Below are 44,363 nucleotides of genomic sequence, written 5' to 3'. Positions count from 1 at the left end.
ACGCGAAAAGGGCTTGTTTTGTAGGGTTTTCGTTGTCTCCGCTTGTCTCACAGGAGCTCAAAATATAGTCCACACGATTTTGCCGTACGCGAGACCACGCCCGTCGTGCGCGCGAGACGATTGCTCGTGCGACGCAGCCCGCGTCCACCGCCACTCACCCCGCGTTTCGTGACGATCGCGATACGCCCCTCTGACTGAGATGAGGTGACGGACGAATACGACAATCCCGAATTTCGGTAAAGCGGAATGTTTTTGTGCGCGCGGCTTGACCCACGGCCTGGGTGTTTTGCCCGACGGGCAGCACAACGGATGGTGCCGCGGGTCTACGAGCTAGCTGGAACGTCTTAACCTCCAGAACGAGCCAGCAGCTTCGAAATTCTGATCTCAGCCGCTCCGGCGCCGAACAAGCCATCGCCGTCCAATCCTTGCAGGTCGTCGTAGTCCAAAAGGGGCTCGGACACGCTCTTTACGGGATCACTGTCCGAGTACCGAACCAACCAAGCCCTCTTTGATATCGGATCTCGCCTGACAAAGTCGGGGATGGGCCAATCTGACCGATCCCAGTTGGGCACCTTGCCGATGATCACCCACCGCCCCTCAATCAGTCCGAGGTCTCCGAAGCGAATTCTAGCCACGGCCTGGTCAGGATGAAGATGATCGAGCGTTGCCGACGCTGACGTTTCAAGACGCGGACCGAAAAAGTAACCCAGCAGAACCCTTCCCACGTGGGTCGACCTCGCGACGACTCCACGAGCAAATCCGCCGTTTCGGAGCGGCATTGCGAACACGGAGCCTTCTTCATAGGGCAGCTTCATCTGCTGTCGATGGTACGGTACGTCACCTTGCGAGAAGCACGCGTCGAAGGAAGTTGGTGGGTTACGCAAGCGCTAACCCACCCTGTACAGCAGCCCCTACTCCGCCGCGATCTGCCGCGGCGCCGGCGGCGGGCTCGCGAGGTCGGCGGCGAGCTGGGCGTAACGAAGCTTGGCGTCGGCTACCGCCTTCTCCTTCACCGGGCCGTAGCCGCGGATGCGGTCGGGCAGTGAGAGCAATTCCACTGCGGTGTCGATCGTGACGGGAGACAGCAGGCCGAGCACGGTCGTGACATCCTTCTCGTAGCCGGCGATCAGGTCGCATTCGAGCTTGCGGTCGGCGCTGCGGCCGAAGATGTCGAACGGAGTACCGCGCAGGAATTTGAACCTTGCCAGGACGCGGAAGACGTTCAGCATCCACGGGCCGAAGGCACGCTTCTTCGGGCGCCCGAGCGCATCAACGCCGGACGCCAGGATGGGCGGCGCGAGGTTGAAGCTGAACTTGAAATCACCCTCGAACTGGTCGCGGAGCTGCTGCTCGAAGGCGCCGTTGGTGTAGAGGCGCGCAACTTCGTATTCGTCCTTGTAGGCCAGCAGCTTGGCATAGTTCACCGCGACCGCGCGCGGCAGCGCATCGCCATAGCCACCTTGCTTGGCAGCATCGCGAACCTGGTCGACCAGCTTGCGATAACGTCTTGCCAGCCGGCCGTTCTGATAGGCGGTCAGGTGCTTGGCGCGATGCTCGATGACCTCATCGAGCGTCATCGCGTCCAGCGTCTTCGGCGCGACCACCTCGTCCGTTCCCTTCAGCATCGCGGCAAGGCGCGCTGGGTCCGCGACCGCGAGGCGGCCGAGGCGGAAGGCTTCCTTGTTCATCTTGATCGAGACGCCGTTGATCTCGATCGCCTGCTCGATCGACTCTGCTGAGAGCGGGAACAGCCCCTTCTGGTAGGCGTAGCCCATCATCATCATGTTGGTGGCGATGGCATCGCCGAGCAGCTGCTCGGCCGGCCTGGTGAAATCGAAGAAGACGGAGTCCTTGTGCAGCGCCGTCTCCAGCACCGCATTCAGCTTGCGGGTCTGGAAGTTGAAGTCGCGGTTGAGGACGAAGTCGGCGGTCGGGATCACGTGGCTGTTGATGATGCCGCGGGTGCGGCTGGTGTCGCAGAGCGAGATCGTGTCCTTGGCGACCGCAACCACCTCGTCGGCCGCGAGCACGAGATCGGCCGTGCCGGTGACGATGCGCGAGCAGGTCACCTCCGCCGGATGATCCGACAGGCGAACGTGGCTGAGCACCGCCCCGCCCTTCTGCGCAAGGCCCGACATGTCGAGGATCATCGAGGCCTTGCCCTCGATATGGGCGGCCATGCCGAGCAGCGCGCCGATCGTGAGCACGCCGGTGCCGCCGACGCCGCCGACCGCGATGTTGTAGGGCTTGTCGAGAGTCGGTCGCGAGGCCGGCTCAGGCAGCTCGCCGATCTCGCTGAGCTCGGCCGGCGCACGGTGACGCGGCTTGCCGCCGTCGACGGTGACGAAGGACGGGCAGAAGCCCTTCAGGCAGGAATAGTCCTTGTTGCACGAGGACTGGTTGATGGCGCGCTTGCGGCCGAACTCGGTCTCCAGCGGCTCGACCGAGATGCAGTTCGACTGCACCGAGCAGTCGCCGCAGCCTTCGCAAACGGCGGGGTTGATCATGACGCGGCGCGCCGGATCCTCCATCAGGCCGCGCTTGCGGCGGCGGCGCTTTTCGGCCGCGCAGGTCTGCACGAAGACGATCGCCGAGGTGCCCTTGTACTCGCGGCACATCTTCATGACGCTGTCGAGTTCGTCGCGGTGATACTTCTTCACGCCGGGCGCGATGGTGTCGGCCGGATAGGCGTCGGGCGCCTCCGAGACCAGATAGATCTCGCGGATGCCCTCGGCGTGGAGCTGGAAGGTGATCTGCTGCGGCGAGAGATCGCCGTCATGGCGCTGGCCGCCGGTCATGGCGACGGCGTCGTTGTAGAGGATCTTGTAGGTGATGTTGGTCTTGGAGGCGACCGCCTGGCGAATGGCGAGCAAGCCGGAGTGGAAATAGGTACCGTCGCCGAGATTGGCGAAGATGTGGTTCTCGTTGGTGAAGGGCGCGATGCCGACCCACGGCACACCCTCGCCGCCCATATGCGTAAAGGTCTCGGTCGAGCGGTCCATCCACAGCGCCATGAAGTGACAACCGATGCCGGCGAGTGCGCGGCTGCCTTCGGGGACTTTGGTGGATGTGTTGTGGGGACAGCCGGAGCAGAAGTACGGGGTGCGGGAGACAGGCGCAACCGCCTGCATCTGGGTGGCCTGACGGCCGTTGAACCAGTCGGCCTTGACGCGGAGCATCTCCGCGATTTCGGGGTTGAGATTAAGTCGAAGCAGGCGTTCCGTGAGCGAGGTCGCAAGCGAGGCGACGCTGAGCTCGGCGGCGAAGGTCAGGAAGCGCTTGTCGTGCTCGTCCATCTTGCCGACGATGCGTGGACGGACGTCGTCGCGCCAGTTGAACAGCTCCTGCTTGACCTGGTTCTCGACGATCTCGCGGCGTTCCTCGACGATGAAAATCTCTTCGAGCCCGACCGCGAACTGCCGCACGCCTTCCGGCTCAAGCGGCCAGGGCATGCCGATCTTGTAGAGGCGAAGGCCGATCTTGGCGGCGACCTCCTCGGTGATCCCCAGCTCGCGCAGCGCCTGGCGCACGTCCTCATAGCTCTTGCCCGACGCCATGATGCCGAAGCGGGCGTTCGGCGAATCCATGGTGACGCGGTTGACCTTGTTGGCACGCGCGAAGGCGATCGCGGCAAAGCCCTTGTAGTCCTGCAGGCGGCGATCCTGCTCGAAGCGGTCATCGGGCCAGCGCAGGTTGAGACCGCCGGGCGGCAGCTCGAAATCGGTGGGAATGATGAATGGCTTCATCTCGTCGGTGAGGTCGATCTCGGCGGTGGTCTCCACCGTCTCGGTGATCACCTTCATGCCGACCCAGCAGCCGGAATAGCGCGACATCGCGATGCCGAGCAGTCCCATCTCGATCATCTCGTGGATGCTGGAGGGATAGAGATAGGGCATCAGCGCCGAGATGAAGGCGTGGTCCGACTGATGCGGAACGGTGGAGGATTTTGCGCCGTGGTCATCGCCGGCAAGGCAGAGCACGCCGCCGTTCTTGGCCGAGCCGGCGGCGTTGCCGTGGCGGAACACATCGCCGCAGCGGTCGACGCCCGGGCCCTTGCCGTACCAGATGCCGACCACGCCGTCGTATTTGGCACCGGGCGAGAGGTTGAGCTGCTGCGAGCCCCAGACGGCGGTGGCCGCCAGGTCCTCGTTCACGCCGGGCTGGAACTTGATGTTGTACTGCTCGAGATGCTTGCGGGCTGCAAAAAGCTGCTGGTCGTAGCCGCCGAGCGGCGAGCCGCGATAGCCGGAGATGAAGCCCGCGGTGTTGAGGCCATTGGCGCGGTCGCGCCGGATCTGGGCCATCGGCAGGCGAACCAGGGCCTGAATGCCCGTGGTGAAGACGTGTCCGGTCTGCTGGGTGTATTTCTGATCGAGACTGATCGGACCCTGGTTGATGCCCATGCTGTCCTCGTTTCGCCCTGCTCAGGCCCTTGTTATCTAAAAGCCGCTTAAGCCGTTGCCTGCCCGTTGTTTTTAGCTAGGGCGCGCCGGCCATCACCGCCACTCTATGTCGGATATTTCATGATCCGCACCACAAATCTGGACGAAAGGGCGCGCCGGGTAAAAATCGCAATTTCGTGGCCTCAAACACGCCGGGCATTTTCAATTTGTGTCACCATACCCCCGCCGTCGCGAAATGAATGGCCGCCCCCATGGCGCCGATGACGGCGATTGGTCGCAGGAGACGCCTTCGATGCGGACGATTCTGGCTGTGATCGCGTTGTGCAGTGCAGTTGCGAATGCAGCCCTTGCTGCCGAACCATCGCCGGAGCTGATCGCCTACGGCAAGGCGCTGGTCGAGGCCGGCGACTGCGCGGGCTGCCACACCGCCGATCCGGCCAAGCCGTTCGCGGGCGGCAAGCGGATCGACACGCCGTTCGGCGCGATCTTTGCGCCGAACCTGACGCCTGACCGCGACACCGGAATCGGCGCCTGGAGGGATGCCGATTTCACCCGTGCGCTGCGCTACGGCATCGCGCCCGACGGCTCGAACTATTACCCGGCGTTTCCCTATCCTTACTTCACCAAAATGACGAAGGACGACACGCTGGCGATCCGCGCTTATCTCGCCACGCTGGCGCCCGTGGCGAACCGCAACAAGCCGCCGGAACTGCGCTGGCCGTTCGGCTATCGCGGCCTGATACGGCTGTGGAACGCCATGTACTTCAAGCCCGGCCTGTTCGAGCCGGACCAGAGCAAGAGCGCGGCCTGGAACAGAGGCGGCTATCTCGTCACCGGGCTCGGTCATTGCGGCGCCTGCCACACGCCGAAGAACTATTTCGGCGCCGACAGGGACGCGCAGGCGCTATCCGGCAACGAGGTCGGAGGCTGGTTTGCCCCCCGCCTCGATGGCGCCGTCCGCACCGGGCTGAAATCGTGGAGCGAGGAGGACATTGCGGAGTATCTGCAAAGCGGGCGCAACGCCAAGAGCCATGCCGGCGGGCCGATGGCAGAGGTCGTCGTCAACTCGACCGCGAAAATGAGCGATGCCGATGTGCGCGCAATCGCCATTTACTTGAAGAGCCTGCCGTCGACGCGACGCGAGACGATCGTGACGCCGCCGGACGATGCCGAGATGAAGGCCGGCCAGGCCGTCTACGCAAAACTCTGCATCGCCTGCCATGAGGCCGACGGCTCCGGCGCCCCGCGGATCTATCCGCCGTTGCCGGGCAATGCGCTGCTGCAATCCAACAACCCATCCTCCACCTTGCGCATCATCCTCGACGGCGCCCACACCGTGACCACACCGCGCGCGCCCAACACCGGGGAGATGCCGGGTTATGCCAAGCAACTGTCCGACGACGAGATCGCGGCGGTGACGAATTACATCCGCAATTCCTGGGGCAATGCGGGCCTGCTGGTGACGCCGGCCCAGGTGGCGAGGGCGAGGAAGAGAGAGGCGAGTGGGGAATAGCGAGTGGCGAATGGCCGAGAACCATTCGCTATTCGCCACTCGCGCGCGACAGCGCTCACCGCTCCTTCTCCTCATCCCCCGCGAACACGAATTTCGGCATCTCCCATCTGTAGTGCACCGCGAGCAGGCGGAAGCTGAGGCCGAGCACGAAGGTCAAGATCGTCCAGAGCTCGGCATTGAGATTGAAGCCGAACGCCGTGGCGTAGAACAAGCCCGTGACGACCGAGACGCTGGCATAGAGCTCGGATCGAAACAGCAGCGGCACGTCGTTGCAGAGCACATCGCGCAACACGCCGCCGGCGCAGCCCGTCACCATGCCCGAGACGATCACGATCGGCAGCGAGGCGTCCATCTGCCAAGCGACGTTGCAGCCGATCATGGTGAAAACAACGAGGCCGATCGCATCGAGCACGATGAAGGCGAGGTGCAGCCGATGCACGAGGCGCGCGATCAGGATCGTCAGCAGCGCCGCCCCACCCGGCAGAGCAAGGTAGATCGGGTTGGCCACCCACACCAGCGGATAGTGACCGAGAAACAGATCGCGCAGCGTGCCGCCGCCAAGCGCGGTGATGCAGGCGAGAAGACAAACGCCGACATAATCCATGCTGCGCCGCCCCGCGGCCAATGCTGCCGTCATGCCCTCCGCCGTCAAGGCGACGAGGGCCAGAAAGTGCAGCACGCTATCGGTCGGCGGCAGACTCCACATCGGCTTCGCTCCTCGTCGCGCCCATGGAACTCGCGTCCAGTTCCCGAGCGAACAGGTTCCCGATTCCCGACAGGAGAGCAACATGCGACGAAAGCATTGGGTGGCGCGGAACGGAATCTCGCACCTGAGGGTTGTCCCGACGTCATAACCCGAGGAGATCCAATCGATGGCTGACGACCGTTTTCCCAACGATCCGTATCGCCCGAACCTCGCCGACGATGAGTTTGCTCGCGCGGCGCGCCGGGATGCCGACCTTCAAGCCGATCCCGAACTCGGGGAAGGCCCTGCCTCCAGCGGCAAGATCGCGCTGTTTGCGGTAGCGGTCGCGCTGGTGCTGGGCGCGGTGTTCTACGGCTTGAACAATACCACCACGACCAACCAGGCCAGCAACACGCCGGCCTCGCAGACTGCGCAGACGCAACCGACCAATCCGGCGGCGCCTCCGGGCATGCGCGACGTGACCCCGCGCAACAACACCGAGCCGGGCGTGACCACAGGTGCGGCGCCGAGCAGGCCTGCTGCCCCGGCTCCCGATACGCCTGCTGCAAAGCCGGCGCCGGATGCGCAGACGCCGCCCAGCGGCGCGAAGTAACAGTTCGCAATGAGACGTGAGAGCGGCGGGATGCAACATCCCGCCGCTTTTCGTTGGCCTAGCTGAACATCTTGTTGAGTTCGCCGCCGGAATAGCCGCCGGCAAGCTCCGTGAACGTTCCCTTCTCCGCCATCTCCTTTGCAGCGCGCATGAAGCCGCCCCAGGCGGCGCGGGCGAGCGAGCCGCCCACACTGATGCGGCGCACGCCGAGATCTCGGGCTTCCTGCAGCGACAGGCCGGACGCGCCGATCAGGAGGTTGAACGGCTTTGGATGCACCGCCTTCACCACCGCGGCGATGTCCTCGCGGCTCTTCAGGCCCGGCGCGTAGAGACAGTCGGCGCCGGCATCGGCATAAGCCGTCAGCCGATCGATGACGAGCTTGAGGTCGGTGATGCCCCACAAGTAAGCCTCGCAGCGGCCGACCAGCAGCGTGCCGCTGTCGCCGATCGCCTTGCGCGAGGCCTTGATGCGCTCGACCGCAAGCGCGCTTTCGTAGAGCGGCTTGTCCTTGTCGCCGGTGGAATCCTCGATCGAGAGGCCCGCGACGCCGGTACGCACACAGCGCTCGACATTGTCGGCGACCCTGTCCGGTTCGACGGCAAAGCCGCCCTCGAAATCGGCGTTCACGGGAATGTCGACGGCCGAGCTCAATGCTGCCAGATGCTGACAGACGTCCTCGACGCTGACGTGGTTGTCGGCCTTGCCGATGGTCCAGGCAAAGCCTGCGCTCGAGGACGCGATCGCCTTGAAACCGAGATGTTGCAAGGCTTTCGCGCTGCCGACATCGACCGGATTGGGCAGGATGAAGCAGCCGCTCTCGTGCATCTTCCTGAATGTCGCGCGCTTGTCCGCGGTCGTCACGTGCATGTTTCTCTCCCTCGTTGCTGCGCAGAGATAGGCGCGCGTCTTCAAGTGCGCTAGTGGGCGTCGTGCACCGCACGGCTATCCTTCGGAGCCTGCTCGCGGTCGGTCATGCTGTAATCCCGGATCACGCTGGCGATGCGCAGATGATAGTCCGCGAAGATTTTTGCACGCCCTTTCGCCTGCGTGCGGCGATGCTCCATCGTGTTGCGCCAGGCCTGCACGGCTGCCTCATCCCGCCAGAACGACACCGACAGGATCTTGCCCTTCTCGGTCAGGCTCTCGAAGCGCTCGACCGAGATGAAGCCGTCGATGGTTTGCAGCAGCGGCTTGAGGTCGGCCGCGAGGTCGAAATAATCCTGGCGGTGTTCCGGCTTGGGCCAGACTTCGAAGATCACGGCGATCATGGGCATCTCCTTGCATTGATGGCCTACAATACCACCTTGCGCAGGAAGGTGCGCTCTTCCGCGAGGATGAATTTCTCGGCCTCCGCGAAGTTGAAATTCGCCGTGCCGTCGAGATCGGCGCGCAGCCGTTTGCGATAGGATTCGTACGCTGCAAGGCTCTCGAACGAAATCAAGGCGAACGCGATGTTGTTGGTGCCCTCGTGCGGCATGAAGTAGCCGATCAACTCGCCGCCACATCTCGGGATGATGGTGAGCCAGCGCTTCGAATACTCCTCGAACTGCGCGCGCTTGAACGGATCGAGCTGGTAGCGGATGAAGACGGTGACGGGCATGATGGATCCTGATTTTCTCGTCGAGAACGCAAAGCGACGCCGTCGCCGCTGAAGCACTGGATTGCTTCGCTCTGCTCGCAATGACGTGTTTGCAGATACACGCTACGCGCTTGCCCGCCCGCGATGCTTCGGCTACCATCGAAGCATGAAATCCGGCCCCGACATCGCCATGGTCGCCTCGCTGGTCGGCGACCCCGCCCGCGCCAACATGCTGACCGCGCTAATGAACGGCCGCGCGCTCACTGCGAGCGAGCTGGCGCAGGAGGCCGGCATCACGCCGCAGACCGCAAGCTCGCATCTGTCGAAGCTCGAGGCCGGCGGCCTCATCGAGCCGGAGAAGCAGGGCCGCCACCGCTACTACCGCCTCACCGATGACGACGTCGCCGGGGTGCTCGAGGGCCTCGCGGGCCTCGCCGCGCGGACCGGCCACATGCGCGTGCGCACCGGACCGAAGGATCCGGCGCTGCGGCGGGCGCGGATCTGTTACGACCATCTCGCCGGCGATCTCGGCGTGCAGATGCTCGACACCATGCGCGAGCGAAACCTGGTCAGGCAGAAGAAGCAGGATATCGAGCTGACGGCCGAGGGCGAGCGCTTCCTCGCCAAACATTTGCAGATCTCGCCCGAGATGCTGGCTCATCCGCGCCGTCCGGTGTGCAAGGCCTGCCTCGACTGGAGCGAGCGGCGCCACCATCTGGCCGGCACGCTGGGCGCGGCCTTGATGCAGCGTTTCGCCGAGCTGAAATGGGCCTCGCGCGATGCCACGCCCGGCAGCCGCGTGGTGAATTTCACCCGCACCGGCGAGAAGCAGTTCGCCGCGCTGTTCGGCAGCGTGCAGGACTGATCACGCGGAGCGCGTGGGTTCGCACGTTTGCGTGTGAATGCGAGCTCTCGTCGCGGCCGGGCTTGACCCGGCCATCCACGCGTTTATGGCCACGTCAATCCGGGGCGGCTCGTAGAGCAGAGCCCGGAATGACGAGGTTCCGGGTTCGATGCTTCGCATCGCCCCGGAACGACATGGCTAACCACGAGACCCCCATGATCCGCATCCTCTCCGCCGCACTCGCGGTCGCCCTCCTCGCTTTCCCCTTCACGCCCACGCGCGCCGCGGACACGCCGCCCCGCGAGCCCTATGGCATCGCGCTCGAAGGCTTTGCCTATCCCTACCCCGTGCACCTCCTGCCGGTCGTCAACGACGGCGAGCAACTAAGCATGGCCTACATGGACGTGTCTCCCGCGCAGCCGAACGGCCGCACCGTCGTACTGCTGCACGGGCGCAATTTCCCGTCGAGCTATTGGGCCCCCGTGATCAAGATGCTGGGCGAGGCCGGTTTTCGCGTCGTGGTGCCGGACCAGATCGGATTCGGCAAATCCTCCAAGCCGCAGGGCGAACTGCATTTCGACAATCTGGCGCGCAACACCATTGCGCTGCTCGATCACCTCAAGATCGACAAGGCCGAGGTCGTCGCCCACTCGCTCGGCGGCATGCTCGGCGTGCGCATCGCCCGCGCCTATCCCGACCGCGTCGCCCATCTGGTGCTGACCGCGCCGATCGGGCTGGAGGATTACCGCCTCTACGTGCCCCCGACGCCGACCGAGAAGATGATCGAGACCGAGGACAAGCTCACGGCGGAGGGCTATCGCAAGCAGCTCCAGACCAATTACGCGATCAAGCTGCCGGCCGAGGCAATCACGCCGTTCATCGATGCCCGATTCAACATCAAGGGCAGCCCCGACTATCCGCGCTGGCTGCGCGCCTTCGTCAGTTCCGGCCAGATGATCTACCGGGAGCCGGTGGCGCACGAGATCCCGCTCATCGCGCTGCCCACGCTGTTCATCATGGGGGCCGACGACCACAACGCGCCGGGCCGGCCACTCGCGCCCGAGGCACTGCGGGCCAAGATGGGGCAGAACGCCGAACTGGCGAAGGCCCTGGCGGCGAAGATGCCGAATGCGCGGGCAGAAGTGATTCCGAACACCGGGCATCTCGTCTTCCTGGAGGCGCCCGAGAAGTACGAGGAGCTGGTGCTTGGCTTTCTCGGCCGCTAGCGACACTTGCGTGTCGTCTGAGGCAGGATGCGCGGACCGTTCATGCCGCATTCAGGTCATGATTGGCAGGTTTGGATCGCAACGTGTCGGCACGCCCCAGATTTAACGTGTCGAATCGTGTCTCTTGAATCATTGTGCGCCAAAAGCGCCATTCCCCTAGCCTGCCTCCAAGGACGAGAAGGAAGACCCAATGAAATACCTGTTTGCCGCCGTCATGCTCGCCAGCGCGGTCGTCGGTTTCAGCGAGGCGGCCAGCGCCGCCGGCGGTTGCGGCCCGGGTTGGTACCGCGGCCCCTATGGCGGCTGCCGTCCGATGCGCGGCCCGGTGGTCGTTCGCCCCGCTCCGGTGGTGGTTGCCCCGGCGCCGGTCGTCGTTGTGCCTCGCGCGCGTGTTTGCCCCTACGGATTCCGCTGGTACGCCGGCCGCTGCCGCCCGTTCTGACCTCGTCCATTTGCGTTCAAAGTGGCCGCGCGGCAAAAGCCAGCGCGGCCACTTTTTTTGGAGTTGCTGCCGACGCTTCGTCCGCCATGGACCTGGGCGCTTCCAGAATCGAAATGGGGACCGCCGGCGGCGATCCCCTTTCAATCCGCGAACGTCGCGAGCTTACCAGTGATGGCGGCGGTGCCAGCGGCGGCGATGCCGGCGCCAATGACGGTGGCGCCAGCCCCAGTGGCGGTGATGGCCGTAGTGAACCTGCTCCGGCGTCAGCTTGGCGGCTTCCTCGCTGGTGGTGACCGCGGGATGAGCGTCGGAATTGCCCTGAGGCGTACGGGCGGGATCACCGACCGGCTGCGGTGACAGCGGCGCGGCCTGCGCGGCCGTTGCGGCGAAGGCGGCGGCGCCCGCTGTCACCCCCAATGCAAGTTTCAAAAAGTTCCGGCGCTCCATCATTTCTTCCTTTGGTCATCGTGACTGTGATGCAGAGGAAGTGTCGCGTTCACGACATGAACCGAAGCTGAATCGCGCGTTCAGATTAATTGAGCCGCGGATGTCTCCCGCTTATTTCGCAAACTCCTGTGCCAGCACCAGCGTTTCGCGCGTGCGCTTGACGTCGGGCCAGTCGCGATTGAAGTCGGCAACGAGATTTTGTAGCGCGTCACCTTTCAGCATCGCGTTCAGCTTTGCCTCGTCATCGAACTGATACATCGCCTGGTGCAGCGAGGGATCATCCAGGCTCCAGAACCGCCAGGCCTTGCTCACGCCGAACGCCTTCACCGCATCGGGCAGGTGTTCCGTCTCGTACCATCGGTCGAAGGCGGCGCGCTTGCTGGCGTCGGGGACGGTGGCGCGGACGACGAAGAAGGCAGCGGGCATCGGGTTTCCTCCTGTTGTTTGGGGCAAGCTTAGCCGGTTAAGCCGACGACGACAAAAAATGACGGCCCCGATGTCGGAATGGGAGCCCTTCGCTCGTCCTTTGCTTCGAAATCGGAGACAGCAAATGACCGACCTCACCCTGACCACCTTCAATTGGGTTCCCGAAGCACCGCGAGGCTTTGTGCGCGACCTTCGTGTGCGCTGGGCCCTCGAAGAGGCGGCGCTGCCCTATCGCGTCGCAAGCGCCCCGTTCGACGATCGCGGGCCTGCGCATTTCGCGCACCAGCCGTTCGGCCAGGTGCCGTGGCTGACCGACGGCGACATCTCGATCTTCGAGACCGGCGCAATCCTGCTGCATCTCGGTGGGCTCAGCGAGAAGCTGATGCCATCCGATCCGCGCGGCCGCGCCGAGACAACGGAATGGGTGTTCGCGGCGCTCAATTCAGTGGAGATGGCCAGCCTGCCCTGGGGAATGTCGAAGTTCATGGGACATCCGACTGACACGGCGGCGTGGAAGTTCGTGGACGACTTCCTCAAGCTTCGGCTCAAGCATCTCGAGCCGGTGCTGGCCGGCCGCGAATGGCTGGCCGGCTCCTTCTCCGTCGCCGACATCCTGATGTCGGATGTGCTGCGCGTCGTCGACGGTTTCGGCGGGCTGGCGGACAATCCTGCCTGCCGCGCCTACGTCGCGCGTACCACCGGCCGCCCGGCGTTCGCCAAGGCCCATGCCGACCAGATGGCGCATTTCGCTGCGGCGGATGCGACGCGCGGGGTGTGATGTGGCTCACACATTCAATCCAGCTCCTGGCCTATAGAGTCGCCAGCACCGGACGGAAGCAATCGAAAGGTGACACATGGTCCGCATCGAATATCTCAAGCGACAGATCGCTCGCGCCGAGCGGCTGGCCAAAGCCATCCTCGACCGCCAGACCGCCGAGCGGCTGCAAGCCTTCGCCGCCGAATGCCGCACGGAATTGTCGGAGCTGACGCTCAAGACCGCCGCGTGAGGCGTGCTGGCGCGCGTCACACCAGCTTCAGCGGCGCATCGGCAACGACACGGAGGTCGATGCTGCCGATCAGCGCCGCACGCCGCGCCTCCGCAGCGCTGATGGCCTCGTCCGTCTGCCGCAACGTCGAGACGTTCGAGCCGAGCGAGACGATCCCGCCGAGCACCAGGGCGATCGAACCGAGCGCGGCAGTCTGACCAAATCCAAACACGCCGAGGATCGTCACCACCAGCAGCGCTGCCCCGCCCCCGATCGCGATCTTCGACGCCAGGATGTACTTCCGGCAGCGCTCGGCGATCTCGGCGAGCCGCTCGATGCGATCTTCGATGTCGGAGATTTCGTCGGTCGGGTCGTCGTCGGTCATTGGGTCCAGATCGCCGATGCTTGGTCTCGAACGGAGCTTGATGCCAGCGGCCTAGCGGACAGCAAACCAGGCCGAGTGCATCGCCTCCAAGAAGGACTTGTTGATCTGCACTCCTGAGGCGTCCCCAAGAACACTGTCGATTCCACACTCGGGGCACAGGGCGGTGGAATCCTTATCAACCCACTCGACAATCCGATCGGGGTCAAACGTCTGCTTGCAATAGAAACAACCGCAAAGCCGACTGCTTTCGATCTCCGCACGGTGATTGCTGCACTTCTTATGTGCAACCCGTAGCGGGTGGTCCTCAGGCAATTCGAAAACGTCCGGCATATAAGACTGGCCTTCGACTACCCTGCTTTCCCCGGATCTTGCGCCGTAGCCCGCATGAGCGGAGCGACATGAGCAAGAACCCGGATGTCGATACACTCATCCGGGTACACTTCCCTCACAACGGCAAATTGTCGTGCTTCTTCGCCGGCATTTCCGTCTTCTTGTCCTTCAGCATCGCCAGCGCGCGGGCGATGCGCTTGCGGGTCGAGTGCGGCATGATGACGTCGTCGATATAGCCGCGCTCGGCGGCGATGAAGGGCGAGAGGAAGCGGTCTTCGTATTCCTTCGTTCGGGCCGCGATCTTGTCGGGGTCGCCGATGTCGGAGCGGAAGATGATCTCGACCGCGCCCTTGGCGCCCATCACGGCGATCTGGGCGGTCGGCCAGGCGTAGTTCATGTCGGCGCCGATCTCCTTGGAGGCCATGACGTCGAAGGCGCCGCCATAGGCCTTGCGGGTGATGATCGTCACCAGCGGCACGGTGCATTGCGAATACGCAAACAGCAGCTTCGCGCCGTGCTTGATCAGGCCGCCATATTCCTGCGCGGTGCCCGGCAGGAAGCCCGGCACGTCGACGAAAGTCACGATCGGGATGTTGAAGGCGTCGCAGAAGCGGACGAAGCGGGCCGCTTTCCGCGAGGCATCGCTGTCGAGCACGCCGGCGAGCACCATCGGCTGGTTGGCGACGAAGCCGACGGTGCGGCCGGCGATGCGGCCGAAACCGGTGACGATGTTCTTGGCGAACATGTCCGCGATCTCGAAGAAGTCGCCCTCGTCCACGACCTTCAGGATCAGCTCCTTCATGTCGTAAGGCTTGTTCGGATTGTCGGGGATCAGCGTGTCGAGCGACATGTCGACCCGGCCGATGTCGTCGAAGCTCGGCCATTCCGGCACGCCATCCGTATTGTTGGACGGCAGGAAGTCGATCAGGCGCCGCATCTGCAAGAGCGTCTCGACGTCGTTCTCGAAGGCGCCGTCCGCGATCGAGGAGCGCGTCGCGTGCACCGAGGCGCCGCCGAGCTCTTCGGCGGTGACGACCTCGTTGGTGACGGTCTTCACGACGTCCGGGCCGGTGACGAACATGTAGCTGGTGTTCTTCACCATGAAGATGAAGTCGGTCATGGCCGGCGAATAGACGTCGCCGCCGGCGCAGGGGCCCATGATGACGGAGATCTGCGGGATCACGCCCGAGGCCAGCACGTTGCGGCGGAAGACGTAGGAGTAGCCGGCGAGCGCGGCGACGCCTTCCTGGATGCGGGCGCCGCCCGCGTCATAGAGGCCGATGATGGGCGCCCTCGCCTTCATCGCCATGTCCTGAAGTTTCGTGATCTTCAGCGCGTGGGTCTCGGACAGCGAGCCGCCGAACACGGTGAAGTCCTTGGCGAAGACAAACGTCTTGCGGCCGTTGACGGTGCCCCAGCCGGTAACGACGCCGTCGCCGGGAACCTTGGTCTTCTCCATCCCGAACTCGGTGGAGCGGTGCTCGACGAACATGTCGAACTCCTCGAACGACCCCTTGTCGAGCAGCAGCTCGATGCGCTCGCGCGCCGTCAGCTTGCCGCGGGCGTGCTGCGCCTCGATGCGCTTTTCCCCGCCGCCGAGTTTTGCGGCGGCGCGACGGTCTTCGAGGGCGTCCAGGATGTGTTTCATTTGCTCCCGCCAGTTCTTAAGTGATGCGGGGTTCTAACACGGCATTTTGCGGGCCGGGAAGCGGCTTTCGGCGTCGCAGGGCTGCCCTGCCGCAGCGTGAAAGCGCAAGGAATTACAGAGCTTTGCCTAGGAGACGAACATGAGCGAAGGAATGGCCGAGGCGGGCGCGGCGACGGGCAGCGTTAACATCCTGTTGCGGCTGGAGGGCCTGACCCTGTTCGCAGGGATGGTGACGCTCTACGCCGCCTGGGACGGGTCCTGGCTGGTTTTTGCCTTGCTCTTCTTCGTGCCCGATCTGAGCTTCCTGGCATACCTGTCCGACGCCAGGTTCGGCGCGATGGTCTACAACGCCGCTCACAGCTACATGGCGCCGGTGGCGCTGCTGACGCTGGGCTTCGGCCTCGCCTCGCCCCTCACTTTGTCAATTGCCTTGATCTGGCTTGCCCATATCGGCATCGACCGGGCGCTCGGCTACGGCCTGAAATATTCCGCAGGGTTCGGCTTCACCCATCTCGGCCGGATCGGCCGCCAGAAGGACGCCTGACCGGCGCGCGACCCTGCGAAGCTTGGACTCCCGCCCCCCTCCGCCGTGGAGGAGTTCTTACAGGCGCCGTTCAAGCCAGGTCAGGGGCAACGGGCGCTGGAGTCAGATCGCGCCGATCTCGGCAAGACAGGCTTGCGTCAGCGGCATGCGCTCGCCGACGAGACGCGGCTCCTTACAATCCATGTTGAGCGCGAACACGGTGTGCGCCTCCCCCTTCTCGGCCCAGCCGACCATCCAGCCGAGCGACGGCTCGCCGCGCTCGGCCCCGAGCAGGCCCGACTTGGCGCGGATGACGCTGTCGCCGACCTTGGTCACCGGCAGGATGTCAGCGACGAGATCCTGGCTGCGCTTTGAGATCGGCAGCACGCGGCGGCGCAGCCGGTCGACGAAATCGACCTGCTCGACCGGATCGATGCGCAGGGCGCCGGTGAGCCAGAACTGGTCGATGCCGCCGCCGATGTCGCGATTGCCGTAGTCGAACTCGTCGACATATTTCTGCATGCGTTCCTGGCCAATGCGCCGTGCAATCTCCTGAAAGACCGGCACCGCGCTCACCGCGATGGCGCTGCGCAGCGTGTGATCCTTGTTCCAGGCCTCGATCGGGCGCTTGACGCCGTCCCAGGGAAACACGTCCTTGTCGGGGTCCGCGACCACTCCGGTCTCCAGCGCAATCAGCGCGTTCGGAATCTTGAAGGTCGAGGCCGGCAGCTTGCCCTCACCCGAGCGCTCCTTGTCGCTGGCGACGATCAGATAGTCCTCGACCTTGTAGCCGACGAAGGTGCCGGATGTGCCGAGATCGGTGAAGCGTTTTGCAAGACTCTCACGGATTTCATTGCGCGGCGGCGCGACGTGGGCGCGCGCGCGGGATGGCAGAACCGCGGCTGCGGCGAGAAGACCTAGGGTGGAACGACGGGTCAGCAAAAGTGATATCCGTGAACTGTGGGAGGCCGCGCGACCATGCAGCCGCTACGTGGTGAAACGATGACAGGTTATTCTTACCGTCCCCGGCCCGACAGCCGCAGCACGAACACCAGCACCTCGGCGACGGCCTTGTAGAGATCCGGCGGGATCTCGTCGCCGAGTTCGACCCTGGACAGCGCGCCGGCCAGAATCTCGTTCTCCTCGATCGGGATGTCGTGGGCCTTGGCGATCTCGACGATCTTTTCGCCGATCATGCCCTTGCCTTTGGCGACCACGACAGGCGCGTTGGTGCCCTTCTCGTAATGGAGCGCGATCGCAAGCTTGGATGGATCGCTCATGTCGCGCGATCCAGGAAGTGCCCGGCGCGGGCCGGCGCCGGCTGCGGCGGCGGCCCGTCGCGGACCACGATGTCGCCGGGCTTGAGCTCGGCTCTCGTCAATGCCTGGCTGAGCTCACCGACGCCGGCACGGAGCTGCTGCGCGGTCGCCGGCCGCTCCGCCCACATCCGCACGAACGTCTTGTCGCCGTTCAGCGTGATCAACGCATGCACGGGTCCGGCCGGCTCCACATTGAGGGAGAAGCGCGCGCGCCAGGTGCGCTGGGCGGGATCGCCGGACTCATTGCCGCCGTCGCGCGAGATCTCGAACTGCGCCATCGCGGTGCCCTGCGGGGTCGCGAACGGAATCTCGAAATTCCACTGCGGCACGGCCGGATCGATGCGGTGCCCGCTGGCATCGATGCGATCGGGGAGCGAAGCGATTTGCAGCAGCGTCTGCCGCGCGATCGCCGCATCGGTGTCGTCGAGCAGGCGATGCACGGTGGCAGCGAGCGGCGTATCCGGCGCCAGCGATGGCGCGGCGATGGGCTGCGGCGCCGGCAGCGCACCGCGGAATGGCGGGGGCGTCGCGTGTGCGGCAGCCTCGAAGACGTGGCCGTCCGGTACGGCCTTGTCGGAGCCCGGCACGTTGCCGGTCAGGCGCGGCAGGTTCTGCGCGACCTCTTGCAGCAGGCTCGCGGCAAGGCCGACGGACATGATCCGCGACGTCGCCGCCTGCGAAGCCCCGCCGGCGATGTCGGCGAGCACGGCAGCGGCGGGATTGGCGCGGCCCGGCGTTTGCGGCTGTTGCGCGATTTCGATTGATGGCGATGCCGCCTGCGCCGCTCCAGCGGCCGGAGCCGGTGCGATGCCGACCTGCGGTGTCCCCGCAGCGCCGGCAGGAGTTGAAGCGCCTTGCATCGGTGGCACGGCCCTCTCAATCGTGGACAGCGCCTGGCGCAGCACCAGCAGCGCCGCCTTCAGATCTGGCATTGTGCCTGACGACGGTGTTGCGCCTGCGGCGAGCGAAGCCTCGAGGAACAGCCCCGACTTCTGGAATGCGGATTCGATATCGCCGCCGGCAAGCCCGGTATCGAGCGGCGTCTGCTGAGACAGCACGGCCAGCACCGCCTGCTTCAAGCCCGCGGGCAGATCGCTGCCGGTGACGACGGCGGCCAGATTGGCAAACAGCGGCGCCTGGCTGCCCTGCCTGGTGACGGCATCGGCCGAAGCCACCGTGACGGCGACTTGCTCCGGAGGTGTCAGCGTGTTGCGCGCGGCGCCCGCCGACGGCGCAAGCGGCGGACTCTCCACCAGCGAGGCCGCACGCGGCGTCAGCGTGACCACGTCGGCGGCCGCCTCGCCCGCCCCGCCGACGACGGCAAGACGGACGGTACCGTCGTTCCGCGACACCGCCAGCTGGAGATTTTGCCCGGGCGACAGCGCGACTTCCGACATCACGTCGAGCGATAGATTTGCGATCGCGATCCGCACCAGATTGTCGGCGAGGACACTGACGACCCTCGCATCGACGACACTGCCGGCTTGAAGCACAAGATCGGGCGTCGCCGCATCAGCCGAGGGGCTGGCGGCGCTGACGGGAGCAATGGAAGTGACCGGCGTCGGCATCTCAGCGGCCTCAGGGAGCGCCGGCCCACCGTAACGCTGCGTCGTAAACCTCTCGTTAAGGACCTGTGGTCCCGGCCGGGCTTGCGGCCGCCAGCACGGCCACGGCGGCCTCGAAATCCCTGAGGCGGATGGCCCGGCGCCTGGCTGCCTCCTCGTCCACGCCCCATTGCTCGGCGTTCCAGTCCTCGTCGACGTGGGCGGCGGTCCAGACCTGGCCGGCGTCCCGCGCGCCATGGGCGAGCGCCAGCGCCAGCAACGCCGAGCCGGTCAGGGTCGTCACCACATGGAGAGCGGCGACCGACCAGGCATCCTGCGGCAGCGCGGCGCGAGCCGCCCGAAGCGCCTGCTCCGGCTGCTTCACATGCATGACGCCCTCGGACAGGATGAAATGCGCTCCCAGCGTCTCCGCCGCCCAGAACAGCACGGGATCCCAATGCGCGGCCTCGCGGGCGACCAGTCCCTCGGGATGGCCGGCACGATAGAACAGCAAATCGGACTCGAAATATCTGGCGAGGTCGTCGCTGACGAGCTCGACGCGATCGACGACACCCTCCACCACGCTGTTGGCCATCCGCGTCAACGGCATGGCCATGGGGTCGATCGTCTCGCCCTGGGCCGCCCACTCCGCGGCCACCGCATCGGCAAGGTCGCGCGAAGGGATGATCACCTGCCGACCGGACGGCGTACGGATCGGCTTGCCGTCGAGCACAATGGCATATCCGCCATCGGCCTCGCTCACGTCCGCCTCCTTGTAGAAGCGCTTGCGCTGCGGCGGACGCGCCGACTGGCGTGCCGCCTCGCGCGGATCTGGCGGGGCTTGCCCCGCAGCTTCATCGAACAATTCGCGCATGTCGGTTTTTCAGTCCCTGCCGCTGAATGCCAGGCTTTTAGGATAAACCCGGCAGCCGATAAAGCGAGCGGCGGGCACGAGGGAACTTGGCGGGCGTTGCGGCCCTGTTCGCCGCGCCTGGCCGCTAGATCGACCCTAGTTCGCGCATCTGAGCGCATAGGTGCCGCGGTGAGCGGGGCCCAGCCCCGCGCCAGCGGCATCCTCAAGGCACTTCGAAAAGCGATCGCTGAACGAATTACGCGGGAGCGGCCGGTAGTTGTAGCTCGGCGGCGCATCGAGCTGCGGCATTTTCGGTACCTCAAGCTTCGGCGGCGGTGGCGGCGAAGGCGGCGGAACGACCTGCGTGGGGCCCGGCAGCACAATTTGTGCCTGAGCCGCCTGCCCCAAGAGCAGTGCGGTCAAAACCATGAGACAGAGCGAGAACCGTTTCATGGAGGATATGTTGTGCTCCGATCGCCCCCGTTCAACCTGACTTAATTATTCTTCAGGCGCGTTCTCGATCGGATCAAATCTGGTTGCATCCAGCCCGAGCAGGTTCCACGACTGCTGCATGTGTGGCGGCAGCGGCGCGGTGGCGTCGATCACGCCGCCGCGCGGATGCGGGATGACGATGCGGCGTGCCAAGAGATGCAGCCGGTTCTGCAAGCCGCCCGGCAGCTGCCAGTTCTCGATGTTGAAATATTTGGGATCACCGACGATCGGATGGCCGATATGGGCCATGTGGGCGCGCAGCTGGTGGGTGCGGCCCGTCACCGGCTTCAGCGACACCCAGGTCAGCTTGTTGCCGGCGGTCTCGACCACCGCGTAATAGGTCACTGCGTGGCTCGCGCCCTCGTCGCCATGCTGGGCGATGCGCATGATGGTGTCGTCCTCGCTCTCTTCCTTGGCGAGGAAGGTCGAGATGCGGCCCTGCTTGGGCTTTGGCAGGCCCGGTACCAGAGCCCAATACACCTTTCGCGCCGACCGTGAGCGGAATGCGCCGGTCAGGTGCGAGGCGGCGAAGCGCGTCTTGGCGATCAGGAGACAGCCCGACGTCTCCCTGTCGATGCGGTGCACGAGCCGCGGCTTCTGGCCCTTGGCGTCGCGCATCACCTCCAGCATCTGGTCGATGTGCCGCGTCATGCCCGACCCGCCCTGCACGGCAAGGCCGGCCGGCTTGTTCAGGACGAGGACGTCGTCGTCCTCGAAGATCGTCATGTCCTTCAGCGCCTTCAGTGTCTTCTGCGCAGCTTCCGAGAGCTCGCCGACGACCTTCGGCGCATCGAGCTTCAGCGGCGGGATGCGGACGCTCTGCCCTTCCTCCAGGCGGTCCTTGCTGTCGACGCGCTTGCCGTCGACGCGCAGCTCGCCTTTGCGGACGACGCGCTGGATATGGGAGAACGACAGCCCGGGGAAGCGCGCTTCGAGGAAACGGTCGACACGCATGTTGTTCTCGTCGGCCGTCACCTTGACGGTCTGGACCTTGGTCGGCAGCAGCGGCTCGACGGATTTCTCCTGCGCAGGCCTTTCCAGGGCGGCTTTAGGCGGCCGCCGCTCAGAGCGTTCGGGGGCGCGCCGCTCAACACGCTCACCGGCAAAGCGCGGCGGCTTGCCGCCAGGCTTCCCGCCCGGACGTGGCCCGGCCTTCTTCGCGCTGCGCGCCTGATGCGGTCGCGAGTCATCGCGCTCGTCACGCGAGCGCGGCTTTGGGTTCATTCTCTTGATACGGCGGCTCATGGTAGCCTGCCTACCCTAAAAGCCGGCTCCCGTCACGGCGAAATGGCCGCCTCTAGCGCGAGCCGCCCCGCTCCTTCCGCAGCTTGGCCCAGTAATCCAGCCGCTTCCTGATCTCCCGCTCGAAGCCTCGCTCGGGCGGGTCGTAGAAGGTCTGGCGGCCGAGAGCCTCCGGAAAGTAGTCCTGGCCCGAGAAGGCGTCGGGGGCGTCGTGGTCGTATTCGTACGCTGCACCGTAGCCTTCCGACTTCATCAGCTTGGTCGGGGAATTGAGGATGTGCTTCGGCGGCAGCAGCGAGCCGGCCTGCTTGGCGACCTGCATCGCCGTGCCGAAGGCGGTGTAGACCGCGTTCGATTTCGGCGCGGTGGCGAGATAGACGACGGCCTGCGCGATGGCGAGCTCGCCTTCGGGATGGCCGAGAAAGTCGAAAGCGTCCTTGGCGGCATTGGCGACGACGAGCGCCTGCGGATCGGCAAGCCCGATGTCCTCGACCGCCATGCGCACGACACGACGGGCCAGGAACAGCGGATCCTCGCCGGCGTCTAACATGCGGGCAAGGTAATACAGCGCGGCGTCGGGATCGGAGCCGCGCACCGACTTATGCAGCGCCGAAATCAGGTTGTAATGGCCGTCGGCCGACTTGTCGTAGATCGGCGCGCGGCGTTGCAGGATGTCCTGCAACTGCGCGGCATTGAAAATCTCGTCCGCCCGCGCCGAACGCCATACCTCTTCGGCAAGCGTCAGCGATGCGCGGCCGTCGCCGTCGGCCATGCGCACCAGCACCGCGCGCGCCTCCGCATCGAGCGGCAGCTTCTTGCCCTCGACCGCCTCGGCATGTGCGAACAGCTTTTCGATCGCGGCGGCATCGAGCGAACGAAACACCAGCACGCGCGCGCGGGACAGGAGCGCTGCGTTGAGCTCGAAGGACGGGTTCTCGGTGGTGGCGCCGACCATGACCACCGTGCCGTCTTCCATCACGGGCAGAAAGGAATCCTGCTGGGCGCGGTTGAAGCGATGCACCTCGTCCACGAAGAGCAGCGTGCCCTTGCCCATCTCGCGGCGGGCGCGCGCAGCGTCGAAGGCCTTCTTCAGATCGGCGACGCCGGAGAACACCGCGGAGATCTGTTCGAAATGCAGATCGGTGGCATCCGCCAGCAACCGCGCCACCGTCGTCTTGCCGGTGCCCGGCGGGCCCCAGAACACCAGCGAGCCGAGCGTGCGCGTCTCCAGCATGCGCGTCAGCGCGCCGTCGGGGCCGAGGATGTGGTCCTGACCGACGACCTCCGACAGCGCGCGCGGCCGCAGCCGGTCCGGCAGCGGATGCGGCGCCTCGTGGTCGAGCCCCGCCGCGGCAAAGAGAGTCGGCGTCTGCTGTGGTCGCTTCGGACTCATCCGCCCAACGTGACGTTGATCTGCTGGCCGCCGCGCACCAGCGTGATGCGCCATATCCGCGACCGCTCGCCTGCGGCCTTCTCGAGGTCGCCGGTCTTGCTGATCTTCTGGTTGTTGACGGCCAGGATGATGTCGCCCTTCTGGAAGCCGACATTGGCAGCCGCGGTATCGCCGCCGATATCGGTGATCACGACGCCTTCGGTGTCGGCGTCCAGACGCAGCTCGTCAGCGACCGCGGGCGTGATGGTCGAGACCTTCGCGCCCTGGAACGGCGAGCGAGCCGTGACGACGAGCTCGCTGCGCCCGGTATCGGGCGCGGTCTCCAGCGCCACGGTCAGCTTGATCGGCTTGCTGCCGCGCTGCACGTCGATCTGCGCGGTGCCGCCGAGCGGACGGGTTGCGAAACGGTAGTCGAAGGCGTTGGGATCATCCACGGTCTGGCCGTCGATGCCGGTGATGAGGTCGGAGGATTTCAGACCGGCCTTCGCTGCGGGGCCGTTGGGCACCACGCTTGCGACCAACGCACCGGTCGGCGAGCGCAGGCCGAGGCTTTCCGCGATCTCTGGCGTCACCGCTTGCAATTTTGCCCCGAGCCACGGCCGCTTCACTGCCTTGCCGCCGCTCTTGGCTGATGCGACGACGACGCGCACCATGTTGGCGGGAATCGCAAAGCCGATGCCCTGCGAGCCGCCGGAGCGCGAATAGATCGCCGTGTTGATGCCGGCGAGCTTGCCGCTCATGTCGACCAGCGCGCCGCCGGAATTGCCGGGGTTGATCGGCGCATCGGTCTGGATGAAGAACTGGTAGTCGGTGATGCCGACCTGCGTGCGCGCCAGCGCCGAGATGATGCCGTGGGTTACGGTCTGGCCGACACCGAAGGGATTGCCGATCGCGAGCACGACGTCGCCGACCAACAGTTCATCGGAATTCGTGAAATCGAGGGTCGGAAATTTTTCCTTGGCGTCTTTCAGGCGCAGTACGGCGAGATCGGTACGCGAATCCTTCAGCAGGATCTCGGCCTCGAACTCGCGCTTGTCCGACAGCGACACCTTCACCTGGTCCGCGCCTTCGATGACGTGGACGTTGGTGACGACGAGACCGGAGGCATCGACGATGACGCCGGAGCCGAGCGAGCGCTGCATCTGCTCGGGCTGCTGACCCGGCACGCCGAAGAAGCGGCGGAAGATCGGGTCGTCCAACAGCGGATTGCGGTTCTGCACCACCTTGGCGGCATAGACGTTGACGACCGCGGGCTGCACCCGTTGCACGATCGGCGCATAGGACAGCCGCAGCTCGGCCGGCGATGACGGGACGCGGCGGTCCTGCGCTGAGGCCGGATTGAAATGGGCCGAAAAGGCTATGCACAAGGCCGTGACGACGGCGGTCCAGGTCGATCGAAACATTCCTACCTCTCGGAAAAGACGCCGGAATATAGGCGCGTTCGCCCCTCAATAGAAGGGCGCGGGGCGGCAATATTCGGCCTCATTCCGACGGCTCCCCGGATGCAAGCCCGTCGTGCGAAATCGCAATTTTCAGAGCGCCGTGGGTTGGCATGATCCGCGTCCTCTCGCATTGTGGCGCACCGGCAGAATTCGGTTGCGACGAATTTGCATCAGTGGGAACCGCCCAACCGTGACGCGCCGCCGCGGGGCAGTCATCATTCAATCCTAGTCTCTCCCGTCGCGACTTGGGGAGGTTCGTCAAACGATGGAGGTCTGACGTGATCAGGACAAGAATTGCGGCAGCGGCGCTTGTTCTTGCCGGCGTGCTCGCGGCCTCCCAGGCCCAGGCAGAATCAGCCAGCAGCAGCAAGTCGGCGGCGGGAGCTTTGGCGCCCAAGCCATGCGCCGATCCCTGGGATTTCGTCGCCACGAACTGCCTGCTGACCTGGAAGGGTATCACCGTCTACGGCACGATCGACGTCGGGGTTGGCTGGCAGAGCCACGGCGCGCCGTTCGACCCACGGTCCGCCGTCGCGGCGTCATACCTGGTGCAGAAACAGAACAGGTCACCCCTTTGGACTTTAGCGCCCAACGCGCTCAGCAACTCCACCATTGGAATCAAAGGGACCGAGCCGATCGGCGCAGACTTCTCCGTTGTATTCGCGCTGGACGCCGGATTTGACCCATATTCCCTGCGGCTATCTGATGGACCGGGATCGGTTGCCGCGAACATTGGCGTCCCCCAGAACCAGCAAACTGCGTTTTCCGACTCCAGCCGGGCGGGTCAGTGGTACAACGGCCAAGGCTTCGTGGGTGTCAGCTCTCCGACCTACGGCACCTTGACCGTTTTCCGACAGAACTCGCTGACCCTCGATGCAGTCCTGGATTACGATCCGTTCGGCGCCTCCTACGGCTTCTCGCCAATCGGCTTCCAGGGAATCACGTGCGGCGGCGGCAATACCGAAAATTGCAGACACTCGACGTCGCTGAAATACAGGCTCAAGGTCGGCCAGTTTCGCGCGGCCGCACTCTGGCAATTCGGCGGCTATGCCCAGAACAACGCCTCCCATGGCGCATACCAGTTCGGAGTTGGCGCCGATATTCCGACATGGGGCAAAGACGTACTCTCGATCGACACCATCTACAGCTATGTCAGGGATTCAGTGGCGCTTGGACTCGCCCCTGGCAGCAACGACGCCAATGGGACGCCGATTCCGCCGTTCCTCCCGCAGATTCTCACGGCGACGATTTCCGACAACAGCGCCGTGATGTTCGTAGCCAAGTACACGACCGGAGCGCTCAAGCTATACGCCGGTTACGAGCATATTCGATACATGGCGCCGAGCAATCCGCAGACTGCCTTTACCAGTATCTCCGGAGACTTCCTTTGCGAAGGCTGCGCCGCATTCAACAACACGAATATCAACAATGCTGCGTTTGGTGTGAACGGTCTTGGCAACAGGACCTTGCAAATCATGTGGCTCGGGACAAAGTATGCCGTCACGGAAGATCTGGATGTGATCGCCGGCTACTACCATTACATCCAGAACTCCTTCTTCGGAACAGCGGCCGGAGGACCAGCTCCCTGCTTCAGTGCCGCGCGCGCACAATGCGCCGGGACTTTCGACGCGATCTCCGCTGCCGTTGATTGGCGATTCGCCCCGAAATGGGATACCTACGCCGGGATCATGTTCACGCAAGTGAATGGAGGCTTGGCCTCCGGCTTTCTGCAACACAACAACATCGCCCCCACAGTCGGGTTGCGCTTCCGCTTCTGAATTCTCCGATCTGCGAATAGGTCCGATCGTTTCCAGGGCACCGTTCGAACTCGCTCGCTTTGGGTCTGCGGAGCCCGCTGATTAAATTGCAATTCAATGGTGCCCGCGCATTCCAGAACTACATCGCTTCCAGGCGGACCAGCCGGTCCGGTCGCTCGCCAGGTCGCGGCAGCGCCAAACGACCGGCGTCGATGGCCAGGAATAGCGCATTGGCGAGACAGCAAATGAACACCCTAAGCAAACGCCGGCACAGCAGGTCGGTACACGTGACTGTAGCCGTATCTGTCGCAATCGTGGCACAAGCTTTTGTTCTCATAGGCGACTTCGGACCCAGCAACGATTCGCTAGGTGACCGCAGCGCGGCGATGGTCACGGCCGCGGCGGTGTCCAGGGCTGGCGCAATCGAGATTCCCTCAGAGCCCATCAAGCGGCCGACAGTCTGACAACGATCGAATTCCGACACGTTGGAGCCCGCGCGAGGCGATTCAAACAAACGCTACCTCGACCCGTCGTGCACGTGAACGCTGACAGCCGCCGGACCGGTCCTCGGACCGGCGAACGGAATATAACCGTGCGCGAATGAAAGACCCGGCGGCCCATCTTATAGGAGATGCTGAGGTCGCATGGTGACGGCAGAAGCGGATCTTGAACGATCGGGAACCTCGACAACAAGAGGGGCTGTATCGGTGGTTTCCTCGACGCCAGTTCGCGACAAGCTGTCAACATAGCATCTTCATCGCTGCCGGTCTGTGATCTCATGCACCTCATCCCTCCGAATGCGAAGTGCCGCGGACAACTGCAATGACTGTACAGACCACATTGAGGGTCAGAGAGCGATCAATTTGCCCTTCCGGACATGCAAGACCGCTTCCTAGCGATCGCGGGAGACCCATCTGATGGCGTTTGTCGCGTTCATGCTGAAGCGACCCTATACGGTCATCTCGGGATTGATCCTGATCGCGCTGCTCGGCGTCGGTGCCATATCAAGGATGTCCATCGACATCTTTCCTGAGATCGACGTTCCCGTGGTGGCGGTGGTCTGGACCTATAACGGCATGTCGGCGCAGGACATCCAGAACCGGATTCTGACGCTGCACGAACGTCAACTTGCCTCGTTGGTCGATGATATCGAACGCATCGAAGCGACAAGCTACTACGGAGTCGGCGTCGAAAAGATATTCCTGCATCAGGGCGCCGACGTGACACGGGCCATTGCCCAGCTTTCCAGCAGCGCCCTCGTCGTTCTGAAGTACATGCCGCCCAACATCACGCCGCCGCTCGTCCTGCGTTACGGAGCGACGGACGTCCCGATCATCCAGCTCAGCCTCTCGAGCCCGTCGCTGCCCGATTCCACCCTCAACGACCTCGGTCAGAACATCATCCGTCCTGATCTCGCGGTCGTGCATGGCGCCGAGGTCCCCTATCCGTATGGCGGCAAGCCCCGTGTCATCATGGCCGACCTCGACCAGGATGCATTGAACGCGCGCGGCCTGACACCGAGTGACGTCGCCAAGGCGCTGCAGCGACAGAACATCATTTTGCCCTCCGGCGACGTGAAGATCGGCAGCAAGGACTATTCGCTCTCGATGAACAATAGTCCCGACGTGATCGGCACGATCAATCGGTTTCCCCTCAAGCAGATCGATGGCCGCACTGTGTTCGTCCAGGACGTCGCCCACGTCCATGACGGGTACCAGGTGCAGACCAATTCGGTGACGGTCGACGGAACTCCGGGCGCGCTGATGTCCGTGCGAAAGACGGGAGGCGCTTCCACGCTCACCGTGATCAATGGAATCCGAGACAGCCTTTCCAACATCAGGCACTTGCTGCCCGACGGGGTCACCATCAAGCCGATTTTCGACCAGTCGGTCTTTGTCAAAGCCGCTCTGAACAGCGTGGTCATGGGCGGCCTGATGGCGGCAGGCCTGACCGCGTTGATGATTCTGCTTTTCCTCGGCAGCTGGCGACTGACGCTCATCATCCTGGCGACCATACCGATGGCCATCATCACCGCCATATTGGTCATGTATGCGGGCGGCGAGACGCTCAACACGATGACACTTGGCGGTTTCGCGCTCGCGGTGGGCATCCTGGTGGACAACGGCACCGTGGTGATTGAGAACATCGAGCGGCATATTCGCGAGAAGGAGCCGCTGGTGCCCGCGATCATCAACGGCGCCGGCGAAGTGAGCATCCCGACGGTGCTGTCGACGATGTGCATCTGCATCGTCTTTGTCCCGATCTTCCTGCTTCAAGGCGTGGCGAAGTATCTCTTTTCCCCGCTGTCCCTCTCGGTCTGCGTTTCCCTGGTCGCCAGCCTGCTACTGTCCTTCACGCTCGTGCCGCTGCTGTTTCGCGCCCTGATGCGATCGGCTGTGGAGCAACATGGCGAACACGAGGTCAAGCCGCAGACTTCGCTCAGGGAGCGCGCGCTCAAGCCGTTCAGGGCGATCCACAACGGCTTCGAAAAGGGCTTCTCGCGTTTCCGGGAGACTTACCGGAATGCACTCGCGTTCTGCGTTGCGCATTCGGCGGTCACCGCCGTCTTCTTCGGCGTGCTGATGGCCTTTTCCCTGGCGCTTTTTCCCCTGATCGGGCAGGACTTCTTCCCGCAGGTCGATGCCGGTCAGATGCGGCTGCATGTCCGTGCGCCGCCGGCAACTCGGATCGAGGAAACCCAGCGGCAATTCGCACAGGTCGAACGCGCGATCCGCAAGATCGTGGGTGACGATCAGATCGACACCATGCTCGACAATATCGGATTGCCCTATAGCGGGATCAACATCGCGCTGAGCGATTCGGCGACGGTCGGTCCGATGGACGGAGAAATTCTCGTATCGCTGAAAAAGAAGCATACGCCGACCGCCGCGCATGTCGCCGACCTCAGGCGTGAATTGCCGCGGCAGTTTCCTCAGATGCAGTTCTTCTTCCAGGCGGCCGACATCATCGACCAGGTCCTCAACTTCGGCCAGCCTGCGCCAATCGATGTCAGAATATCCGGGCCCGACAGCGACTACAGTTTCGCGCTGGCGTCGAAGATCGCGGCGGATCTCAAGCGAGTTCCGGGAATCGTCGACTCGCACGTGTTTCAGGTCCCCGACGCGCCCGCACTCACGGTCTCGGTTGATCGCGCCATTGCACAGCAGTTCGGATTGCACCAGGGAGACATCGCCGGCAACGTCCTGGTGACTACCAACTCGAGCGCACAGATAGCTCCGAATTTCTGGGTCAGCCCCAAGAACTCCGTCAGCTATCCGTTGGTCATCCAGGCGCCGACCTATCGCCTGGACTCGACCGCCGCCCTCAACACCTTGCCTGTGCTGGCGAGAAACGACGGCGAGCAAAGTCAGGTCCTGATGAACGTTGCGAAACTTGGACGCGAGAAGACTCCGCTCGTGGCGTCCCAGCTCAATATCCGCCCGGTGTTCGACGTCAATGCCGACGTTCAGGGAATCGATCTCGCCACGGCAGCGCGCGAGATCGACAAGGTCCTGGCGGCGAACCAGCCTCCCCCGGCCAAAGCGACCCACGTGACGCTCGCGGGTCAGGTCGCCACCATGCGCGAGAGCTTCAACGGATTGTTTTCCGGCATGGCGGTGGCCGTTATCCTCGTCTACCTCATCCTCGCGATCAATTTCCAGAGCTGGATCGATCCCCTGATTGTCCTGTCCGCTGTGCCGCTCGCGATCAGTGGAGTGATCTGGATGCTGTTCCTGACGGGGACCAACATCAGCGTGCCAGCCTTGATGGGGACACTGATGTGCATCGGCCTGACGACCGCCAACAGCATCCTCGTCGTTACCTTTGCCAATCAACGAATGGCGGCCGGCGACACCCCGATCACTGCCGCGGTGGCAGCCGGCTATACGCGGTTACGGCCGGTGCTGATGACGGCGGGCGCCATGATCCTGGGGATGATCCCGATGGGCCTCGGCGTCGGCGAAGGGGGCGAGCAGAATGCGCCGCTCGCGAGGGCGGTCATCGGCGGCCTGTTATTTGCAACGTTTGCAACACTGATCCTGGTACCAGCCGTCTATCGGCTGATCCGACGCCCTCTGCCGACGGACGACCCGATGGATCGGATCGCAATCGACGAAAATCCATCCGTTCAATAGAGAGCTTTCGAGCCGAGGTATCCATGCCAGCCGATCCCCCGCTGCCCAACGACGAACAGCCACCGAAGAAGATGCTGGACTATGATTTCCGCACCGGATCGCGAATGAGCATAGTCGCCCTCGTGCTCGCGGGAGTGCTGGTCGCCGGGTTCTTCTACGTCAATGCCGAGCGGCGCTACAAGACGAACAAGCTGGCTGCCACGACGCGGGAAGAAATGTCGAGGCCTCCGCCGGTCGACGTCGTCCTCGCCAAGTCGTCGCCGCTCACACATCGTCTCGTCCTGCCCGGCGAGACCGCCGCCTGGCATGACAGCAAGATATATGCCCGGGTGAATGGTTACGTCAAAAAGTGGCTCGTCGACATCGGTGATCCCGTCAGAGAGGGACAGGTGCTGGCATTGATAGAGACACCCGAGCTCGACGCTCAGCTTCAGGCCGCCCGGGCCAAATTGAGTGCCGCGGAAGCCGAAGTGAACGTCAAACAAGCCAAGGACGACTTCGCCAAGAGCACGTATGAGCGCTGGCGTAGCTCGCCTCAAGGCGTCGTATCGGATCAGGAGCGCGAGTCGAAGAAGGCAGCCGCAATAGCTGCGGAATCCGAGCTGGTTGCTGCCAAGGCTCAAGTCACGCTGGACAAGGCGGACGTGGACCGACTGACCTCCCTCACGGAGTTCAAGCAGGTGAAGGCTCCGTTTGGCGGCACCATCGTCGAGCGTGATATCGACCTCGGCGACCTCGTGACAGCCGGCAGCGGATCGGGGATGTCGGCTCTCTTTCGGGTGGTCCAGAGCAGACCGATGCGGGTCTTCGTCGACGTGCCGCAAAGTGCCGCGGACCGCCTTCTGACCGACGCCCCCGAAGCCGACATTGCAGTCGGGGGCGATGCGAGCCGGCATTACGAAGGCAAGGTATCGCGCACCTCCCGCGCCATCAATCCGCGCTCCAGAACCCTTCGGGTCGAGATCGATATTCCGAACGCAGATTCCCGGCTGGTGCCGGGACTGTACGTGGAGGCAAAGTTCAGCCTGAAGAATGCCATCGGGGTCCAGGTTCCGGCAGCTGCGTTGTCGTTCCGACCGGCACCGCAGGTTGCGGTCGTCGACAACAAAAATGTGGTAGAGTTTCGGGATGTCAAAATCGGTGTAGACGACGGGAATGTCGTGCAGATCGAATCCGGCCTCAGGGAAGGCGAAAGGGTCGCACTCAACCTTTCCAGCCAAATCGTGTCCGGGATGACAGTCGAGGCGCATGATCTCGACGCCAGCCCCCGGGACGACAAGGAATCATAGCTTCGGCCTCGCAAGCAGCGAAATCTTGAAAGCCCGGCAAGGGTACCGGATCTCTCGAAGCCCTTAGATGATGGCGGTGGCATATGAACTCGCTCCTTCCCTCGCGGGTATTTAGAAGCTGGATTTTGTGTTGGGGAGCCGCGAGCTTGTCCGCTTGCTCCGTCGGCCCGGATTTCAGCATGCCCGAAGCGCAGCTTCCGGGAAGATACATCGCCAGACCAGACTCCAACGCAAACCATTCTGCCCATGAGCGAACGACAGCCGTCGATCTGACGCAATGGTGGCGCTCGTTTCGCGATCCTCACTTGGTTTCACTTGTCGAGCGGGCGATCGTGGCCAATCCCGACATCGCAATCGCATTAGGCCGCCTGCAACAGGCCCGCACCAGACAGTTTGTTTTGACCGGCGCGGCCCTCCCGAAAGGCGAGTTGTCGGCGGGCGCCGGATTTGGAACTGGTAGCGACAACACCCGGGGACGAGTCTCGGAGACTCTGCACAGCGCGAGCAACACTGCCGGTTTCGATCACGTATTCGAAGCTGGAGGATTCGACTCAGCATGGGAGCTCGACGTTTTCGGGAAGCTGCGGCGCGAGATCGAGGCCTCGCATTTGGACGCGCTGGCTGCCGCCAAGGCCCGCGACGCGGTCCTGGTCTCGGTCATTGCCGACGTTGCTCGCGCGTATATCGAGTTGCGGGGTTATCAGGCCCAGCTCGCAGCAGTTCGCAGGAGCATGGAAACCGCCCAGCGGAGCTTGAAGGTCGCGCAGACCCGTTTCAGTGAAGGACTCACGAACGAGCTGGATGTGACGCTCGCGCAACGCCAGGTCGCGACGTTCGAGGCCACGGTTGGACCATTGACGGGGCAGATTCAATCGACCCAGTATGTCATAGCTGGCCTGCTTGGACAGTTTCCCGAGACGCTTGCCAAAGAACTCGGGACGTACACGCCTCCCCCGCGTTTTCCGGCCAAGATTCCGATCGATCTACCGGTCAGCCTACTGCAGCGACGCGCGGACATCCAGCAAGCCGAATTCGAGGTTGGGTCCGCGACCGCACGCGTCGGTTCTGCAACCGCAGATCTCTTTCCGCGTCTCGCCGTTACAAGCGCAGTTGGCGGCCAGGGTGGCGCACGCGCAGCCACCGGGACGCCGATTACGTTCATCGGCGGGGTCGGTCCCGCGCTCTATTGGCCGGTGCTGGACTTCGGCACCCTCGATGCCCGCGTCGAGTTGGCCGATTATCAGGCGCGCGAGGCGCTGCTTCGATACAAGGCCCGTGTGCTGAATGCCGTGCAGGAGGTCGACCAGGCGATCGCAGGCTACAATGGTGAGCGGAGTCGCCTCGCCAGCCTGTCACGCGCCCGTAGCGCCTCCCTTGTTGCGGTCAAGCTTGCGTCAGAGCGCTACGAGCGAGGGCTGACGGATTTCCTCAACGTTCTCGATGCCGAGCGACAACAGTTCGAACTCGAGGCCCAATACGTCACTTCTCAGCGCAGAGCGGGAGGTCAGCTAGTGGCTCTTTACAAAGCCCTGGGTGGCGGCTGGGAGCCCTACCAGGCCGTTCCATACGGATGCCGGAGCCCGCGATTGCTGCCGCAGTGCGGGAATCCGCCCGGCTGCGTCCGGCCTCTACAGATCGCGATTCACTGCAATTCCAACCCTGACGCGAATTCTGCCTTTTGGCTCCCCGCCACCGCACCGCTTGCAATTGGGACACCAGGGGGACAACTAGCTTGAGAGGACGCCGTTACTCATGGAGATACAGGCATGAAGGCCGTCGGCTACAAAAAATCGCTTCCGATCGAGGATGCGGATTCACTGATCGATTTCGAGACCGCCAAGCCCGAACCCAAGGGGCGCGACATCCGCGTCGCCGTGAAGGCGATCTCGGCCAATCCGGTCGATTACAAGGTGCGCAAGCGCGCAGCTCCGCCCGAGGGCGAGACGAAGATCCTCGGCTATGACGCGGCCGGTGTGGTCGATGCCGTCGGCCCCGACGTGACACTCTTCAAGCCGGGCGACGAGGTGTTCTACGCCGGCTCGATCCTGCGCCAGGGCACCAACGCCGAATTCCACCTGGTCGACGAGCGCATCGTCGGCAACAAGCCGAAGAGCCTGTCGTTCGCGCAGGCCGCCGCCCTTCCCCTCACGTCCATCACCGCCTGGGAATTGCTGTTCGACCGGCTCGGCGCGGTACCCGGCAAGAGCGTCGATCCGCGCACGCTCCTGATCACGGGCGGAGCCGGCGGCGTCGGCTCTATCCTGATCCAACTTGCCCGCCGCCTTACCGGGCTGACGGTACTTGCCACCGCGACACGGCCGGAGTCGCAGAAATGGTGCCTCGATCTCGGCGCTCATGCGGTGATCGACCACGGCAAGCCGATGAAGGAACAGATCGAGAAGCTGAAGCTGCCGCCGGTCGGGTTGGTGGCGAGCCTGACCTTCACCGACCAGCACTACAAGGCGATTGCGGAGTTCATGGCTCCGCAGGGAAGGTTCGGCCTGATCGACGATCCCCCGGAATTTGCCATGAGCACGTTCAAGGGCAAGGCGATCTCGGTGCACTGGGAATCGATGTTCACGCGCTCCTCGTTCCAGACGCCAGACATGATCGCGCAGCATCATCTGCTCAATGATGTCGCCGACCTCATCGACAAGGGCGTGCTGCGCACCACGCTCGACCAGACCTTCGGCACGATCAACGCCGCCAACCTCAAGCGAGCCCACGCGCTCTTGGAGAGCGGAAAATCGCGCGGCAAGATCGTGCTGGAGGGGTGGTAAGCCAAGATGCCGTAGCTGGGTCAGCCCAGCGACTGCGCAAAGCGCAGTTGCTGGGCGTAACCTACCCGACGATTCCTCGCGCTAGGCGATCGTGTTGACGATGCCGCCCTCGGCGCGCAGCGCTGCACCGTTGGTCGCGGACGCTTCCTTGGATGCGACATAGACCACCATGTTGGCGATCTCGTCGACGCTGGCAAAGCGCTGGATCAGCGAGCTCGGCCGATGCTGCTTGACGAAGTTCGCAGCAGCCTCGTCCACCGATTGTCCATTCTGCTTGGCGAGATCCTTGACGAACGTCTCGACGCCCTCCGACATGGTCGGGCCCGGCAGCACGGAATTGACCGTGACGCCGGTGCCGCGGGTGAGCTGCGCCAGGCCGCGCGCGACGGACAGCTGGGCTGTCTTGGTCATGCCGTAATGGATCATCTCGACGGGAATGTTGAGACCCGACTCCGAGGAGATGAAGACGATGCGGCCCCAGTTGCGCTCGAGCATGCCCTTCATGTACGCGCGCGACAGCCGCACGCCGCTCATCACGTTGATCTCGAAGAAGCGGGTCCAGTCCTCGTCCGGGATGTCGAAGAAGTCCTTGGGTTCGAAGATGCCGGCATTGTTGATGAGGATGTCGACGTCTGGCAGCGCCGCAACGAGCGCCTCGCAGCCTGCCGCGGTCGAGACGTCGGCGGCGATGCCGCGGACCTTCGCCCCTGCCCCTTCCAGCTTGCGGACGGCCGCATCGACCTTGTCCTTACCGCGCCCGTTGATCACGACACTCGCGCCCGAGGCGGCGAGGCCCTTGGCAACGGCGTGGCCGATGCCGGCGGTCGAGCCGGTGACGAGGGCGGTCTTTCCGGAAAGGTCGATGTTCATGCGATGTCTCCATGGATGATGATGGAGATATCGGGAGCGACCTGTGATGCCGCAATCGGGCTCACTGACGCGTGAGAAGCGCATGTACACGGGCGAACCACTCGCGCATCCCCAAACAAAAACGGCGCCCGGAAAGGCGCCGCTTTCAATTCATAGAAGCTGATCGGCTTACGCCGCCTCGGCTTCCTTCTCCTGCACCGGGCCGGAATCCTGGCCCTTGGCATCGACGTCGCGATCGACGAACTCGATCACGGCCATCGCGGCGTTGTCGCCGTAGCGGAAGCCGGCCTTGATGATGCGGGTGTAGCCGCCCTGCCGGTCCTTGTAGCGGGTCGCGAGCGTGTCGAAGAGCTTCTTGACCATGTCGACGTCGCGCAGCTCCGCGATCGCCTGGCGGCGCAGCGACAGGCCGCCCTTCTTGCCGAGGGTGACGAGCTTCTCGACGATCGGGCGAAGCTCCTTGGCCTTGGGTAGCGTGGTGACGATCTGCTCGTGCTTGATCAGCGAGGCCGCCATGTTGGCGAACATCGCGCGGCGGTGCTCGGCCGTGCGGTTGAGCTTCCGATGAACCTTGCCGTGACGCATGTGAGTAGTCCTTTTTCGATTGTGTCGCGGTGGTTCAGCGACTGGTTTTCAGGTGGGCTTCCTGCGTTCGCCCTAGTTCGCGAATAGCGAATGGCGAGTAGCAAATGGATGTTCTTCTCCATTCGCTATTCGCCACTCCCAACTCGCTCAGTAATGATCCTCGAAGCGCTTGGCGAGCTCGTCGATGTTCTCCGGCGGCCAGCCCGGCACTTCCATGCCGAGGTGCAGACCCATCTGGGCCAGAACTTCCTTGATCTCGTTCAGCGACTTGCGACCGAAATTCGGAGTGCGGAGCATTTCCGCTTCGCTCTTCTGCACGAGGTCGCCGATGTAGACGATGTTGTCGTTCTTCAGGCAGTTGGCCGAACGCACCGACAGCTCGAGCTCGTCCACCTTCTTGAGGAAGGCCGGGTTGAAGGCGAGGTCCGGGATGATCTCCTGGGCGACTTCCTTGCGCGGCTCTTCGAAGTTGACGAACACGTTGAGCTGATCCTGCAGGATGCGGGCGGCATAAGCCACCGAGTCGTCCGGCGTGATTGCGCCGTTGGTCTCGATCGTCATGGTCAGCTTGTCGTAGTCGAGGATCTGGCCCTCGCGGGTGTTCTCGACCTTGTAGGAGACCTTGCGGACCGGCGAGTACAGGCTGTCGACCGGGATCAGGCCGATCGGCGCATCCTCGGGACGGTTGCGCTCGGCGGGCACGTAGCCCTTGCCGGTGGCGACCGTGAACTCCATGCGGATCTCGGCGCCCTCGTCGAGCGTGCAGATCTGGAGGTCCGGGTTGAGCACGACGACGTCGCCGACGGTCTGGATGTCACCGGCGGTGACGACGCCGGGGCCCTGCTTCTTCACGACCATGCGCTTGGGGCCTTCGCCCTGCATCTTGATCGAGATGTCCTTGATGTTCAGCACGATGTCGGTGACGTCCTCACGCACGCCGGCGATCGAGGAGAACTCGTGCAGCACGCCGTCGATGTGCACCGACTGCACCGCCGCGCCCTGGAGCGAGGAGAGCAGGATGCGGCGCAGGGCATTGCCGAGCGTCTGGCCGAAGCCGCGCTCGAGCGGCTCGGCGACGATCGTCGCGAAACGCGAGGAATCGCTGCCGGGCGTCACCTGGAGCTTGTTCGGCCGAATCAGTTCTTGCCAATTTTTCTGGATCGTCACTGTTTCACCCATACAGGCCAGCCAATTTGAGGCATCAAATACTGGCGTTGGAGAAAGGCCGCAGAGCATTCCTGCGGCTTCTTGCAAAGTCATTGCGGGCGCCGATGCGCCCGCAACTCGTAAAAATCAAACGCGACGACGCTTGCGCGGACGGCAACCGTTGTGCGGAATCGTGGTCACGTCACGGATCGAGGTGACGGTGAAGCCCGCGGCCTGGAGCGCGCGGAGCGCCGACTCTCGGCCCGAACCGGGGCCGGCCACCTCGACTTCCAGCGTGCGCATGCCGTGCTCCTGCGCCTTCTTGGAGACGTCTTCGGCGGCGACCTGCGCGGCGTACGGGGTCGACTTGCGCGAGCCCTTGAAACCCATCGTGCCGGCCGAAGACCAGGCAATCGTGTTGCCCTGCGCGTCGGTGATGGTGATGGTCGTGTTGTTGAACGACGAGTTCACATGCGCGACGCCGGAGGCGATGTTCTTGCGCTCACGACGACGAACGCGGGTGGCTTCCTTGCCCATTGAGTCCCTTTCCTGAAGATCTCAAACGCCGCCGTAATGCCAGCGGCTACACCTGTGGAAGCAAATAGTGAGTAGCGAATGGCGAATAGGGATGCTCCCTACTCGCCATTCGCCATTCCCTATTCGCGAGTTTACTTCTTCTTGCCGGCGATCGCCTTGGCCGGACCCTTGCGCGTACGCGCATTGGTGTGGGTGCGCTGGCCGCGCACCGGCAGACCGCGACGATGACGCAGGCCGCGATAGCAGCCGAGGTCCATCAGACGCTTGATGTTGATACCGACCTCGCGACGCAGATCGCCCTCGACGAGATAGTCGCGGTCGATGACTTCGCGGATCTGGAGCACTTCGGCATCGCTGAGCTGATTGACGCGACGATCCACGGGGATCTTCACCTTCTCCAGGATCTCACTGGCGATCTTCTGACCGATGCCATGGATGTACTGGAGCGCGATCAGCACGCGCTTGTTGGTGGGAATGTTCACGCCGGCAATACGGGCCACGGCCTTCTCTCCTGTCGCCGATCCTCGTCAGGATCGGGCTTTAAGTGCTTGTGTTCTCGGGCAGGTGTTCACAAACGCGAACACGACGCCCACCCCCGGTCTTCCTGGGGCCCGGCATCGTCTGAAACTATCCGACTTGGATGCGGGGCTTATTAGGGGATTCCGGGGGCTTTCGTCAACCGCTGCTAGCGCTTGGCTCGCTTTTTCGTGACCTTTTTTGCGGTCTTTTTGGCACCTTTTTTGACGGCCTTCTTGGCGGTCGTTTTTGCGGCCTTTTTGGCCGTTTTCTTGGTCGCGGTCTTGGCAGCGGTCTTGGAACCCTTCACGGCTTTCTTAACCGCCTTTTTTGCAGTTTTGGCCGATTTGGCCGCCTTTTTGGCTGCCTTCGCCGGCTTTTTGGCCGATTTCTTCGCCGCCTTGGCCTTTTTGGCCGGCGCCGTCTTGGCCGCGCTTCTCGAGTGGGTCTTGGGCTCGACCGCGCCGAGCGCCAGAAGCTGGCGGTGGATGGCGCGGGTGACCTCGTCGATGGCCATCATGCCGTCGATGGTCGAGAGCTTCCGCCGCTCGGAATAGTAGTGAATCAGCGGTTCCGTCTGGCTGCGGTAGCTGGCCAACCGCTTGGTCAGGACCTCAGGGGTATCGTCGACCCGGACCTCCTCGCCGCGCTCGCGCATCTGGGCAACACGGGTCTCGACGCGGTTCAAGAGCGCGCTCTCGTTGACGCGGAGCTCGATCACGGCGTCGAGCTTGAGATGCTTCTGCTTGAGCAGCTCATCCAGCGCCTCGGCCTGCGGCACGGTGCGCGGGAAACCATCGAGGATGAAACCGTTCCTGGCGTCCGGCTGGTCGATCCGGTCGGAGATGATTCCGACCACGACCTCGTCCGGAACGAGGCCGCCACCGGCCATGATCTCCTTGGCCTTCAGCCCGACCGGCGTTCCGGCCGCAACCGCCGCGCGTAGCATCTCGCCGGTCGAGAGCTGGACGATGCCATAGCGCTGCACCAAGAGTTGCGCCTGGGTCCCCTTGCCCGACCCCGGCGGTCCCAGAAGTATAATTCTCATCGGCGTACGCCCCCCGGATTGGTGAGCGATACGTCGCGCACCTGTGCCTTGATATCAAGAGCGGTGCAAACCACAACCAGCGCAGCACCACCATTGACGACCATACTATAAGGCAGACCGATCCCGTAAAGGTCGAACACCTCCGGAATCAACTGCAACGCCGTCAGGTAGACGGCTCCGATGACCGTCGTCAATGACACGACGCGATCGAGATAGGCGGCGGTCGCCTCGCCGGGCGCGACACCGGAAATGATGCCGTCACGTTGCGCCAGGGATTTGGCCGTGTATTCGGGATCGATGACGTAAGCGGTGTAGATGAAGGCCAGCACGAACACCGCGACGGATACGAGGATGAGGTGCACCGGCTGCCCCAGCTGAAGATGGTGATAGGCCGCGGCGACCAAGGGGTGATCGGCGCCCATGACGAGGCCCGCAAGGGCGAGCGGGAGAAAGAAGATCCATGGCGCCATGGTGACCGGAATCAGGAACCCCGCGCTGTTGAGCTTGATCGGCAGCACCGCTTCGCGCACCGGCAGTTGCCGTGCGCCGACATTGAGCGCGCCGAACTGGACCCGAACATTTCGCCGTGCGCCTTCGACAAGCACGATGACAGCGACGGTCGCGACCCAGAACACGGCGTGGAAGAACACGAGATTGCCCGAGATCGCCCCGCTCCGCACGACATCTGCGATGCCGGCGACGTCTCGCGGCAGGGAGGCGAGCATGCCGACACTCAAGATCAGCGCCAGACCGTTGCCAATGCCGTAGCGGGTAATCTGTTCGCTCAGCCACACCAGCACAACGACGCCGCCGATCATCGAGGCCGTGGCCGTCAGCACGAACCAGCCGTCGGGATCCCTGACGAGCTGCGGAATGGAGATCAGCGCGGAGGCGATGCCGTAAGCCTGAAAGGCGGCAAGAGCCAGCGTGAGTCCGAGCGTGGCGCGGGCCACCTTGCGTCGGCCATCCTCGCCCGACCGCTCGAGCGAACTAAGGCCGCGCCATACCAACGACAGCAACCGGACAAAGATCGCAGCAGTCAGATAGGGAACGAGGCCGAGCGAAAACAGCGAAAGGCGGCCGTTGAAATCGGGTAGCGACGAGAGGCGCGAAACATCCAGCCCCGCGATCGGGATCTGCGTGCCCAGCCTGAAGAGGAGAAGCGCGCCGATCGTGAAAGCGATTCGGCGCGCGAGCTCCCTGCTCATCTACGGCGGCCGCGCAGCTTGGACTTCCGGATCAGGCCTTCATACTGATGGGCCAGAAGATAGCCCTGGACCTGCGCCACCGTATCCATGGTGACACTGACGACGATCAGCAGCGAGGTGCCGCCGAAATAGAACGGCACCGACGCGTAGGAGATCAGGATCTCGGGAATCAAGCAGACGATCGCCAGATAAATCGCGCCGAGCACGGTAATGCGCGACAGCACGTAGTCGATATATTCGGCAGTGCGCTCGCCAGGACGGATGCCCGGAATGAAGCCGCCGTGCTTCTTCAGATTGTCCGCGGTCTCGGTCGGGTTGAACACGATCGCGGTGTAGAAGAAGGCGAAGAACACGATCAGCGCCAGATACATGATCAGGAACAGCGGGCGGCCATGGCCGAGCTGGGTGTTGATCCACTGGAACCATTCCGGCCCGCTGCCCGCATTGAAGTTCGCCACCGTGGTCGGCAGCAAGAGCAGCGAGGACGCGAAGATCGGCGGGATCACGCCCGAGGTGTTGAGCTTGAGCGGCAGATGCGAGGACTGGCCCTCGAACATCTTGTTGCCGACCTGGCGCTTCGGATACTGGATCAGGAGGCGGCGCTGCGCGCGCTCCATGAACACGATGAAGGCGATCACGGCGATGGCCATGATGATGACGACCAGGATCAGGCCGGTCGACATCGCGCCCTGACGGCCGAGCTCGAGCATGCTGGCGAGCGCCGCGGGCAACTCGGCGACGATGCCGGCGAGAATGATCAGCGAGATGCCGTTGCCGATACCACGCGAGGTGATCTGCTCGCCCAGCCACATCAGGAACATGGTGCCGCCGGTCAGCGTGATCGCGGTGGACAGGCGGAAGAACAGGCCGGGCTCGCTGACGACGTTGCCGGCCCCTTCGAGCCCTACCGCGATCCCGTAGGACTGGAATGCGGCCAGGATGACCGTCAGATAGCGGGTGTACTGATTCAGCGTCTTGCGGCCGGCCTCGCCTTCCTTCTTCAGCGCTTCGAGCTGCGGCGAGACGGTGGTGAGGAGCTGGATGATGATCGAGGCCGAGATGTACGGCATGATGTTCAGCGCAAAGATCGCCATGCGGTGGATGCCGCCGCCGGCGAACATGTTGAACATGCCGAGGATGCCGCCCGCCTGCGAGCGGAACACCTGTTCCCAGATGTTCGGATCGATGCCGGGCAGCGGGATGTAGGTCCCGAGCCGATAAACGAGCAGCGCACCCAGGGTGAACCAGATGCGCTTCTTCAGTTCGTCGGCCTTGGCGAACGCGCCGAAATTGAGATTGGCTGCCAGTTGTTCCGCTGCAGAGACCATCTTGGACTTTCTCCCGCCGCCTGTTGCGCCGTCATGCCCGCGGCCGGGCTACTCTAGCGGACGCCGGACATTATCTGGGGCTCGGCTTCGATAAGTCCACGTCCCGCATGCGTAAAGGCCCGCGAGCCGCGGGCCAATGACGCAGTTGTTACGCCGCCTCGCCTTCTTCCTTGGCAGGGGCGAGGATCTTCACCGAGCCGCCGGCCTTCTCGACCGCCGCGATGGCAGTCTTGGTGGCGCCATGCACTTCGATGTTGAGCTTGGACTTGAGCTCGCCGCGGCCGAGCAGCCGCAGGCCACCCTTGGCGCGGCGCAGCACGCCGCCCTTCACCAGGGCCTCGACGTTCACGACGCTGCCGGCGTCGATCTTCTTGGCATCGACCGCTTCCTGGAGCCGGTCGAGATTGATCTCGGCGAACTCGATGCGGAAGATGTTGTTGAAGCCGCGCTTGGGCAGACGGCGATGCATCGGCATCTGGCCGCCTTCGAAACCCTTGATGCGCACGCCCGAACGCGCGGTCTGGCCCTTGCCGCCGCGGCCGGACTGCTTGCCCTTGCCGGAACCGATGCCGCGGCCGACGCGCATACGCTTCTTGCGCGAGCCGGCGTTGTCGGCGATATCGCTGAGCTTCATCGCCCTTCTCCTTGTGTCTTGCGCACGATCTTCACCGAAAACCGCTTCCCGCTCTTCGGGATCGTGCGCCTTTGCTTACTTCTCGTCGACGATGCGGACGAGATGGTGAACCTTCTCGATCATGCCGCGGACCGCCGGGGTGTCCGGCAATTCGCTGACACGGCCGATCTTGTTGAGCTTGAGCCCGATCAGCGTCGAACGCTGCGAGTGATGGCGGCGGATCGCGCTGCCGGTCTGCTCGAGCTTGATCGTCTTTGCGGCCTTGGCCATCGTGGTCTACTCCGAAAAGCTTCCGTTAGTCGGCAGCCGCCTCTGCGTCGCCACCGATACGGCGGGACTGGAGAGTGGACACCTTGATGTTGCGGCGGGCAGCGACCGAGCGCGGCGAATCCTGATGCTTCAGCGCGTCAAAGGTCGCGCGCACCATGTTGTACGGGTTCGACGAGCCGATCGACTTCGCCACCACGTCCTGGACGCCGAGCGTTTCGAACACGGCGCGCATCGGACCGCCGGCGATGATGCCGGTACCGGCCGGAGCTGCACGCAGGTAGACACGGCCCGCGCCATGACGGCCGGCGATGTCGTGATGGAGCGTGCGGCCCTCGCGCAGCGACACGCGCGTCAGGTTGCGCTTGGCGGACTCGGTCGCCTTGCGGATCGCCTCGGGCACCTCGCGCGCCTTGCCGTGACCGAAGCCGGCACGACCCTTCTGATCGCCGATCACGACCAGCGCTGCGAAACCGAAGCGCTTGCCGCCCTTGACGACCTTGGCCACGCGGTTGATGTGGACGAGCTTGTCGACGAACTCGCTGTCGCGCTCCTCGCGCTCCCTGCGTTCACGTCCGCCGCCGCGTTGATCGCGTCCACCACGTTGTTCGCGTTCAGCTGCCATGGTTTTTCCAATCCTTCAGAGGCTTGCGCCCCAATCCTCAAATTCTGTTAGAAGCTCAGCCCGCTCTCACGCGCCGCGTCGGCCAGAGCCTTGACGCGCCCGTGGTAGAGATAGCTGCCGCGATCGAACACGACTTCCTTGACGCCCTTCTCGGCCGCTCGCTCGGCCAACAACTTGCCGACCGCCTTCGCCGCATCGATGTCGGCGCCGGTCTTGCCGCCGTCGCGCATCGACTTCTCGAGCGAGGAGGCGGAGGCCAGCGTCTCGCCCTTCAGGTCGTCGATGACCTGGGCGTAGATGTGCTTGGACGAGCGGAACACTGACAGGCGCGGACGGCCGCCGGCGGAGCGGCGCAGCTTCAGCCGCACACTCCGCTTGCGCCGGGCATTCGTAACCTTGGCTTTCGACATGACCGGCTCCGTTACTTCTTCTTGCCTTCCTTGCGGAAGATGAATTCGCCCACATACTTCACGCCCTTACCCTTGTAGGGCTCCGGCGGACGATAGGAGCGGATCTCGGCGGCGACCTGGCCGACGCGCTGGACGTCGCTGCCCGCCACCGTGATCTCGGTCGGCTTCGGCACCGTGATCGTGATCCCCTCGGGGATCGGATAGATCACGTCGTGGCTGTAGCCGAGCGCGAGCTGCAGGTTCTTGCCCTGCATCGCGGCGCGATAGCCGACGCCGGTGATCTCGAGCTTCTTCTCGAAGCCCTTGGTGACGCCTTCGACCAGATTCGCGACCTGGGCGCGAGCGGTACCGTACAGCGCCCGCGCGCGGTTGGTCTCGGTCCGCGGCTTGACCTTGACCTGGCCGTTCTCGAGCTTCACCTCGACGTCGTCATGGACGATGAACTGAAGCTGGCCCTTCGGCCCCTTCATCTTGACGGTCTGGCCGTCGACGGTCGCGGTAACGCCCGACGGCACCGTCACAGGCTTTTTGCCAACACGTGACATGGATCGAAAATCCTTCTCAGAACACCGTGAAGAGGACTTCACCGCCCACATTCGCGTCGCGCGCGCTGTGGTCGGCCATGATCCCCTTCGGCGTCGACAACACCGAAATGCCGAGTCCGTTGTTCACCCGCGGCAGGTTCTTCACCGAGGCGTAGACGCGACGCCCGGGCTTGGAAACGCGCTCAATCTCGCGGATGACGGGCTCGCCGTCGAAATACTTCAGCTCGATCTCGATCTCGCTGCGGCCCGAGGAATGCTCGAGCGTGGCGTAACCGCGGATGTAGCCCTCGGCCTTCAGAACCTCGAGCACGTTCTCGCGCATCTTCGAGCCAGGCGTGGAAACCTT

The 44,363-nt window shown here is 63.9% G+C and carries 45 protein-coding genes (1 of these 45 only partly in view); 13 read left to right on the top strand and 32 right to left on the bottom strand.

Going from position 1 to position 44,363, the window contains the following annotated elements; genetic code table 11:
- Positions 1-344 precede the first annotated feature (344 nt).
- Together AC1RQP_RS39250 and AC1RQP_RS39245 are read right to left on the bottom strand one after the other, a co-directional pair.
- Complete coding sequence (locus AC1RQP_RS39250; protein ID WP_492942986.1) at positions 345-815, bottom strand: immunity 26/phosphotriesterase HocA family protein; 471 nt, start codon at positions 813-815, stop codon at positions 345-347.
- 96 nt (positions 816-911) lie between these two features.
- The gene (locus AC1RQP_RS39245) at positions 912-4,403 is read right to left on the bottom strand and encodes an indolepyruvate ferredoxin oxidoreductase family protein (RefSeq protein ID WP_492942984.1); all 3,492 of its coding nucleotides are present in this window, start codon (positions 4,401-4,403) and stop codon (positions 912-914) included.
- 292 nt (positions 4,404-4,695) lie between these two features.
- Between AC1RQP_RS39245 and AC1RQP_RS39240 the strand changes: the two genes are divergently transcribed.
- Positions 4,696-5,916: a c-type cytochrome gene (locus AC1RQP_RS39240; protein ID WP_492942982.1), complete on the top strand. Its 1,221-nt coding sequence runs from the start codon at positions 4,696-4,698 to the stop codon at positions 5,914-5,916.
- Positions 5,917-5,971: 55 nt separating this feature from the next.
- Here the strand turns inward: AC1RQP_RS39240 and AC1RQP_RS39235 are convergent, their stop codons facing one another.
- Positions 5,972-6,622: a trimeric intracellular cation channel family protein gene (locus AC1RQP_RS39235; protein WP_492942980.1), complete on the bottom strand. Its 651-nt coding sequence runs from the start codon at positions 6,620-6,622 to the stop codon at positions 5,972-5,974.
- A gap of 166 nt (positions 6,623-6,788) precedes the next feature.
- Between AC1RQP_RS39235 and AC1RQP_RS39230 the strand changes: the two genes are divergently transcribed.
- Complete coding sequence (locus tag AC1RQP_RS39230; protein ID WP_492942978.1) at positions 6,789-7,214, top strand: hypothetical protein; 426 nt, start codon at positions 6,789-6,791, stop codon at positions 7,212-7,214.
- A 58-nt stretch (positions 7,215-7,272) separates the two neighbouring features.
- On the opposite strand, the gene AC1RQP_RS39225 is transcribed toward AC1RQP_RS39230, so the two are convergent.
- From AC1RQP_RS39225 to AC1RQP_RS39215, 3 genes are read right to left on the bottom strand one after another with little or no spacing between them, the layout of a single operon-like run.
- Complete coding sequence (locus AC1RQP_RS39225) at positions 7,273-8,082, bottom strand: isocitrate lyase/PEP mutase family protein (RefSeq protein WP_492942976.1); 810 nt, start codon at positions 8,080-8,082, stop codon at positions 7,273-7,275.
- A 50-nt stretch (positions 8,083-8,132) separates the two neighbouring features.
- Positions 8,133-8,483 (bottom strand): antibiotic biosynthesis monooxygenase family protein, encoded by a 351-nt coding sequence (locus AC1RQP_RS39220; RefSeq protein ID WP_319327167.1) that lies wholly within the window; start codon positions 8,481-8,483, stop codon positions 8,133-8,135.
- A 23-nt stretch (positions 8,484-8,506) separates the two neighbouring features.
- Positions 8,507-8,815, bottom strand: coding sequence for an NIPSNAP family protein (locus AC1RQP_RS39215; protein WP_131867649.1), 309 nt, complete (start codon positions 8,813-8,815; stop codon positions 8,507-8,509).
- 145 nt (positions 8,816-8,960) lie between these two features.
- Between AC1RQP_RS39215 and AC1RQP_RS39210 the strand changes: the two genes are divergently transcribed.
- The 3 genes from AC1RQP_RS39210 to AC1RQP_RS39200 all read left to right on the top strand — a co-directional run bounded on the left by AC1RQP_RS39210 (position 8,961) and on the right by AC1RQP_RS39200 (position 11,306).
- Positions 8,961-9,659, top strand: coding sequence for an ArsR family transcriptional regulator (locus AC1RQP_RS39210; protein WP_239624388.1), 699 nt, complete (start codon positions 8,961-8,963; stop codon positions 9,657-9,659).
- 194 nt (positions 9,660-9,853) lie between these two features.
- Positions 9,854-10,864, top strand: a complete 1,011-nt coding sequence (locus AC1RQP_RS39205; RefSeq protein WP_492942973.1) for an alpha/beta fold hydrolase — start codon at positions 9,854-9,856, stop codon at positions 10,862-10,864.
- 190 nt (positions 10,865-11,054) lie between these two features.
- Positions 11,055-11,306, top strand: coding sequence for a GCG_CRPN prefix-to-repeats domain-containing protein (locus AC1RQP_RS39200; protein WP_028182358.1), 252 nt, complete (start codon positions 11,055-11,057; stop codon positions 11,304-11,306).
- A 162-nt stretch (positions 11,307-11,468) separates the two neighbouring features.
- Here the strand turns inward: AC1RQP_RS39200 and AC1RQP_RS39195 are convergent, their stop codons facing one another.
- Positions 11,469-11,753, bottom strand: coding sequence for a twin-arginine translocation signal domain-containing protein (locus tag AC1RQP_RS39195; RefSeq protein WP_239624391.1), 285 nt, complete (start codon positions 11,751-11,753; stop codon positions 11,469-11,471).
- 111 nt (positions 11,754-11,864) lie between these two features.
- Positions 11,865-12,179: a hypothetical protein gene (locus AC1RQP_RS39190; protein WP_492942971.1), complete on the bottom strand. Its 315-nt coding sequence runs from the start codon at positions 12,177-12,179 to the stop codon at positions 11,865-11,867.
- Between the two features lie 124 nt (positions 12,180-12,303).
- On the opposite strand from AC1RQP_RS39190, the gene AC1RQP_RS39185 reads away from it, so the two are divergent.
- Both AC1RQP_RS39185 and AC1RQP_RS39180 read left to right on the top strand, forming a co-directional pair.
- The gene (locus tag AC1RQP_RS39185; RefSeq protein WP_492942969.1) at positions 12,304-12,957 is read left to right on the top strand and encodes a glutathione S-transferase family protein; all 654 of its coding nucleotides are present in this window, start codon (positions 12,304-12,306) and stop codon (positions 12,955-12,957) included.
- 76 nt (positions 12,958-13,033) lie between these two features.
- Positions 13,034-13,186, top strand: a complete 153-nt coding sequence (locus tag AC1RQP_RS39180; protein WP_492942967.1) for a hypothetical protein — start codon at positions 13,034-13,036, stop codon at positions 13,184-13,186.
- Between the two features lie 16 nt (positions 13,187-13,202).
- Here AC1RQP_RS39180 and AC1RQP_RS39175 read toward each other — a convergent pair whose 3' ends face one another.
- Positions 13,203-13,550 carry a hypothetical protein gene (locus tag AC1RQP_RS39175; protein WP_239624398.1) on the bottom strand — a complete coding sequence of 116 codons (348 nt, stop codon included), beginning with the start codon at positions 13,548-13,550 and terminating at the stop codon, positions 13,203-13,205.
- Between the two features lie 445 nt (positions 13,551-13,995).
- Positions 13,996-15,528, bottom strand: coding sequence for an acyl-CoA carboxylase subunit beta (locus AC1RQP_RS39170; RefSeq protein ID WP_492942965.1), 1,533 nt, complete (start codon positions 15,526-15,528; stop codon positions 13,996-13,998).
- A 139-nt stretch (positions 15,529-15,667) separates the two neighbouring features.
- Here AC1RQP_RS39170 and AC1RQP_RS39165 point away from each other — a divergent pair, with 139 nt between their 5' ends.
- Positions 15,668-16,072, top strand: a complete 405-nt coding sequence (locus AC1RQP_RS39165) for a DUF4260 domain-containing protein (RefSeq protein WP_239624401.1) — start codon at positions 15,668-15,670, stop codon at positions 16,070-16,072.
- Positions 16,073-16,174: 102 nt separating this feature from the next.
- Here AC1RQP_RS39165 and AC1RQP_RS39160 read toward each other — a convergent pair whose 3' ends face one another.
- The 8 genes from AC1RQP_RS39160 to AC1RQP_RS39125 form a co-directional block, all read right to left on the bottom strand.
- Positions 16,175-16,993 carry a penicillin-binding transpeptidase domain-containing protein gene (locus AC1RQP_RS39160; protein WP_492942963.1) on the bottom strand — a complete coding sequence of 273 codons (819 nt, stop codon included), beginning with the start codon at positions 16,991-16,993 and terminating at the stop codon, positions 16,175-16,177.
- A gap of 74 nt (positions 16,994-17,067) precedes the next feature.
- The gene (locus tag AC1RQP_RS39155) at positions 17,068-17,331 is read right to left on the bottom strand and encodes an EscU/YscU/HrcU family type III secretion system export apparatus switch protein (protein WP_492942961.1); all 264 of its coding nucleotides are present in this window, start codon (positions 17,329-17,331) and stop codon (positions 17,068-17,070) included.
- A complete protein-coding gene (gene fliK, locus AC1RQP_RS39150; protein WP_492942959.1) occupies positions 17,328-18,938 on the bottom strand; it encodes a flagellar hook-length control protein FliK in 1,611 nt (536 codons plus the stop codon). Before fliK ends, AC1RQP_RS39155 begins: the two co-directional genes overlap by 4 nt.
- Before the next feature lie 55 nt (positions 18,939-18,993).
- The gene (locus tag AC1RQP_RS39145; protein WP_492942957.1) at positions 18,994-19,788 is read right to left on the bottom strand and encodes an ATP12 family chaperone protein; all 795 of its coding nucleotides are present in this window, start codon (positions 19,786-19,788) and stop codon (positions 18,994-18,996) included.
- 135 nt (positions 19,789-19,923) lie between these two features.
- Positions 19,924-20,220, bottom strand: a complete 297-nt coding sequence (locus AC1RQP_RS39140; protein ID WP_239624409.1) for a hypothetical protein — start codon at positions 20,218-20,220, stop codon at positions 19,924-19,926.
- A gap of 45 nt (positions 20,221-20,265) precedes the next feature.
- On the bottom strand, positions 20,266-21,504 hold the full coding sequence (locus tag AC1RQP_RS39135) for an RluA family pseudouridine synthase (protein WP_492942955.1): 1,239 nt from the start codon (positions 21,502-21,504) through the stop codon (positions 20,266-20,268).
- Positions 21,505-21,556: 52 nt separating this feature from the next.
- The gene (locus AC1RQP_RS39130) at positions 21,557-22,894 is read right to left on the bottom strand and encodes a replication-associated recombination protein A (RefSeq protein ID WP_492942953.1); all 1,338 of its coding nucleotides are present in this window, start codon (positions 22,892-22,894) and stop codon (positions 21,557-21,559) included.
- Positions 22,891-24,297 carry a DegQ family serine endoprotease gene (locus AC1RQP_RS39125; RefSeq protein WP_492942951.1) on the bottom strand — a complete coding sequence of 469 codons (1,407 nt, stop codon included), beginning with the start codon at positions 24,295-24,297 and terminating at the stop codon, positions 22,891-22,893. Before AC1RQP_RS39125 ends, AC1RQP_RS39130 begins: the two co-directional genes overlap by 4 nt.
- A 317-nt stretch (positions 24,298-24,614) precedes the next feature.
- Here AC1RQP_RS39125 and AC1RQP_RS39120 point away from each other — a divergent pair, with 317 nt between their 5' ends.
- The 5 genes from AC1RQP_RS39120 (at position 24,615) to AC1RQP_RS39100 (ending at position 34,298) form a co-directional block, all read left to right on the top strand.
- Positions 24,615-26,114 (top strand): porin, encoded by a 1,500-nt coding sequence (locus tag AC1RQP_RS39120; protein ID WP_239624417.1) that lies wholly within the window; start codon positions 24,615-24,617, stop codon positions 26,112-26,114.
- An 896-nt stretch (positions 26,115-27,010) separates the two neighbouring features.
- Positions 27,011-30,229 carry an efflux RND transporter permease subunit gene (locus AC1RQP_RS39115; protein WP_239624419.1) on the top strand — a complete coding sequence of 1,073 codons (3,219 nt, stop codon included), beginning with the start codon at positions 27,011-27,013 and terminating at the stop codon, positions 30,227-30,229.
- Between the two features lie 23 nt (positions 30,230-30,252).
- A complete protein-coding gene (locus tag AC1RQP_RS39110) occupies positions 30,253-31,518 on the top strand; it encodes an efflux RND transporter periplasmic adaptor subunit (RefSeq protein ID WP_492942949.1) in 1,266 nt (421 codons plus the stop codon).
- An 83-nt stretch (positions 31,519-31,601) separates the two neighbouring features.
- Positions 31,602-33,254 carry an efflux transporter outer membrane subunit gene (locus AC1RQP_RS39105; protein ID WP_492942947.1) on the top strand — a complete coding sequence of 551 codons (1,653 nt, stop codon included), beginning with the start codon at positions 31,602-31,604 and terminating at the stop codon, positions 33,252-33,254.
- Between the two features lie 30 nt (positions 33,255-33,284).
- Positions 33,285-34,298 (top strand): zinc-binding alcohol dehydrogenase family protein, encoded by a 1,014-nt coding sequence (locus AC1RQP_RS39100; RefSeq protein WP_317247264.1) that lies wholly within the window; start codon positions 33,285-33,287, stop codon positions 34,296-34,298.
- Positions 34,299-34,379: 81 nt separating this feature from the next.
- Here the strand turns inward: AC1RQP_RS39100 and AC1RQP_RS39095 are convergent, their stop codons facing one another.
- The 14 genes from AC1RQP_RS39095 to rpsH form a co-directional block, all read right to left on the bottom strand.
- Positions 34,380-35,168, bottom strand: a complete 789-nt coding sequence (locus tag AC1RQP_RS39095; RefSeq protein WP_239624431.1) for an SDR family NAD(P)-dependent oxidoreductase — start codon at positions 35,166-35,168, stop codon at positions 34,380-34,382.
- Positions 35,169-35,336: 168 nt separating this feature from the next.
- The gene (gene rplQ, locus AC1RQP_RS39090) at positions 35,337-35,753 is read right to left on the bottom strand and encodes a 50S ribosomal protein L17 (protein ID WP_063682058.1); all 417 of its coding nucleotides are present in this window, start codon (positions 35,751-35,753) and stop codon (positions 35,337-35,339) included.
- A gap of 147 nt (positions 35,754-35,900) precedes the next feature.
- Positions 35,901-36,932 carry a DNA-directed RNA polymerase subunit alpha gene (locus AC1RQP_RS39085; RefSeq protein ID WP_239624433.1) on the bottom strand — a complete coding sequence of 344 codons (1,032 nt, stop codon included), beginning with the start codon at positions 36,930-36,932 and terminating at the stop codon, positions 35,901-35,903.
- A 114-nt stretch (positions 36,933-37,046) separates the two neighbouring features.
- Positions 37,047-37,436 (bottom strand): 30S ribosomal protein S11, encoded by a 390-nt coding sequence (gene rpsK / locus AC1RQP_RS39080; protein WP_007603045.1) that lies wholly within the window; start codon positions 37,434-37,436, stop codon positions 37,047-37,049.
- Between the two features lie 131 nt (positions 37,437-37,567).
- Positions 37,568-37,936: a 30S ribosomal protein S13 gene (gene rpsM / locus AC1RQP_RS39075; protein ID WP_028137012.1), complete on the bottom strand. Its 369-nt coding sequence runs from the start codon at positions 37,934-37,936 to the stop codon at positions 37,568-37,570.
- A 185-nt stretch (positions 37,937-38,121) separates the two neighbouring features.
- Positions 38,122-39,000, bottom strand: a complete 879-nt coding sequence (locus tag AC1RQP_RS39070; protein ID WP_492942943.1) for an adenylate kinase — start codon at positions 38,998-39,000, stop codon at positions 38,122-38,124.
- Positions 38,997-40,208: a preprotein translocase subunit SecY gene (locus AC1RQP_RS39065; RefSeq protein ID WP_492942941.1), complete on the bottom strand. Its 1,212-nt coding sequence runs from the start codon at positions 40,206-40,208 to the stop codon at positions 38,997-38,999. The genes AC1RQP_RS39070 and AC1RQP_RS39065 overlap by 4 nt, the downstream gene beginning before the upstream one ends.
- On the bottom strand, positions 40,205-41,536 hold the full coding sequence (secY, locus tag AC1RQP_RS39060; RefSeq protein ID WP_492942939.1) for a preprotein translocase subunit SecY: 1,332 nt from the start codon (positions 41,534-41,536) through the stop codon (positions 40,205-40,207). Before secY ends, AC1RQP_RS39065 begins: the two co-directional genes overlap by 4 nt.
- Positions 41,537-41,684: 148 nt before the next feature.
- Positions 41,685-42,170, bottom strand: a complete 486-nt coding sequence (gene rplO, locus AC1RQP_RS39055) for a 50S ribosomal protein L15 (RefSeq protein ID WP_028177974.1) — start codon at positions 42,168-42,170, stop codon at positions 41,685-41,687.
- Positions 42,171-42,245: 75 nt separating this feature from the next.
- Complete coding sequence (gene rpmD, locus AC1RQP_RS39050; RefSeq protein ID WP_063682061.1) at positions 42,246-42,440, bottom strand: 50S ribosomal protein L30; 195 nt, start codon at positions 42,438-42,440, stop codon at positions 42,246-42,248.
- A gap of 25 nt (positions 42,441-42,465) precedes the next feature.
- Entirely contained in the window at positions 42,466-43,062 is a 597-nt protein-coding gene (rpsE, locus tag AC1RQP_RS39045; RefSeq protein WP_014494507.1) for a 30S ribosomal protein S5, read from the bottom strand.
- Positions 43,063-43,109: 47 nt separating this feature from the next.
- Positions 43,110-43,472, bottom strand: a complete 363-nt coding sequence (rplR, locus tag AC1RQP_RS39040) for a 50S ribosomal protein L18 (protein WP_024342458.1) — start codon at positions 43,470-43,472, stop codon at positions 43,110-43,112.
- A gap of 11 nt (positions 43,473-43,483) precedes the next feature.
- Entirely contained in the window at positions 43,484-44,017 is a 534-nt protein-coding gene (gene rplF / locus AC1RQP_RS39035) for a 50S ribosomal protein L6 (RefSeq protein ID WP_028177973.1), read from the bottom strand.
- 16 nt (positions 44,018-44,033) lie between these two features.
- Positions 44,034-44,363: the 3' portion of a 30S ribosomal protein S8 gene (rpsH, locus tag AC1RQP_RS39030; protein WP_131867594.1), read on the bottom strand. It continues 69 nt past the right edge of the window; 330 of the gene's 399 nt are visible here — the last part of the coding sequence; the start codon falls outside the window, past its right edge — the gene reads right to left on this strand; its stop codon occupies positions 44,034-44,036.

The organism is Bradyrhizobium sp. GW821-FHT13H06, assembly GCF_058803975.1.
This window is presented reverse-complemented; position numbering and strand designations above follow the sequence as displayed.

Bases quoted from the DNA above. Each gene is read 5' to 3' on its own strand.
- AC1RQP_RS39250 (WP_492942986.1), bottom strand. From the start codon at position 815: ATGAAGCTGCCCTATGAAGAAGGCTCCGTGTTCGCAATGCCGCTCCGA.
- AC1RQP_RS39245 (WP_492942984.1), bottom strand. From the start codon at position 4,403: ATGGGCATCAACCAGGGTCCGATCAGTCTCGATCAGAAATACACCCAG.
- AC1RQP_RS39240 (WP_492942982.1), top strand. From the start codon at position 4,696: ATGCGGACGATTCTGGCTGTGATCGCGTTGTGCAGTGCAGTTGCGAAT.
- AC1RQP_RS39235 (WP_492942980.1), bottom strand. From the start codon at position 6,622: ATGTGGAGTCTGCCGCCGACCGATAGCGTGCTGCACTTTCTGGCCCTC.
- AC1RQP_RS39230 (WP_492942978.1), top strand. From the start codon at position 6,789: ATGGCTGACGACCGTTTTCCCAACGATCCGTATCGCCCGAACCTCGCC.
- AC1RQP_RS39225 (WP_492942976.1), bottom strand. From the start codon at position 8,082: ATGCACGTGACGACCGCGGACAAGCGCGCGACATTCAGGAAGATGCAC.
- AC1RQP_RS39220 (WP_319327167.1), bottom strand. From the start codon at position 8,483: ATGATCGCCGTGATCTTCGAAGTCTGGCCCAAGCCGGAACACCGCCAG.
- AC1RQP_RS39215 (WP_131867649.1), bottom strand. From the start codon at position 8,815: ATGCCCGTCACCGTCTTCATCCGCTACCAGCTCGATCCGTTCAAGCGC.
- AC1RQP_RS39210 (WP_239624388.1), top strand. From the start codon at position 8,961: ATGAAATCCGGCCCCGACATCGCCATGGTCGCCTCGCTGGTCGGCGAC.
- AC1RQP_RS39205 (WP_492942973.1), top strand. From the start codon at position 9,854: ATGATCCGCATCCTCTCCGCCGCACTCGCGGTCGCCCTCCTCGCTTTC.
- AC1RQP_RS39200 (WP_028182358.1), top strand. From the start codon at position 11,055: ATGAAATACCTGTTTGCCGCCGTCATGCTCGCCAGCGCGGTCGTCGGT.
- AC1RQP_RS39195 (WP_239624391.1), bottom strand. From the start codon at position 11,753: ATGGAGCGCCGGAACTTTTTGAAACTTGCATTGGGGGTGACAGCGGGC.
- AC1RQP_RS39190 (WP_492942971.1), bottom strand. From the start codon at position 12,179: ATGCCCGCTGCCTTCTTCGTCGTCCGCGCCACCGTCCCCGACGCCAGC.
- AC1RQP_RS39185 (WP_492942969.1), top strand. From the start codon at position 12,304: ATGACCGACCTCACCCTGACCACCTTCAATTGGGTTCCCGAAGCACCG.
- AC1RQP_RS39180 (WP_492942967.1), top strand. From the start codon at position 13,034: ATGGTCCGCATCGAATATCTCAAGCGACAGATCGCTCGCGCCGAGCGG.
- AC1RQP_RS39175 (WP_239624398.1), bottom strand. From the start codon at position 13,550: ATGACCGACGACGACCCGACCGACGAAATCTCCGACATCGAAGATCGC.
- AC1RQP_RS39170 (WP_492942965.1), bottom strand. From the start codon at position 15,528: ATGAAACACATCCTGGACGCCCTCGAAGACCGTCGCGCCGCCGCAAAA.
- AC1RQP_RS39165 (WP_239624401.1), top strand. From the start codon at position 15,668: ATGAGCGAAGGAATGGCCGAGGCGGGCGCGGCGACGGGCAGCGTTAAC.
- AC1RQP_RS39155 (WP_492942961.1), bottom strand. From the start codon at position 17,331: ATGAGCGATCCATCCAAGCTTGCGATCGCGCTCCATTACGAGAAGGGC.
- fliK (WP_492942959.1), bottom strand. From the start codon at position 18,938: ATGCCGACGCCGGTCACTTCCATTGCTCCCGTCAGCGCCGCCAGCCCC.
- AC1RQP_RS39145 (WP_492942957.1), bottom strand. From the start codon at position 19,788: ATGCGCGAATTGTTCGATGAAGCTGCGGGGCAAGCCCCGCCAGATCCG.
- AC1RQP_RS39140 (WP_239624409.1), bottom strand. From the start codon at position 20,220: ATGAAACGGTTCTCGCTCTGTCTCATGGTTTTGACCGCACTGCTCTTG.
- AC1RQP_RS39135 (WP_492942955.1), bottom strand. From the start codon at position 21,504: ATGAGCCGCCGTATCAAGAGAATGAACCCAAAGCCGCGCTCGCGTGAC.
- AC1RQP_RS39130 (WP_492942953.1), bottom strand. From the start codon at position 22,894: ATGAGTCCGAAGCGACCACAGCAGACGCCGACTCTCTTTGCCGCGGCG.
- AC1RQP_RS39125 (WP_492942951.1), bottom strand. From the start codon at position 24,297: ATGTTTCGATCGACCTGGACCGCCGTCGTCACGGCCTTGTGCATAGCC.
- AC1RQP_RS39115 (WP_239624419.1), top strand. From the start codon at position 27,011: ATGGCGTTTGTCGCGTTCATGCTGAAGCGACCCTATACGGTCATCTCG.
- AC1RQP_RS39110 (WP_492942949.1), top strand. From the start codon at position 30,253: ATGCCAGCCGATCCCCCGCTGCCCAACGACGAACAGCCACCGAAGAAG.
- AC1RQP_RS39105 (WP_492942947.1), top strand. From the start codon at position 31,602: ATGAACTCGCTCCTTCCCTCGCGGGTATTTAGAAGCTGGATTTTGTGT.
- AC1RQP_RS39100 (WP_317247264.1), top strand. From the start codon at position 33,285: ATGAAGGCCGTCGGCTACAAAAAATCGCTTCCGATCGAGGATGCGGAT.
- AC1RQP_RS39095 (WP_239624431.1), bottom strand. From the start codon at position 35,168: ATGAACATCGACCTTTCCGGAAAGACCGCCCTCGTCACCGGCTCGACC.
- rplQ (WP_063682058.1), bottom strand. From the start codon at position 35,753: ATGCGTCACGGCAAGGTTCATCGGAAGCTCAACCGCACGGCCGAGCAC.
- AC1RQP_RS39085 (WP_239624433.1), bottom strand. From the start codon at position 36,932: ATGGGTGAAACAGTGACGATCCAGAAAAATTGGCAAGAACTGATTCGG.
- rpsK (WP_007603045.1), bottom strand. From the start codon at position 37,436: ATGGGCAAGGAAGCCACCCGCGTTCGTCGTCGTGAGCGCAAGAACATC.
- AC1RQP_RS39070 (WP_492942943.1), bottom strand. From the start codon at position 39,000: ATGAGAATTATACTTCTGGGACCGCCGGGGTCGGGCAAGGGGACCCAG.
- AC1RQP_RS39065 (WP_492942941.1), bottom strand. From the start codon at position 40,208: ATGAGCAGGGAGCTCGCGCGCCGAATCGCTTTCACGATCGGCGCGCTT.
- secY (WP_492942939.1), bottom strand. From the start codon at position 41,536: ATGGTCTCTGCAGCGGAACAACTGGCAGCCAATCTCAATTTCGGCGCG.
- rplO (WP_028177974.1), bottom strand. From the start codon at position 42,170: ATGAAGCTCAGCGATATCGCCGACAACGCCGGCTCGCGCAAGAAGCGT.
- rpmD (WP_063682061.1), bottom strand. From the start codon at position 42,440: ATGGCCAAGGCCGCAAAGACGATCAAGCTCGAGCAGACCGGCAGCGCG.
- rpsE (WP_014494507.1), bottom strand. From the start codon at position 43,062: ATGGCAGCTGAACGCGAACAACGTGGTGGACGCGATCAACGCGGCGGC.
- rplR (WP_024342458.1), bottom strand. From the start codon at position 43,472: ATGTCGAAAGCCAAGGTTACGAATGCCCGGCGCAAGCGGAGTGTGCGG.
- rplF (WP_028177973.1), bottom strand. From the start codon at position 44,017: ATGTCACGTGTTGGCAAAAAGCCTGTGACGGTGCCGTCGGGCGTTACC.